The 57,671-nt window shown below is 35.6% G+C and carries 47 protein-coding genes and 2 tRNA genes (1 of these 49 cut by a window edge); 30 read left to right on the top strand and 19 right to left on the bottom strand.

Annotated features, from left to right (window positions below; translation table 11 throughout):
* Window positions 1–240 precede the first annotated feature (240 nt).
* The 3 genes from DYR29_RS11965 to DYR29_RS11975 are packed head-to-tail and all read right to left on the bottom strand — an operon-like array spanning window position 241 to window position 2,350.
* Window positions 241–885 (bottom strand): hypothetical protein, encoded by a 645-nt coding sequence (locus DYR29_RS11965; RefSeq protein WP_213277051.1) that lies wholly within the window; start codon window positions 883–885, stop codon window positions 241–243.
* A gap of 48 nt (window positions 886–933) precedes the next feature.
* A complete protein-coding gene (arfB, locus tag DYR29_RS11970) occupies window positions 934–1,326 on the bottom strand; it encodes an alternative ribosome rescue aminoacyl-tRNA hydrolase ArfB (protein WP_213277052.1) in 393 nt (130 codons plus the stop codon).
* A 4-nt stretch (window positions 1,327–1,330) separates the two neighbouring features.
* Window positions 1,331–2,350, bottom strand: a complete 1,020-nt coding sequence (locus tag DYR29_RS11975; protein ID WP_213277053.1) for an AMP-binding protein — start codon at window positions 2,348–2,350, stop codon at window positions 1,331–1,333.
* 99 nt (window positions 2,351–2,449) lie between these two features.
* On the opposite strand from DYR29_RS11975, the gene DYR29_RS11980 reads away from it, so the two are divergent.
* Window positions 2,450–2,520, top strand: a tRNA-Gln gene (locus DYR29_RS11980).
* Window positions 2,521–2,675: 155 nt separating this feature from the next.
* Window positions 2,676–2,746: transfer RNA gene (locus DYR29_RS11985), tRNA-Gln, on the top strand.
* 55 nt (window positions 2,747–2,801) lie between these two features.
* Here the strand turns inward: DYR29_RS11985 and DYR29_RS11990 are convergent.
* The 4 genes from DYR29_RS11990 to DYR29_RS12005 all read right to left on the bottom strand — a co-directional run bounded on the left by DYR29_RS11990 (window position 2,802) and on the right by DYR29_RS12005 (window position 6,085).
* Window positions 2,802–3,113, bottom strand: a complete 312-nt coding sequence (locus tag DYR29_RS11990) for a hypothetical protein (RefSeq protein ID WP_213277055.1) — start codon at window positions 3,111–3,113, stop codon at window positions 2,802–2,804.
* Window positions 3,114–3,243: 130 nt separating this feature from the next.
* Window positions 3,244–3,876 carry an HdeD family acid-resistance protein gene (locus tag DYR29_RS11995; protein WP_213277056.1) on the bottom strand — a complete coding sequence of 211 codons (633 nt, stop codon included), beginning with the start codon at window positions 3,874–3,876 and terminating at the stop codon, window positions 3,244–3,246.
* Window positions 3,877–4,132: 256 nt separating this feature from the next.
* Complete coding sequence (locus DYR29_RS12000; RefSeq protein WP_213277057.1) at window positions 4,133–5,551, bottom strand: amino acid permease; 1,419 nt, start codon at window positions 5,549–5,551, stop codon at window positions 4,133–4,135.
* A gap of 240 nt (window positions 5,552–5,791) precedes the next feature.
* Window positions 5,792–6,085, bottom strand: coding sequence for a helix-turn-helix domain-containing protein (locus DYR29_RS12005; protein WP_213277058.1), 294 nt, complete (start codon window positions 6,083–6,085; stop codon window positions 5,792–5,794).
* Window positions 6,086–6,269: 184 nt separating this feature from the next.
* On the opposite strand from DYR29_RS12005, the gene ccoN reads away from it, so the two are divergent.
* The 5 genes from ccoN to DYR29_RS12030 all read left to right on the top strand — a co-directional run bounded on the left by ccoN (window position 6,270) and on the right by DYR29_RS12030 (window position 18,045).
* The gene (gene ccoN, locus DYR29_RS12010) at window positions 6,270–8,549 is read left to right on the top strand and encodes a cytochrome-c oxidase, cbb3-type subunit I (RefSeq protein WP_213277059.1); all 2,280 of its coding nucleotides are present in this window, start codon (window positions 6,270–6,272) and stop codon (window positions 8,547–8,549) included.
* A gap of 19 nt (window positions 8,550–8,568) precedes the next feature.
* A complete protein-coding gene (locus DYR29_RS12015; protein WP_213277060.1) occupies window positions 8,569–9,456 on the top strand; it encodes a cbb3-type cytochrome c oxidase N-terminal domain-containing protein in 888 nt (295 codons plus the stop codon).
* Between the two features lie 291 nt (window positions 9,457–9,747).
* Window positions 9,748–14,775, top strand: coding sequence for a translocation/assembly module TamB domain-containing protein (locus tag DYR29_RS12020; RefSeq protein ID WP_213280621.1), 5,028 nt, complete (start codon window positions 9,748–9,750; stop codon window positions 14,773–14,775).
* Window positions 14,775–17,102, top strand: coding sequence for a BamA/TamA family outer membrane protein (locus DYR29_RS12025; protein ID WP_213277061.1), 2,328 nt, complete (start codon window positions 14,775–14,777; stop codon window positions 17,100–17,102). The genes DYR29_RS12020 and DYR29_RS12025 overlap by 1 nt, the downstream gene beginning before the upstream one ends.
* A gap of 1 nt (window position 17,103) precedes the next feature.
* The gene (locus tag DYR29_RS12030) at window positions 17,104–18,045 is read left to right on the top strand and encodes a YihY/virulence factor BrkB family protein (protein WP_213277062.1); all 942 of its coding nucleotides are present in this window, start codon (window positions 17,104–17,106) and stop codon (window positions 18,043–18,045) included.
* A 119-nt stretch (window positions 18,046–18,164) separates the two neighbouring features.
* Here DYR29_RS12030 and argS read toward each other — a convergent pair whose 3' ends face one another.
* From argS to DYR29_RS12060, 6 genes are all read right to left on the bottom strand, one after another.
* Window positions 18,165–19,925 carry an arginine--tRNA ligase gene (argS, locus tag DYR29_RS12035; RefSeq protein WP_213277063.1) on the bottom strand — a complete coding sequence of 587 codons (1,761 nt, stop codon included), beginning with the start codon at window positions 19,923–19,925 and terminating at the stop codon, window positions 18,165–18,167.
* A 68-nt stretch (window positions 19,926–19,993) separates the two neighbouring features.
* Entirely contained in the window at window positions 19,994–20,446 is a 453-nt protein-coding gene (locus DYR29_RS12040) for a lipocalin family protein (protein ID WP_213277064.1), read from the bottom strand.
* A gap of 83 nt (window positions 20,447–20,529) precedes the next feature.
* A complete protein-coding gene (locus tag DYR29_RS12045; protein WP_213277065.1) occupies window positions 20,530–22,083 on the bottom strand; it encodes a SusD/RagB family nutrient-binding outer membrane lipoprotein in 1,554 nt (517 codons plus the stop codon).
* 5 nt (window positions 22,084–22,088) lie between these two features.
* Complete coding sequence (locus DYR29_RS12050; protein ID WP_213277066.1) at window positions 22,089–25,100, bottom strand: SusC/RagA family TonB-linked outer membrane protein; 3,012 nt, start codon at window positions 25,098–25,100, stop codon at window positions 22,089–22,091.
* 404 nt (window positions 25,101–25,504) lie between these two features.
* Window positions 25,505–27,133, bottom strand: a complete 1,629-nt coding sequence (locus DYR29_RS12055) for a SusD/RagB family nutrient-binding outer membrane lipoprotein (protein WP_213277067.1) — start codon at window positions 27,131–27,133, stop codon at window positions 25,505–25,507.
* A 10-nt stretch (window positions 27,134–27,143) separates the two neighbouring features.
* Window positions 27,144–30,161, bottom strand: coding sequence for a SusC/RagA family TonB-linked outer membrane protein (locus tag DYR29_RS12060; RefSeq protein WP_213277068.1), 3,018 nt, complete (start codon window positions 30,159–30,161; stop codon window positions 27,144–27,146).
* 267 nt (window positions 30,162–30,428) lie between these two features.
* Here DYR29_RS12060 and DYR29_RS12065 point away from each other — a divergent pair, with 267 nt between their 5' ends.
* The gene (locus DYR29_RS12065; protein WP_213277070.1) at window positions 30,429–31,013 is read left to right on the top strand and encodes a ribonuclease HII; all 585 of its coding nucleotides are present in this window, start codon (window positions 30,429–30,431) and stop codon (window positions 31,011–31,013) included.
* 128 nt (window positions 31,014–31,141) lie between these two features.
* Here the strand turns inward: DYR29_RS12065 and yidC are convergent, their stop codons facing one another.
* The 3 genes from yidC to DYR29_RS12080 all read right to left on the bottom strand — a co-directional run bounded on the left by yidC (window position 31,142) and on the right by DYR29_RS12080 (window position 35,549).
* Window positions 31,142–32,941: a membrane protein insertase YidC gene (gene yidC, locus DYR29_RS12070; protein ID WP_213277072.1), complete on the bottom strand. Its 1,800-nt coding sequence runs from the start codon at window positions 32,939–32,941 to the stop codon at window positions 31,142–31,144.
* Between the two features lie 204 nt (window positions 32,942–33,145).
* Window positions 33,146–34,753 (bottom strand): CTP synthase, encoded by a 1,608-nt coding sequence (locus tag DYR29_RS12075; protein ID WP_213277073.1) that lies wholly within the window; start codon window positions 34,751–34,753, stop codon window positions 33,146–33,148.
* Window positions 34,754–34,979: 226 nt separating this feature from the next.
* Window positions 34,980–35,549, bottom strand: a complete 570-nt coding sequence (locus tag DYR29_RS12080; RefSeq protein WP_213277074.1) for a YceI family protein — start codon at window positions 35,547–35,549, stop codon at window positions 34,980–34,982.
* Window positions 35,550–35,685: 136 nt separating this feature from the next.
* On the opposite strand from DYR29_RS12080, the gene radA reads away from it, so the two are divergent.
* Together radA and DYR29_RS12090 are read left to right on the top strand one after the other, a co-directional pair.
* Window positions 35,686–37,035, top strand: a complete 1,350-nt coding sequence (gene radA, locus DYR29_RS12085; protein ID WP_047379126.1) for a DNA repair protein RadA — start codon at window positions 35,686–35,688, stop codon at window positions 37,033–37,035.
* Window positions 37,036–37,167: 132 nt separating this feature from the next.
* Window positions 37,168–37,749 carry an ACP phosphodiesterase gene (locus DYR29_RS12090; RefSeq protein ID WP_213277075.1) on the top strand — a complete coding sequence of 194 codons (582 nt, stop codon included), beginning with the start codon at window positions 37,168–37,170 and terminating at the stop codon, window positions 37,747–37,749.
* A gap of 270 nt (window positions 37,750–38,019) precedes the next feature.
* Here the strand turns inward: DYR29_RS12090 and DYR29_RS12095 are convergent, their stop codons facing one another.
* Window positions 38,020–38,535, bottom strand: coding sequence for a DUF6702 family protein (locus DYR29_RS12095; protein ID WP_213277076.1), 516 nt, complete (start codon window positions 38,533–38,535; stop codon window positions 38,020–38,022).
* Window positions 38,536–38,687: 152 nt separating this feature from the next.
* On the opposite strand from DYR29_RS12095, the gene DYR29_RS12100 reads away from it, so the two are divergent.
* From DYR29_RS12100 to DYR29_RS22940, 5 genes are all read left to right on the top strand, one after another.
* Entirely contained in the window at window positions 38,688–39,266 is a 579-nt protein-coding gene (locus tag DYR29_RS12100) for a HupE/UreJ family protein (protein ID WP_213277077.1), read from the top strand.
* Window positions 39,267–39,333: 67 nt separating this feature from the next.
* Entirely contained in the window at window positions 39,334–41,721 is a 2,388-nt protein-coding gene (locus DYR29_RS12105; RefSeq protein ID WP_213277078.1) for a M1 family metallopeptidase, read from the top strand.
* A gap of 56 nt (window positions 41,722–41,777) precedes the next feature.
* Window positions 41,778–42,500 (top strand): hypothetical protein, encoded by a 723-nt coding sequence (locus DYR29_RS12110; protein WP_213277079.1) that lies wholly within the window; start codon window positions 41,778–41,780, stop codon window positions 42,498–42,500.
* A gap of 154 nt (window positions 42,501–42,654) precedes the next feature.
* A complete protein-coding gene (locus DYR29_RS12115) occupies window positions 42,655–42,792 on the top strand; it encodes a hypothetical protein (protein ID WP_167498910.1) in 138 nt (45 codons plus the stop codon).
* A gap of 237 nt (window positions 42,793–43,029) precedes the next feature.
* Window positions 43,030–43,164: a hypothetical protein gene (locus tag DYR29_RS22940; RefSeq protein ID WP_262484587.1), complete on the top strand. Its 135-nt coding sequence runs from the start codon at window positions 43,030–43,032 to the stop codon at window positions 43,162–43,164.
* 55 nt (window positions 43,165–43,219) lie between these two features.
* Here the strand turns inward: DYR29_RS22940 and DYR29_RS12120 are convergent, their stop codons facing one another.
* Both DYR29_RS12120 and DYR29_RS12125 read right to left on the bottom strand, forming a co-directional pair.
* Window positions 43,220–43,918, bottom strand: a complete 699-nt coding sequence (locus DYR29_RS12120; protein ID WP_213277081.1) for a LytR/AlgR family response regulator transcription factor — start codon at window positions 43,916–43,918, stop codon at window positions 43,220–43,222.
* Window positions 43,911–44,819, bottom strand: a complete 909-nt coding sequence (locus DYR29_RS12125; RefSeq protein ID WP_249413488.1) for a sensor histidine kinase — start codon at window positions 44,817–44,819, stop codon at window positions 43,911–43,913. The genes DYR29_RS12120 and DYR29_RS12125 overlap by 8 nt, the downstream gene beginning before the upstream one ends.
* Window positions 44,820–45,261: 442 nt before the next feature.
* Between DYR29_RS12125 and DYR29_RS12130 the strand changes: the two genes are divergently transcribed.
* The 15 genes from DYR29_RS12130 to DYR29_RS12200 all read left to right on the top strand — a co-directional run.
* Window positions 45,262–45,870 carry a DUF2490 domain-containing protein gene (locus DYR29_RS12130; protein WP_249413489.1) on the top strand — a complete coding sequence of 203 codons (609 nt, stop codon included), beginning with the start codon at window positions 45,262–45,264 and terminating at the stop codon, window positions 45,868–45,870.
* Window positions 45,871–45,894: 24 nt separating this feature from the next.
* Complete coding sequence (locus DYR29_RS12135) at window positions 45,895–47,181, top strand: CitMHS family transporter (protein ID WP_213277084.1); 1,287 nt, start codon at window positions 45,895–45,897, stop codon at window positions 47,179–47,181.
* Window positions 47,182–47,224: 43 nt separating this feature from the next.
* On the top strand, window positions 47,225–48,436 hold the full coding sequence (locus tag DYR29_RS12140) for a cation:dicarboxylate symporter family transporter (protein WP_249413490.1): 1,212 nt from the start codon (window positions 47,225–47,227) through the stop codon (window positions 48,434–48,436).
* Window positions 48,423–49,214 (top strand): TerC family protein, encoded by a 792-nt coding sequence (locus tag DYR29_RS12145; protein ID WP_213277085.1) that lies wholly within the window; start codon window positions 48,423–48,425, stop codon window positions 49,212–49,214. Before DYR29_RS12140 ends, DYR29_RS12145 begins: the two co-directional genes overlap by 14 nt.
* A 116-nt stretch (window positions 49,215–49,330) precedes the next feature.
* Entirely contained in the window at window positions 49,331–49,609 is a 279-nt protein-coding gene (locus DYR29_RS12150; RefSeq protein ID WP_034696138.1) for a co-chaperone GroES, read from the top strand.
* Window positions 49,610–49,663: 54 nt separating this feature from the next.
* Window positions 49,664–50,020, top strand: coding sequence for a four helix bundle protein (locus DYR29_RS12155; RefSeq protein ID WP_213277086.1), 357 nt, complete (start codon window positions 49,664–49,666; stop codon window positions 50,018–50,020).
* 69 nt (window positions 50,021–50,089) lie between these two features.
* Window positions 50,090–51,715, top strand: a complete 1,626-nt coding sequence (gene groL / locus DYR29_RS12160) for a chaperonin GroEL (protein ID WP_213277087.1) — start codon at window positions 50,090–50,092, stop codon at window positions 51,713–51,715.
* Between the two features lie 356 nt (window positions 51,716–52,071).
* Entirely contained in the window at window positions 52,072–52,947 is an 876-nt protein-coding gene (locus DYR29_RS12165) for a phosphotransferase (RefSeq protein ID WP_249413491.1), read from the top strand.
* Between the two features lie 206 nt (window positions 52,948–53,153).
* Complete coding sequence (locus DYR29_RS12170) at window positions 53,154–54,089, top strand: 5'-nucleotidase (protein WP_213277089.1); 936 nt, start codon at window positions 53,154–53,156, stop codon at window positions 54,087–54,089.
* A 167-nt stretch (window positions 54,090–54,256) separates the two neighbouring features.
* On the top strand, window positions 54,257–54,526 hold the full coding sequence (locus DYR29_RS12175) for a hypothetical protein (RefSeq protein WP_213277090.1): 270 nt from the start codon (window positions 54,257–54,259) through the stop codon (window positions 54,524–54,526).
* A gap of 93 nt (window positions 54,527–54,619) precedes the next feature.
* Complete coding sequence (locus DYR29_RS12180) at window positions 54,620–55,141, top strand: restriction endonuclease (protein WP_213277091.1); 522 nt, start codon at window positions 54,620–54,622, stop codon at window positions 55,139–55,141.
* 111 nt (window positions 55,142–55,252) lie between these two features.
* Entirely contained in the window at window positions 55,253–55,894 is a 642-nt protein-coding gene (locus tag DYR29_RS12185) for a hypothetical protein (protein WP_213277092.1), read from the top strand.
* 231 nt (window positions 55,895–56,125) lie between these two features.
* Window positions 56,126–56,668, top strand: a complete 543-nt coding sequence (locus DYR29_RS12190; RefSeq protein WP_213277093.1) for a hypothetical protein — start codon at window positions 56,126–56,128, stop codon at window positions 56,666–56,668.
* A 24-nt stretch (window positions 56,669–56,692) separates the two neighbouring features.
* Entirely contained in the window at window positions 56,693–57,142 is a 450-nt protein-coding gene (locus DYR29_RS12195; RefSeq protein WP_213277094.1) for a hypothetical protein, read from the top strand.
* A gap of 246 nt (window positions 57,143–57,388) precedes the next feature.
* On the top strand, window positions 57,389–57,671 hold the 5' portion of the coding sequence (locus DYR29_RS12200) for a hypothetical protein (protein ID WP_213277095.1). Its footprint extends 227 nt past the window's final position; 283 of the gene's 510 nt are visible here — the first part of the coding sequence; its start codon is at window positions 57,389–57,391; its stop codon lies beyond the right edge, outside the window.

A 57,671-nucleotide genomic window follows, 5' to 3' on the forward strand; every position in this document is an offset into this window, starting at 1 on the left:
GCATACAACAGCCTTCTTCTATAGAAAACCGCAAAAAAGCAATAAATAAAATCCGGAATAATTCCCTGTCTTGGATCCTGACAGGGCTTAATTGATAAAGTCCTTAGAACTTTTCAGAAAAGAATCTGTGTGCAGATAAAGTAATGACAGCAACAATCCTGATTGCCTGCGTTCTGCCGAGAAAGAGATTGTTGCTGCCATTATTATGAGATTATTTGTAATCCTTACAAAGATAGTAATTTAAAAACGGAATGTAGCGGCAGCGCTTAAAGAAACTCTTGTCAGACCTTCTTTCTGGTCATCATTAAGATCAACGGTCTGTCCATTCACTTTTATTTTACTCAATGTTCCTGCCGTAATTCCCAACTTAGGACCTATCATAAAGTTTTTAGAAACTGCATATTGGTAGGCTGCCCCCAGTTCCAGACCAAGGTTGGAACCTGTACCTTTTACAGCTGCTGTTTTTGTAGTGTAGGTAATCACTCCAAGAGATACATCAGCGACAAGTTTATGGTTTGTAGGTTTAGTATAATTGGAAAACATAACGGAAGGTCCAAAGAATGTAATATTATCTTTAGTGCTTATAGAAGCTGTGACAGCCTGTCCATTCATATTGTATCCGCTCAGTACACCGCTGCTGGAAGCATTATAGTTGGAAAATTTAGCACCAATCCCAATATTTTTCAAATTATAATAAGCAGCAATTTCAAAATGGATTCCGTTTTTCAATCCTTTAACGTAATTTTTTTCTGCCATGGAAAGCCCAGGTGCTGTTTTAGCTACTCTCCATGCATACCCTACAGCCGGTATGATGGTTATTTTTTCCTGTGCAAAAGAAAATAAAGAACTCGAAATAGTTCCCAATAAAATTAGTTTTTTTATCATGGTTTTAAAGTTTCCGGCAAAATTAAAATTTTCTCCGTGAGAAACAAGCTAAAATTTGAAGCGCCTGTTTTCTTTTTTATCAGATAATTTTTTCTTGCCATCAAGTCTCTTTTGTTTCTGAGCTCTTGAAGGTTTTGTTGCAGTTCTTTTCTTCGGAACAATAAGGGCTTTGTTTACAATTTCAGTTATTTTTTCAATGGCTTTATTTTTATTCATCAGCTGGGTTCTGCTTTCGGAAACCGTGAGGAATAAAAAGCCCTCTGCATTGATCCTGTTTTTCAGTTTATCCTGAATCAATACTTTTTGATCCTCATTGAAAAACTCTGATGCATCTACTTTCCAAAGTACGGTAACAGCAGTCTCTACTTTGTTGACATTCTGCCCTCCTGCCCCACTGCTGCGGGAAGTTTTGAAACTGAGTTCTTTTGAAAAGTCTTTCATTTTTTTAACTAAATATTTTATACAATTCCAATCTGTTTATTTTCCCATTGGGCGTTCTCGGAATTTCACTGATGAAAATAATTTCTTTGGGCTTATGGAAGTTTTTCTCAAATGGTATATATGAAATTTTCTTTATGACCTCATCTGATTGATTTCCTTCTATAATCAGTATCAATTTCTGACCCAAACTTTCATCCGGCAAACCGATAAATATAGCTTCATTTGGTATTTCCTTTTTCACCAGGGCCTCAAGAGCTTCAGGAAAAATTTTTGCTCCTCCGGAGTTGATCACATTGTCAATTCTTCCCAGAAATTTAAACTGTTTCTCGTTTCTAATATCAACTAAATCATTAGTTTGTAGTACTTCAGCATTTAAATCAGGAGCAAAGATTTTCAGACATCCTCTTTCATCCAAAGAGATGGATACATTTTCAAAAACGGTAAAATAATCTTCCTGCTCGGGCATCAATTGCTTTAAGCCAATATGGGAAAGCGTTTCTGACATTCCATAGGTTTCAAAAATACGGTTTGAAACACTAAGGTTCATCTGTAGAATTTTATTTTTCAAACTTTCTGAAACGGCTGCACCACCAATGATCAGATTTTTGATCAGATGAAGTTTTTCCAATGAATTTTCTACCTGAAGCGGTGTCATCGCACAAAAATCTATTTCTTCTTCTAAATTTTCAACAGGTTTTAGAGAGGGCTCTGTAACTCTTAACTTCAACTCTCTTGCTATGGAACGGACAATCATCATTTTTCCTGAAATATATTCTACAGGCAGGCAGAGTAATGCAGTATCTCCTTTTTTTAATCCCAAAAAGTTACAGGTCATTACTGCAGAATTGCCCATTTTCTTTTTCTCAATTTCAAAAATTTTTGGTACTCCTGTAGAGCCTGAAGTCTGGACATTCACTCCCGCTTTTTCTGAAAACCACTCTTCAAGAAAAATTTTAACTTTTTTTTCAAATTCCGTATGGAACGATAATTTATTAATATTGAGATTATTGAAGTCTATCAGCATATTTTCCGTAAATAAAATCCACAGTAAATTTAAAAAAAAATTCAAAAAATTCTTGTATGTAAAGAAAAAAGCTGTAAATTTGCACCACCAAAATAAAACAGACCTATAGTGTAACGGTAACACTCCGGTTTTTGGTACCGTCATTCGGGGTTCGAATCCCTGTGGGTCTACAAACCATCCTTCTTTAAGGATGGTTTTTGTTTTTTATTCATACATCAATTGCCATGGGATTAAAATCTATTTTTTTATACAAACAGCAGAAAATTGAAAGAAGATATTTGTAAATAAGAAAAAAATATATAAATTTGCAAAACCAAAATAAAGCAGACCTATAGTGTAACGGTAGCACTCCGGTTTTTGGTACCGTCAGTCGGGGTTCGAATCCCTGTGGGTCTACAAACCATCCTTCTTTAAGGATGGTTTTTGTTTTTATTCCATAGAACAAAGTACACTATTTATCAATCAATCTTTTACTCCCAAGGAATTTTAGAATAGATCCTAATTTATAAAAATCATAGTGTAATATTTCCCGCTCATCTTTCGCAACTTTCTGTAAAAACAACCAATCTTCTACTAAGCTTCCTATCGTAAGATCTATTGGATCTTTATAAGGATCGTATAATTCTTCGTCTGTTATATTCCAGTATAAATCTTTTTCAAATTCCACAAAAGCTGTATTATTCTGTTTATTTAAATGTACAAGTAGAATATTAAGAAGTTTTTTTAACTCTGCGATATTTAATTTCACTTTTTGTTTTTCCATTCAGATATTTTTTAATGATTATTAAGATCCATGACCTTTCTGTAACTTTTGTTCTGGTAATTCTTTTATTCTTTAAAAATAAAAAAAGACCTTTTTACAAGGCCTTTATACTTAGAAGTAATTTACTTTATTATCTTTTAAGATCATCAATTTCCTCCTGTATAGATTTGATTCTGTCTCTTAATTCCTGACTTACTTTTCCGGGGATTTTTTTAATTTTTCTTAAATCCAGGGCCAGCATAATGGAAGCTATTCCCATGAAAATAAAAGAAACACCAGTAAGGGTAACTAATGAAATTCCTGTAAACACCGGATTAAAAATCAACAATAGAGAAAATATAATTCCTCCGACACTGGCTAACGCTACATTTCCCCAGCTCATTATCCTCATACTTCTCAGATCGAATGCAAAACCTAATAATTGAAAGGAACGAAACAGTAAAGTGAATCCTATAACAAACGGCAGCACAGTCATTGAAATCTGAGGATTTGCGATGAGATAAACTCCTATCGCTGTAGTTAATAACCCACTTACCAGAAACCAGCCCCAACCCTGCAGGGATTTACTGTTCTGTAAGGAAAAGAATATTTCCGTAATTCCTGAAAATAAAAATGAAACACTGAAAAAAATGGAAAGTGTAACATACGTTGCAAGCGGTACACTGAATACATAGAAACCACAGATCAGAAATATAATTCCGAAGATTAATGGGATGTACCAATGTTTTACGGTGTTGGTAAGGGTTTGAAATAAATTGGCCATAGGTGTCTTTTTTGGTCCTGCCTACTTTTTTTTAACGGCTTTCGGCTTATCCGCGGGCATTCAAACAGATTAAATTTTCACCTGAATTTGAAATACAACCTCTTACCAAGATACGAAAATATGCTAAAAATATGTGATAGTATCCTATGAAAATTTTTAATTTTTCTCAACTTAAAAAAATATCCTCCAGAATTTTCAGAAATAAAAAAGGTGAAAATCAAATGATTCCACCTTTTCAGATGTAGTTTTTTATAACTTACTTCGTTTTGTACAATCTGTACATAATAAACAAAAAGCCAATCCATACCGGAATCAGAATCACCTGAATTTCCATTCCTGTGATACTCATTAATCCTAATATCAGAACCAGAAAGGCAATACAGATATAATTGGATACAGGATAAAATATAGAAGAGAATTTTGAATGAATTCCTGATGCATTTATTGATTTTTTAAACTTCAGATGGGTATAGCATATCATCAGCCAGTTGATGATCAAAGTAGATACTACTAAAGCCATTAAGTATTCAAAAGCTTTTTCCGGCACTAATTTATTAATGATAATACATATCCCGGCAAAGCATGATGAAATAAGAATAGCATTGATAGGAACAGAGTTTTTATTCAGTTTTTTCAGGAATTTCGGGGCATTCCCCTGTTGAGCCAATCCGAAAAGCATTCTGCTGTTACTGTAAACACTACTATTATACACTGATAATGCTGCGGTTAAAACAATCAGGTTAAGCACATTAGCAATCAATGTATTGAACTGAATCACTTTACCAAAAAGGCTGAATTCAAGGCCGTTCAGATTCTGAAACACCATTACAAACGGACTGGAACCTTCTGTAATATCTCTCCAGGGGCTTAATGAAAATAAGATCACCAAAGCTCCAACATAGAAAATAAGGATTCTGTAGATCACCTGGTTGGTAGCCTGTGGAATGGTTTTTTCCGGATTTTTAGCTTCTGCAGCTGTAATTCCGATAAGTTCCAGTCCTCCAAAAGAGAACATGATCATGGCCATTGCGGCAAACAATCCTGAATATCCGTTTTCTGTTTTGTTAAATAATCCTTTTGGGAAGAATCCGCCATCATTCCATAAATTGGTAATGCTTGCTTTTTCTCCTCCTGTACCACTTATCAACAGGTATACTCCGAAGATAATCATGGCTATAATAGCTACTACTTTGATGATAGAAAACCAGAACTCTGTTTCTCCATACACCTTTACAGAAGCAAGATTAAGCGCATTAATTACAATAAAAAAGAATAAACTGGAAACCCAAAGCGGGATATCCGGCCACCAAAAGTGAATATAATGTCCTATTGCCGTGAGTTCCGCCATACTTACCAAAATATAGAGAATCCAGTAGTTCCACCCTGAAGCAAATCCTGGAAAATTTCCCCAATATTTGTAGGCAAAGTGGCTAAAACTTCCTGAAACGGGTTCCTGAACAACCATTTCACCAAGCTGACGCATAATAAAAAAGGCGATAATTCCAGCTAAAGCATAGCCTAAAATTACTGATGGTCCTGCCAGTACTGCAGCCGGCCCGATTCCCAGAAACAGCCCGGTTCCGATGGCACCTCCAAGGGCAATTAATTGTATATGTCGATTTGTTAATCCTCTAACTAAAGTCTCCTTTTCTCCTGTTTTATTTTCGTTGCTCATTGAATGAATTATTCGGTCGCTAAATATATAAAAACTTTTCAGAGAAATTCACATTCCATGGGGTAAATTGACAATGCGGGCTCCCGTAACAGAAGAGACCTCTTTTCTTCCTATATTATTGATAAAGTTCACAAGTTGCTGCCTTTTTATTAGCACAAAAAATATGATCTCCCTCAACAACTGAAGGAGATCATTATTTTATGATGATTACATTTTAATGCAAAAGCTAAAAACCAAAGTCTACAAAAACTCTTTCGGAATTGAAATATTATTCTTTTTCATATACTCCAAAAGATCCTGATATTTGTCTTCATATGTATCTATTCCACATTTATGCGAAATACTGCAGATATCAGATGGTTTGATGTCTAAGATCGTTGATATTTTAGTCAGTATCTCCAGATTGATCTTTACCTTGGAGTTCTCAATATCGGAATAGGCTTTCTGGGAGATTCCCATTTCAAATGCCATGTACTCCTGCGTAAGGTCTTTATTCCTACGGATTTTCCTGATATTTTGTCCACATACTTTCATCGTTTTTGTTTTAGTAGTTTTCGGTATATTTTAGAAGATTATCTAATAGCCTCTAACAAAGTTAATAAATACCTTTGGCAAAACATTATACACGTTACATGATATTTATTTTCAACATAGAAAAGAGTCAAAAATAGGTCTTTTTTAAGAGAAAATATCACTTCGGTAAACACTATTGGAATTTATGGAGACGCAAAAATTTAATTATGACAATAATATTGTCAGAGCATTCCTCTATGCGACTATCGCATTCGGACTTGTAGGATTTCTGCTGGGGCTTACAGCTGCATTGATGCTTTTTTATCCTGAATTACCTGAATTTTTATTCGGTACGGATGATACAACTATTAAAAGCTTAGCTTCAGGCAATATTCAGGGACTGATCAATACTCAGGGAGCAATGGGCTTCGGAAGAATCAGAATGCTTCATACCAGTGCTGTAATTTTTGCTTTCGTTTGTAATTCCTTTTTCTGTGGTGCTTACTACAGTATGCAAAGACTCCTTAAAACCAGAATGTATAGTGATACGCTATCATGGATTCATTTCTGGTCCTGGCAGATTATGATTATCAGTGTAGTGATCACATTCCTTATGGGAATCAACACATCTAAAGAATACGCTGAACATGAATGGCCTATTGACATTTTAATTGCATTCTCATGGATCGTTTTCGGGATCAATATGTTCGGAACTATTGCCAGAAGAAGAGTGAGACATTTATACGTAGCCATCTGGTTCTACATTGCAACCTGGATTGCTGTAGCGATGCTTCATATCTTCAATAATCTGGAAGTTCCGTTATCCTTCACAAGCTGGAAATCTTATTCTGTATATGCAGGTGTAAAAGATGCATTAGTACAATGGTGGTATGGGCACAATGCAGTAGCATTTGTTTTAACGACCCCTGTATTAGGTCTGATGTATTACTTTATGCCAAAAGCAGCACAACGACCGGTATTCTCATACAAGCTATCCATTATTCACTTCTGGTCGCTGATCTTTGTATACCTTTGGGCCGGGCCTCACCACCTGCAATATACAGCTTTGCCTGCCTGGGCTCAGGCGGTAGGAACAGGATTTTCTATCATGCTTATTGCACCATCATGGGGAGGAATGCTGAATGGTCTTCTAACCTTAAGAGGAGCATGGGATAAAGTAAGAGAAAATCCGATTCTGAAATTCTTTGTAGTTGCTATTACCTGCTATGGTATGGCAACTTTCGAAGGACCTTTATTAGCAACAAAATCATTAAATAAAATTGGTCACTATACTGACTGGGTAATCGGGCACGTACACATTGGTGCACTCGGATGGAATGGTTTTATGGCATTCGGAATTGTTTATTACCTAGTTCCGATCATGTGGAGAACGTCTCTTTGGTCTAAAAAACTGGCCAACTGGCACTTCTGGCTGGGAACATTAGGAATTATCTTCTATGCCGTTCCTATGTATATTTCAGGATTCACACAAGGATTGATGTGGAAGCAATTCAACCCGGACGGAACATTATTGTGGAAAAACTGGCTGGATACGGTTACTGCAATTATTCCTTACTTTAAAATGAGATTCTTAGGAGGTGTTCTTTATTTGTCAGGGGCAATTTTAATGGTCATTAATGTTATCAAAACTATTAAAGCCGGTTCATTCCAGAAAGAAGTTCCTGCAGAAGCTCCTGCATTAGCCAATATCGGAAGTACAAGAAAAGAAGGCGAAGGCGTACACCTTTGGTTGGAAAGAACTCCTACTCTCCTTTCTATATTAGCTTTCATCACTATAGCAATTGGTGGATTAGTAGAGATTGTTCCGACATTGTCACTGAAGCAAAGTGTTCCCACGATAACGGCAGTAAAACCGTATACACCGCTGGAACTGGAAGGAAGAGATCTTTATATCCGTGAAGGCTGTAATTCATGCCACTCCCAGATGATCAGACCTTTCCGTGATGAAGTGGTAAGATTTGAAGGAAAAAACGGACAATATTCCAAAGCCGGAGAATTTATTTACGACAGACCCTTCTTATGGGGATCTAAAAGAACAGGACCTGATCTTCACAGAGAAGGAGGAAGAAACCCGGACTCATGGCACTTCAAACATATGTACAACCCAAGAATTACGTCTGCAGGTTCTATCATGCCACGCTTCCCATGGCTGATCACCAATAAACTGGACCGCAATCAGATGGTGGATAAAATGAAACTGATGAAAAATGCTTTCGATGTTCCTTATACAAAAGCTCAGATAGATTCTGCCAACCAATGGGCAGACAACCAGTCAAAAGCAATTGTACAGAGAATCTATGCTGAAGCAACAGATGTAAAAGATCAGATGGTAAAAGAGAAAACAGCAAAAGGATCTGCATATGTACCTCTTGAACAGAGAGAAATTGTAGCTATGATCGCGTACCTGCAAAGATTAGGTACAGATATTAAGACAACACAGGTACAAACAGCAAGCGTAGAGTAACATTTAAAATTGAATTGCAATGAAAACGAGAACCCCAATTTCAATATATATCGCAACAACGATAGGTTTAACGATCATGGCCTTTGAAATGTTCGCCAGTGATTCAGGATATTTTTCTTCTCCTTTTTTCTGGGCGCTGATATTAATTGCCATTATCCTCCTGCTCATTATGAATTCGATTGGAGATCTGGTGGAAAATGAAAATTTCAACAGATTATCAGAGGAAGAGAAAAAACAATATCTGGCAGACAAAAAGGTTCCTTATTATCAGAAATTATGGAATTCTGCCTTCAAAAAGCAATCCGTTACAGAAGAAAAGGATATTCTTATCGACCATGGGTTTGATGGAATTACAGAGCTTGACAACTCACTTCCGAAATGGTGGATCGGCCTGTTCTGGTTCGGATGTATCTTCTGTGCAGTTTATCTGGTAGCCTTTTCTTTCACAGATTATGCCCATCCGGAAGTAGAATATACTAAAGAAGCAAAAACCATGTTGGCATCTATTGAAGAGTATGAAAAAACAGCTCCCCAGATCAATCTGGAATCTGCAAAATACAGTGCTGATAATATCACAGAAGGACAGGAACTTTTCAAAACGAATTGTGTTACCTGCCATGGAGACGGAGGAAAAGGAGGAATAGGCCCGAACCTTACTGATACGCACTGGATCAACATAAAAGAAAAAAGTTTATTTAAAAATGTATTCTGGATGCTTGAAAACGGTTCACCAAATAATCCTACCATGAGACCTTTCATCAAGGAAGGAACCATCACAGGAAGAGATGCCGAAAAGATTGCCGCTTACATTTACCATATCAATCAGGAAACCGCTCCTATCACAACAGCCCAAGGTGGTGCTGCTCCGCAGGGAGAAGAGGTGAAATGGGAAAACGGAAACAACTAAAAAATTATTATCTATCATATAAACCATGCCAAGCCCCCTTTTCTACTACACTAACATTTGAATTTCATTTTTGCTAACTAACCTTTTCAACATTAAAAATGATATAAAGGGGGCTTTTTTTAAAATAAATATCCATGCCTTGGTTCGTCTTACTCAACTATTCACTTGACAACTACAAACTAAAAATTCCATAATAAGACAGTCAAGGCAGGATTTTTGCATTTGCAAAGGATACCACAACGAAGACTAAATAAAATAGTATTATTATCTTTGTTAGAAACCACCTCGCATTTGAAACTGAAAATCAACACCACAAAAATTTTAAGGCGTATTGCAATAACCTTTATTTCAATATTGGTTTTTCTTACCCTGTTGATATTAAGCTTAAGGCTTCCTGCCGTTCAAAATTTCATTAAAGACAAGCTTATTGTTTACCTTGAGAAAAAAATCAAAACTAAGGTAAGCCTTGAAAAAGTTTACATCGGATTTCCCAACAGCCTTGTCATGGAAAATCTTTATCTCAAAGGACAGGATGTAGACACCCTTCTGGCAGTGAAGAAACTGGATGTAGGTTTACATATGCTGAAGCTCCTCAATTCTACAGCAGACATTACTTCAGTCAGCATGGAAGGTGCCCGTGCCAATGTTGTACGAAAACCGAATGGCAAATTCAATTTCGATTATATCATTGATGCTTTCGCAACCAGCGACAAAGAAGAAAGTCCTTCAAAGCCATTCATTATTTCTCTTGATAAAATCAATTTAAAAGATATTGGGGTAACCTTCAATGACCAACAATCCAGGAATGATATTAAACTATATTTTAAGTCTTTCGATACCAGGGTAAAAACTTTCGATCTTAATAAAAACAATTATGCGGTTAACGATATTAATCTTGACGGATTAAAATTAAAGTTAAAGCAGGGACTTGTAGAAGAAGTTGCTCAAAAGGTTGAGAAAAAAGTAGACTCTCTTAATGAAAAGAAACCGATGAATATTGGATTGAGAGGCATTAAGCTTACTCATTGCGATATTGATTACGGTGATGAAAATACAAAAACATTTGCAAAAGTTATATTCACAGAGCTGAGCACAAAGGTTAATAAATTGGATCTGGAAAACAATGCCTTCAACGTAGCAAATGTATTTCTATCCGGTGCGGACATTAATGCCAATCTTTATCTTCCCGCTCAGAATGCCAATCCGAAAAAGACAAAAGAACCTGAAGTTTCCAAAGTTTCAGATCAGGATAAAGCAATGAAACTTCTCTTAGGAAAGCTTGTTCTGAATGATGTAAAGGTAAACTATAACAATACCGCTATTGCCCCAACCAAACAGGGAATGGACTTCAACCACCTGAATTTTTCAAAAATGAATATGGAGGTGAGAAGCTTCAAAATGGAGAACAATACATTTGCGGGAACAGTAAATTCTGCAGAAATCAAAGAAGGCAGAGGACTGGATATTCAGAAATTCAATACGGATTTTGTGTATGCAGAAAAGGAGGCTTATCTCAAAGACCTTTATCTTCAGACTCCAAAAACAATATTGCGCGATGAGGTTATTTTAAACTATAACTCCATCGATCAACTAAGTTCAAACTTAGGCGCTGTAAAGATTTCGGCCAATATTAAAGATTCAAAAATAGGATTCTCTGACATTTTGAATCTGGTTCCAACGTTAAGAAATACAGTTCCATTTAATAAATATCCGAATGCTATTCTCAATGTAAATGCGAATGTAAAAGGAAGCGTGAATGATCTTTTAATTCAGGATCTTAAAGTTTCCGGGCTGGATCAGCTGAGGGTTATGGCATCCGGAAAAATTAAAAATGCGATGAATCCTGATCAGTTGTATTATGATCTGAGAATCGGAGAATTTTCTTCCAGTGCCAAAACGATATTCAATCTTGTCCCGAAAAATACGATTCCTTCCAATATTTCGCTTCCTTCTCATTTCAGCATCAAAGGAAATGCAAAAGGAACAACTAAAGTTGTAAATGCAGATCTTAACCTCTACTCTACACTCGGAAATGCGGCCATCATCGCACAAGTAGATATGCGGAAGAAAAATCATGAGTTATATGATGTAAAAGCAAATCTTCAGGGTATACAGGTAGGAAAAATTATTCAGAATAAGGATATTGGTCCTGTCACAGCACAGATTGCAGCGAAAGGAGAAAGTTTTGATTTTAAAAATGCCAATGCTGATTTAAAAGGACATGTTGCTTCTGCAGTCTACAAAGGATATCGTTATCAAAATATGAATCTTACCGGAAAGATCAACAAAGGGGCTTATCATGTTATTTTAGATTCAAAAGATCCTAATGCCAGTTTACAGCTGACCGCTTCCGGAGTTTATGATGAAAAAAATCCTACGGTAAAAGTAAACGGAGAAGTTATTAAACTTGATGTCAACAAGCTTGGCTTCTATGAAAAACCGATGATTATTGCCGGAAAAATTGATGGCGATTTCACCAGTCTGGATCCGAATAATCTGAACGGATATTTAAACCTTAAAGATTTTGCATTTTCAGATACCAAAGAAGTATATCCTGTACAGGAGGTCAATCTGAAAGCTTCTTCCACTCAGGATTCTACCCAGATTGTTTTCAATTCTCAAGTGGCAGATGTGGAACTGAAAGGTAAATATAAACTTACCCAGATTTTTGGAGCTTTAACGCAAACAGTCAACCAATATTATCAATTCCAGAAGCCGGATAAAAGTCAGAAAATTGATCCGGGACAGCATTTTAACTTTACTGCAAAGATTAAAAATGATGATCTGATCAGAAAATTTGTTCCGGATCTGAAAGATTTTGAAACCATCAATCTGGCAGGAAATTATGATGCAGATTCTCAGAAAATTGAAATTGACGGACAGATTCCGCGATTATTATATGGCGAAAATTCTATTGAAAAAGGGGCTTTAAAAGTAACGAATGAAAATCAGGCATTACAGTACAGTCTGAATGTTGCCGCATTAAAAAGCTCAAGTTTCTCTTTAAATAAAATTAATATCGACGGTGATGTTGCTGATAATACCATCCGCTACAATGTTACTACAAAAGATGAAAAAGACGCTACGCAATTCCTGATCGCCGGAAGTGCAAAATCCTTAAATGATATTACAGAAGTTTCTCTGAACCCGAATGGCTTAAAACTAAACTATACGGATTGGAACGTAGCTGAAAACAATAAAATCCAGATCAGCAACAAAGGGATTCTGGCTGATAATTTTATTTTGTCCAATGGAAACAGTGAAATTGCTGTTCAGTCTGAAACTAACAGTCCAAGCAGTCCTTTGAATATTTCGTTGAAAGATTTCAAGATTGAAACCATTACAGAACTTATTAAAAAAGACACAGTTCTGGCAAGAGGAACTATTAACGGAACAGCACAGCTTCGTGATGTGACTAAAAATATGACCTTTACTTCGGACCTTAATATTTCTGATTTGATCGTCTATGGAAGTCCTGTCGGAAATCTTGCAGTAAAAGTGAACAATGCTTCACCGAAGATCTTAAATGCAGATATTGCGCTTTCCGGAAATAATAATGATGTAAAAATCCTGGGAGATTATAACACTTCTACGAGTACTTTCGATCTGAATATGGCGATCAATCAGCTTCAGATGAAGAGTATTCAAGGGTTTTCTATGAATGCAATTACCAATACGGAAGGTTATCTTTCAGGAAATTTAAAGATTACAGGAACTACCGATAAACCTAATATTTTAGGAAAAGTAAAATTCAATGATGCCGGATTGGAAATTGCCAAAACCGGAAGTGATTTCAGACATCTGAGTGATGAAATCAACTTTACGAGCCAGGGAATTGAGTTTGATAAATTTAAAATTAAAGATAAAGACGGAAATGCTCTTGTTGTAGATGGGCAGGTTCTGACACAGACGTACAGAGATTTCGCCTTTAACCTGAATGTGAATGCAAAAGACTTTAAAGTAGTCAATTCAGAGAAATCCAATGATGCGATCATGTATGGTATTCTTGCTATTGATGCCGGACTTCATATCCGCGGAAACCTTGATCTTCCAAAAGTAGACGGAAGATTAAGCGTGGCAGACAATACGGATTTCACTTTTGTTCTTCCTCAGTCCAGCCCTACTTTGCAGGAAAGAGATGGTATTGTAGAATTTGTAGATCAGGATCAGGTGGTTTTAAACAAAACGATCAAAGCTGATTCTCTTAATGCACAAAGCCGTATCAAAGGAATGGATGTAAGCGTTAATATTGAAGTCAGCAAAGAAGCAAAACTGTCGCTGATTATTGATAAAGCCAATGGTGATTTCGTACAGCTTCAGGGTGAAGCAGAATTAACCGGAGGAATAGATCCGTCAGGAAAAACCACATTGGTAGGGGTATATGAAGTGGAAAAAGGTAGTTATGATCTTTCGGTGAGTTTCCTGAAACGTAAATTTGACATCCAGAAAGGAAGCACTATTACCTGGACCGGTGAACCTACAACGGCTCAAATGGATATTACCGCGGTCTATAAAACAGAAGCACCGCCTATTGACCTTGTAGAACAACAGATCAGTGGAGAAAGTGCTTCAACGTTGAATCAGTTTAAGCAGAGAGTTCCTTTCAATGCTTTATTAAAAATGAAAGGGGAATTATTGAAACCTCAGCTTACTTTTGATATTACTACAGATGAAAAAAACAATTCTGTATCTACTAATGTAAAAGATGTTGTAGATCAGAAGCTTGCCCAGATCAGAACTCAGGAGTCTGAACTGAACAAGCAGGTGTTTGCATTACTTCTTCTGAACCGTTTCATCGGAGAAAATCCTTTTGAAAGCGGAGCGGGAATGTCTGCAGAGACTATGGCAAGACAGAGTGTAAGTAAGATTCTTTCTCAGCAGCTGAACAATCTTGCGGCAGGTCTGATCAAAGGGGTTGATCTTAATTTTGGTCTTGATTCTTCAGAAGATTATTCCAGCGGAGAGAAAAACACCAGAACTGACCTGAATGTGGACATCAGCAAAAAACTATTGAACGACCGACTGAAAGTAACAGTAGGAAGTAATTTCGGACTGGAAGGCCAGGCCCGCCAGAATGAAAACATGACCAATATTGCAGGTAACGTTTCCGTAGATTACAGTCTTTCCAAAGATGGAAGATATATGCTGCGTGCTTATCGTAAGGATGAATATCAGGTAGCTCTTCAGGGGCAGATCATAGAAACCGGAGTTGGATTTATCATTACATTGGATTATGACAAATTCCGCGAGATTTTCCAGAAATCTAAAGAAAAGAAGCCGAAAAAAAATCAAAATAACCAAGTGGTAGAATTTAAATAATGAGTAATAAGTTCCATATATATTGTAAGTATCTGTTGGTTTCCGGAATGGCATCCACCGTAGTTTCGTGCAGTAATACAAGGTTTTTGAAAGAAGGCCAGATGCTTTACACAGGAGCCAAAGTAAAGATTGAAAACGATACGATTTCTAAAAAGGAAAAGAAAGATCTTCAGGCTGCATTAGAAGCCAATCTTACTCCAAAGCCCAATTCTACATTTTTAGGACTGCGCCCCAAACTATACTTTTATAATATTGCCAAAGAGCCGAAAAAAGATAAAGGCTTTAATTACTGGCTTAAATATAAAGTGGGTGAGAAACCTGTCTTATTAGGTGATGTAGACCGGGAGTTCAACAAAGATATTATTGAGAATTATTCTGAAAATAAAGGATATTTCAATGCTAAAGCCACTTATGATACCGTTTCAAAGAATAAAAAAGCCCAGGTTATTTATACGGTAAGACCGGGTTCAAGATATTTGATTGACGGAGTAAAATTCCAGAAAGATTCTACACTGGTGAATCAGGAAATTCAAAGCCTTACTGACAAAACCCTTCTTAAAAACGGAAAACCATTTGATCTGGATGTCATCAAAGCAGAAAGAGACAGAATTGACAACAGGTTAAAAGAAAGAGGTTTTTATTATTTCCATCCCGATAATATTATTGTGCAGGCGGACAGTACGGTGAGCAAAAATCATAAGGTTGAGCTTAATGTAAAGCTGAAGGACAATACGCCGGATTTAGCAACTCAGCAGTTTAGTATTGATAATGTTATTGTATTTCCAAATTACAACATTCAGGATGTGAAAGATGGGAAATACAGCATTCCGATGGATAAAGATTCTCTTTCTAAATATCGTTTCGACGACATTTACGTTATTGATCCTCAACATAAGTTTAAACCGAAGATTTTTGACAGAGCCTTATATTTCAAAAAAGGAGATCTTTATAACCGCTCGAATCACAATCTGACCCTGAACCGATTAATCAGTCTGGGTGTCTTCAAATTTGTAAAGAACGAGTTTATCGTATCTGACTCTTTAAGCCATAAATTTGATGCGTATTACCTATTAACTCCAAGACAAGTCCAGTCGCTTCGTCTGGAAGCCTTGGGAAGAACCAACTCTGCCAACTATGCGGGTAGTGAGCTGAACCTCAACTGGACGCACAGGAATTTCTTCAGGGGTGCAGAACAATTTAAAGCATCCATCTACGGAGCTTTTGATTTCCAGATGGGAGGTGCTCAGAACGCCAATAATATTTTCCGTGCAGGAACAAATGTGCAGCTTTCGATCCCGAGAATTGTGGCCCCGTTCCGTTTTCATTCTTCCAGTGAATTTGTTCCCAGAACGAATATTACATTGGGATATGAATTTCAGAACAGAACACAATATTATACCCTTAATAATTTCACCGGATCATTCGGATATGTGTGGAAAGAAAATGCGAGGAAAGAACATGATCTGAAAGTCATTGATATTACTTTGGTATCGCCAGCAAATGTTACTGCAGAGTACGATTCAATATCAAAGAAGAATCCCGCTATGCAAAGAGTTGTAGCAAAGCAGCTTATTTTCGGCCCTACCTATTCTTACACATACACTAATACCATGCTGCCAAGAACCAATACCTTTTATTATAAAGGAACCCTTGATCTTGCAGGAAATATCACTGGATTGGTTACCGGAGCAGATGTAAAAAAAGATAAGGAAAAGAAAATATTTGGTATTCCTTTCAGCCAGTACGTAAAGATCGAAAATGATGTTAGATTCTATCATAAATTCACTGAAAAATCTTCACTGGCTACGAGATTTATCGGAGGAATTGCCTATCCATACGGAAATTCAGAATTTATTCCTTTCTCCAAGCAATTTTTCTCTGGCGGAAGTAACAGTATAAGAGCATTCCGTGCAAGAACGTTAGGTCCTGGTAGCTTTGATCCGAGAACCATAGATCCGGGTACTTATTTTGATCAGTCCGGAGATGTTAAACTGGAATTGAATGCTGAGTACAGAGCCAATCTTTATAAGTTTTTAAATGCAGCTGTCTTTGTGGATGCCGGAAATATCTGGCTGCTTCATGATGACTCCACAAGACCGGGAGCAAAGTTTTCAAAAGATTTTTTAAATGAAATTGCGGTGGGAGCCGGAGTGGGTCTGAGACTGGATTTTTCTATCCTGATCTTAAGGTTGGATCTGGCAATGCCACTGAGAGTTCCTTATTATCAAAAAGGGGACAGATGGGCTTTCGATAAAATTAATTTCGGAGACTCTAACTGGAGAAAAGATAACCTTGTTTTAAATATTGCCATCGGATATCCTTTTTAATATGATCAAAAATGCTAAATTTTTCTGGGAGGTTCTGAAAGACACATTTACAGAATGGAACAATTCTACTGCATCAAAAGATTCAGCAAGTCTTGCTTATTATGCTATCTTTTCAATCCCGGGATTATTGATCATTATTATATGGGTACTTGGAAATTTCTTTGGCGAAGAAGCTATCCGTGGACAAATCAGCACGCAGATCAGTGGTATTATGGGCCCCGATGTTGCTAAAAGTATTGAAGGTATGCTGGCGGGCGCTTTGATTGACAAAAAGAATATTTTCATGAAAGCCGTCGGAGTTGGATCCTTGGTTTTCGGTTCTACGACACTTTTTTTTCAACTTCAGCATTCATTAAATTCACTTTGGGAAGTAGAAGCTGCTCCCAAAAAGGCATTGATTAAATTTCTCCTGGACAGAGCCAATTCTTTGGGGATGATTCTTATTATGGGATTTCTTTTGATGATCACCATGGTTTTATCTTCTCTGATCAGCCTTTTCAATCAGATTATTACCAGATATTTTGGTTTTGAAACCTATATGTTGGTAGAGTTTGTGAATTTTGCTGTAGGTTTTGGTCTTGTGATGCTCTTATTTGCTTTAATGTTTAAAGTACTTCCCGATGTTTTGATCAGTTGGAAACCAGTATGGAAAGGAGCTTTTCTGACAACAGTTTTATTTACCCTCGGAAAGTTTTTATTAAGTCTTTATTTTAACCAAGTAAAACCTACTTCAGCCTTTGGTGCTGCCGGAACGGTTATCCTGATTATGATGTGGATCAACTATTCCTGTATGCTGATATTTTTTGGTGCCGTATTCACCAAAGTTTATACATACAAAAAAGGATATAAAGCCATTCTTTCCAAGCATGCAAGATGGACTCCAGCCAAGTTATATGCAGATAGTCTGAAACAGATGCATGGTGAGGGAGATAATAAGATGTAAAATGCGGGTTTCGTTTTTGAGGTTCGGGTTTCGAGGCTTTGATATTCGGATTATTTTGATACGAGATATTAATACTCATATATAAAAAATCCTCCTGAAATTCAGGAGGATTTTATTTTTTACATTCTGTTTACTGTTCCGATTCCCAGTAGTTCCAACGATTTTTTGATTATCTTCGCTGTAATATCTGAAATATTCAAACGGAATTGTTTTACATTTTCATCTTCCAGTTTCAGAATAATATTACTTTGGTAGAACGAATTATAAGATTTAGCCAGGTCATAAACATAATTGGCGATCAAGGCTGGGCTCAACGCTTCTGCTGCTCTTTCAACAATTGTCTTGTAGTTAGCCAAAAGCATGATTAGTTCTTTTTCATACTGGTTTAAAGTTACAACCGAGATTTCTTTATACTGGTAATCTGCTTTTGCCAGCAAAGACTGCGTACGAGCGTAGGTATATTGAATAAACGGACCTGTATTTCCATTAAATTCAATACTTTCTGCCGGATTGAATAGCATTTTTTTCTTAGGATCCACTTTCAGCATGAAATATTTGAGTGCCCCCATTCCGATGATTTCATAAGAAGCTACTTTTACTTCTTCTGAAAGACCATCAAGTTTTCCTTGTTCTATAGCTTTTAATTTTGCCGTTTCATGCATTTCTGCCATTAGGTCGTCCGCATCCACAACAGTTCCTTCACGGGATTTCATTTTTCCTTCCGGAAGTTCAACCATACCATAAGAAAGGTGGAATAACTGATCTGCCCATGAATATCCAAGCTTTTTCATAATTTTAAATAAAACCTGGAAGTGATAATCCTGTTCATTTCCAACAGTGTAAATCAACTTTTGAATATTGTTGTCTTTAAAACGCTCTACGGCTGTTCCCAAATCCTGCGTCATATAGACTGAAGTACCGTCTGAACGCAGCAACAGCTTCTGATCAAGTCCCTCATCGGTAAGATCACACCAAACAGAACCATCTTCTTTCTGGTACAGAACTCCTTTATCCAACCCTGCCTGAATAAGATCTTTCCCTAAAATATAAGTATTGCTTTCGTACTGAACCTGATCAAAGTCAACACCCAGTCTTTTATACGTTTCATTGAATCCTTTGTAAACCCATGAATTCATCTCTTCCCAAAGCGCTCTTACAGTGGCTTCTCCATTCTCCCAATCTAAAAGCATTTTCTGCGCTTCTTTCATCACCGGAGCATCCTTTTTAGCCTGTTCTTCTCCTACTCCCTGCTCTACAAGCTCTGCAATTTCTTTTTTATAATTTTTGTCAAATTCTACGTAATAGTTTCCAACAAACTTATCTCCTTTAGTATTCGTTGTTTCAGGAGTTTCTCCCTTCCCGAATTTCTCCCAAGCCAGCATTGATTTGCAGATATGAATTCCTCTGTCATTAATGATCTGAGTTTTGATCACATCATATCCGGCTTCTTTTAAAATCTGAGCTACAGAAAATCCTAATAAATTATTTCTGATGTGCCCTAAGTGTAATGGTTTATTCGTATTCGGTGAAGAATATTCTACCATTACCGTAGCATTTTTCTTTTCTATAGTGGAGAAATTCTTGCTTACAGATCTGAAGTTATCTACAAACAATTGGTTTTTAACCTTAACATTAAGGAAACCTTTTACTACATTAAAACTTTCAAAAACTTCTGTCTGCTCTGTCAAAGCTTCACCTAGTTCAACCCCAATACTTTCAGGATTTTTTTTCAACTGTTTCACCAACGGAAAAGTAACAATGGTAAAATCACCCTCAAATTCCGTTTTATTTTCCTGAACTTCCAGCTTGATGTCTTTTAACTGGTATACATTTAAAATGACTTCTGAAAGTTTTTGCTCTATGATATCTTTAATATTCATTTCAAAATTTTGAAGTACAAATATACGGAAATAAAAAAACCGCCCGAAGGCGGTTTTATAAAGTATTTTTATTCTCTTATATAAACTAATACAGCATCGTCATTCCCTGGGATTCCATCTACATTTTTAGAACCATCAGTAATTTTCAGTTCGGTAGCAGAAAAATCTTCGACAGTTTTCTGTGATGTTTTACTCACTCCTGCTTCTGTATAAGTAAGCGTTAGTTTACCATACATCCTATCATAAGCCCATTTCCCTGAATAGGATTCAGGTTTTGTACACTCACCTGCTCCAGCACCCGCTTCATATCTTTCATATACTCCCGAAAAGTCAGTATTAATAAGTATCTGTCCTTTTTTTTCACAAGTGGATACAGGATAGCTTTTCCCTTTAAACTCATATCGTGAAGGTTTCCATGTACCATTAACACTTACCTCTTCTGTTTTAGAATTACTCCTGTCATCATCACTGCTGCAAGAAACAATTCCCATTATGGCAATAAGCCCGATCAAAAACTTCATATTGTATTGTAATTTTTTTAAACAAGATATTCCTGTATTGCTACAGGAATACCATTTATTATTGATTTCAAAGGACCATTACATTAGTTTATGTCCCAGAAAACTTTAGTTGATACTTTATCTCCTCCAATTTTTGCAGCAGCTTTCTCAACATTAGTTTTGTTAAGCAAATACTCCTGATCAGAATACTTCATTCTTACCGGAACAGATTCTACAGTAGAATCTTCAGGATTTTCAAACACAGGGTAATTTAATCTTCTTGCAAAATTCCATGCCTGGAATCCTTTATTAAACATGGCAACCCAAGCCTGGAACCCGATAGATTTTCTCCAGTTTGAAGCATCATAAGGATTTGCTGCGATGAATGCAGCTGCAGATGTAGGAGCAATACCATATTCTGTCATAGAAGCAGTGATAGCTTCTCCATATAAACCTGCTCCTGTTCCACCAACACTAAAGCCACGTGCTGCTGCTTCAGCTCGTAAGAATGAGATTTCTGAGTAATCCAGCAAATATCCTTGAGCGTTCTCTGTGAAAAGCATATAATCACCGTCTTCTCCCATATCAGCAACTCCGTTAATATCTATTTTTGGAGAGGTCATATGCGAATAGTTCACAAATGAATTTCCTTTTCCATAAACTCCTCCTTTATATGCACCTGTATTAGGCTCGTACTTCCCAGTAATTTTGTTGAATACTCTATCTGCTTTTACAAACCATCTTGCTCTTCTAGGATCCGAAGTAGAATTCATATAGTTTATTAACATTTCTGAAGGAACAAGATCATTTCTACCAGACTGTACATCTTCCTGATATACAGGATTAGCAAATAATCCTGATGGGAAAGCCGCTAAACCGAAGTTATCATCTTTACTTTCAAATAAACCAGCGGCATAAGCTGACTCAGCAGTATTTTTTGCAAATGCAGGATCAACATCTGAAAGAGTTACTGCTAATTTGAATTTTAAAGAGTTACCCATTTTTTTCCACTTAGACATATTTCCTTTATAAAATAAGTCATCAGCATATCCGGACTCCGCCGTACTAATCATTGCAACAGCGGCATCAATCCTTTTTATCAGATCCAGATAAATTGTTTTTGCATCATCATAAGGAATTTCAGAAGCTCCTGGATTTCCTGGAACAGCTTTTAAGGCTCCAAAATAAGGAACATCTCCATATGTATCAACAAGATTTGCCCATGTGTATACGCTTATCAATTCAATAATAGCTATATTATTGTTTTTCTTCACTGCACTTCCACCCTCATTTTGAAGAAATTGTTTAGCGTCTCTAAGAGCAGACAAAACCCCCGCAGAATGCGCAGTAGCAGATCTCGAAGCCATCATTACATTATAATGGTTTCTTGGGATAGGTCTCGTTACCATATCATAGTTTGACTCATCAACATAGGTAGTTTGTGCCCATTGTTGAGTAAAGAATCGTGAGATATTATTATTAACGTTAGGTGTTAACATCTGCGATATTAACGCCTGTTCTGCACTTGCCACCAATAACCCTGAAGGAACAATTGATGGGTGCTTTGGGTCTTCATTCAAAGATGTGATATCACGTTCACAAGAAGTGGTAGCCACAGTTAAAGAAATTAGACTTAATATTAAAATTATCTTTTTCATGCTTTTTAGAATTTTAGTGTTACATTGATACCTATGTCACGTGTTGTAGGAAGCACCCCAATAGAGTTTCCTTTTGAAGCTAACCCGTTTCCAGTTCCTGCTTCAGGATCTGCATAAGGCAAATTTTTGTGAATAATCCAAAGGTTTCTTCCAACTAAAGAAATTTTTGCTTCCTGTATAGAAGTATTGGCAAGAATTGATTTTGGAAGACTGTAACCAATACTAGCTTCTCTTAATTTAACATAAGAAGCATCATATACAAATCTGCTGTTTGGCATTCTTCTATATCCATCTACGTTACCAAAAGTACCAGGAGCACTTGTAGGAGTTGTATTTACTTGACCATTAGGATTTACACCTGGATTAATAACCCCAGCTGTTCTATAATCTCCTACAGCAGTTTCTTCATATAAACCTGTAGCAAGCCCATAATACATATCTGTAGAGAATACATCTCCACCATGTTTGATATCAATTAAGAAACTCACAGAAATTCCTTTATAAGTAAAGCTATTCCTGATACCTCCAATCCAATCTGGGGTAATATTTCCGATAACCTGATTTGGATTTCTTAGATATCTTCCATTAGCAGGATCTACTACACGCTCTCCATTGGCATTGTAAACATAATCTGAACCAACCAAAGCTCCAAATGCTTCACCTACTCTTGCATTTAATGAAACACCTCCCTGATATTGTGCTAATAAATAGTTTTGAGAATCGCCGTATAGAGAGATTACTTCATTCTCATTTTTAGACCAATTTACATCAATATCCCAACTAAAGTTAGAATTTTTAATCGGAGTACCATTTAATTGAACTTCAATACCTTTATTATTAATCTGCCCTGCATTTACAAGGAATGTTCTATATCCAGTCGCTGATGAAACCGGAAGATTGATAATTTGATCAAGAGTACGTGTTTTATAAACAGCAATATCAAATCCTAATCTGTTTTTCAAGAATTGAGCTTCCATACCAAATTCCACTTCTTTTGATCTCTGTGGTTTAAGATCCGGATTCGCTAAGAAGTATGATTGATTAACCAATCCTGTACTTCCAAATCCTCCTCTTACTCTGTAAGTATTTTCTAATTGATAATTCACAGTTGACGATCCTACTTCTGCATAATTAGCTCTTACTTTCCAGAAGCTTAACCAGTTTTGCTTCCATAATTCTGAAAGAATTAAAGATCCTGTTGCTGAATAGTAATCATAAGTATTATTAGCTTTTGGAAGGTTTGAGCTTCTGTCCACTCTATACGTTCCGTCTACAAATAATAAATTTTTATATCCAAAAGAAGCCGTTGCATATAAACTGGATGTAAGCCATTTTGCATAGTTTTCATCCGGCGGGATGATTGGACTTGCAGAGTTAGAGATTGCATACAATCCTGGAGTTGCAAGACCACCTTCTGTACTTGCATACACTGCATCACTTAGATTCCTTCTTACATTCCCTCCTACGATACCACTAACATTTAAGTCTTCCATGATATCGAATTTATAATTAGCAAATAAATCAAAGTTAGTCTCTGAAGTTCTTACATCCTGACGGGAATATCCTGAAGTTACATTATTTCCTGACGCACCAAAAGCCTGAGGTAATGAACCATTGGCTAATCTTTCTTCAATTAGCATTTGCATATTGTCGTAAGATAACTTCCCTGTAATCCCAAAGTTTTTAGAAACATCATACTTCAACTGTGCATAGCTGAATGTTCTTGTTCTGGAATCGGATTGATAATTCTGATATCTTTGGAAATATGGATTATTCCAATAAGCAGGAGTTCCATTTTCACCAGAAGTTCTATTCCATGTATTATTACTATTATTCGTTCTGGCATAAGCATCTCTTAAATCGTAAATATCTACGTTCGTCTGCCACCACTGTCTGAATCCTGTTACAATATTATCAGAATATCCTGTTTCATTTCTACCTTTTGTATCCTGAATGGTTAAAGTTGAAAATACCGTAGCATGAAGTTTGTCTGTAAAGTCATAGCTGAACTTCGCGGTTAAGTTGTTTTTTCTCAAATCTGAATTTGGTAATAAACCATTGGAAAGCATATTCGAGTAGGACAAAGATATATTCGATGATTTATTTCCTTTCTCCAAGGAAATTGAGTTAACATAAGTTACCGGATTTTCAAAGAATTTAATAGGACCGTTTTTCGCAGCTACCCAAGGAGTTGCCATCCCATAATAAGGAGATGTTGGATCGTAAGAATACCATTGGCGAACTAACAAATTAGGGTTAAACTCTGCTCCATAAGAAGCATCTTCAGTAAGTGGTACCTGAAATTCCCCGGTGTTCGGGTCATGATTAAAATATTCATCAGGATTACCATCTCCATTGGTATCATTTCCGTACTGAGGTCCATAACCCGCTCCGTACCTCGACTGATATTTAGGGAAAGTAGATTTATCAATAAAACCTACATTGATGTTTGAATTCAATGTTACTCCCCAACTTCCGTCTTGTTTTCCACGTCCGTTTTTAGTAACAATCAAAATTACACCGTCACTTCCTCTTTCCCCGTATAAAGCAGAAGCAGCAGCTCCTTTTAAAACATTTATACTTTCAATATCGTTCTGATTGATATCAGATAAGAAGTTTCCGTAATCAAAAACAGTTCCTTTAACACTTCCATTATTTACTGGAGATCCATCAACTACAATAAGCGGAGATCCTCCTGACAGAGACTTATACCCTCTGATCAATAAGTTTGATGATCCACCAAAGTTGTTGTTTGTGTTAACCTGAAGACCGGCAACTTTACCAGAAAGTAAGCCTGCTACGTTCCCTGTATTGGTAGTCCCACCTGTCAATGCCTCGGCCTTTACTTCTTCGGAAGCATAACCAAGAGATTTCTTCTCTCTTTTAATTCCGAGTGCGGTTACAACCACACCCTCAATTTCTTTTGTTTTAATAGTATCATTCTTCTGCTGAGCATTCGCAACAGCTATAGAAGAAGATAATACTAAAACAAGAAGACTTGCTGTTAGTTTCTTCATATCAAATTAATTTTGTACCCTACAAATTTGTAAAACTTTCTTAATACCACAAAGCAAAATTTAAAAAAATTACATTTCTTTTAATTTTTTTAAATCAAAACAACAAAATAAGTATTAAAATTAGTTAAAAAATAGATATTTAACAAAAACAAATTACTTAATTGTTAATTTCATTTAAGAAATAATAACAATCATATAAATTGATAATATCTATATTAAATCTTCACATAAAAGAGATTAAACAATTTGAATGTCAACAACTTGAAATCTAGCAAGAGATAAAAAACTTCACTAATCAGCATACATGCTATGCTAGACATATTTTTATATTTAAAGAAACATTAGTCCTTAAAACAAAAAAAAACCGCCCGAAGGCGGTAATAAAATATATTAAAATTGTAAGATTAATTCTGGTTCCAGAAAGGTGTATATTGATTTTTAGTAAATACAACATCACTTGCAATGTTTGGTACATTTGCTGAGTTTGTCGCAAATTCAGAATTAGGATAAACCAATCTATATGGCCTTCTTGATTTTACTGCATTTACAGCTAAAGGATTATAAGGAAGTTCAGTTCTATTATATTCAATATACATTTCAGTAGGATTCACATTAGTAAGAGCCAACCATTTTTGAGTCATGATTGCTTCCATTTTTTGCGCATCAGTACCTACCCAGCCTAAACCAGGTCTTGTAGAAATATTTGTAATATATGTGCCCATATTTACTGGGGTAACTCCTATCCAAATACCTGAAGCAGTAACACCATCATTGAAGGCTGTCTGCCCACCAGTAAACAATGCAGGGTATTTTAAAGATGCTTCGGCTAATAATAGTTTCGCTTCAGCCAAAGACATAATAACACCTCCTCTGGCATTTGATGCATTAAGAACACCTGTAACATTACTAACTGGAGTACCTCCCGAAAAATTCCCAGCAGCAAGTTTTGATACATTTTGGTTATCTGTAGGAGCACCTGGCTGACCTGAGGTAGCACCTTGTCTCACACCTTTTACCTGACCAACACTATTGTAGGTTATACTAGTGAACAATCTGAATCTACGAGGATCAACAAGTCCATTAAATTTTTGATATTGCGGCGCTGTATTTCCCAAGTTATTACCATTTAAAGCAATAGCCAAGTGTTCTGAAGCTGTAATTACAATATGATTCTGAACTTCCGTAGGAGTTGAGTTATAATAATAATTAAATGCGAATGGATTCAACTTATCATTATTAGCAGTAGAATACCCCGGTTTTTCAACAACATCTGAGCTTATTAAATTAGCTCCTAAGTTAGTACTAGAACTTAATGCTGCAAGATGTCCATCACGGTAAGCAGCAAGATCACCTGTTACTTTTGACATTCTTAGTAAATATCTAAGCTTTACAGTCTGAGCAAATGCCTTCCACTTAGTCATATCACCCCCAAAAACAATATCCTTTTCTGCCGGATTTACAGCATTATCATCTTCTGCATCGATAAGAGCTACTGCTTCATCAAGATTACCAATAAGAGATTTATAAATATCAACATCCTTATCATACTTAGGAGCAAGATTATTTTGTCCTTTAAATGCTTCTGTATAAGGAGCATTACCATAAAGGTCAACAATATACTGCATATAGAAAGCTTTCATAACTTTCGCCATAGCAATATAATTATCTTGTGAATGATTACCGTTTGGATATCTTTCAATTACCACAAAGTTATTGACATTCTGGTAAATATTATCCCAAATACCATCATAAAACTGGCTATTTACAGCTGATAAAGAAAATTCATTGGGATATAGCCCACCATAATGATATACATCTCCTGCCCAGGAGTTCATCATTAAATTACCAAACTGCATCATATCACCAGCCTGCGCTCTATAAGATTGAGCAACAGCACCTGGGAAAATTAATTCCGGGGTTATATTCTCAGCATGAATAGAATTGGGATTTTCATTAATATCAAGATAATTATTACAAGATGTTAATGAAGCTACCACAATAAGTGATGAGATTATATATTTAATTTTATTCATTTTTAGAATTTTAGAAAGTTATATTAAAGTTAAAACCAAAGTTTCTGGCCGTAGGATATTGGCTCACTGCTAAGCTGGCACCCGTTTGCATTTCCGGATCACCAAAGTTTCTATTGTCCTTCGCATACACCACAAATGGATTTCTGGCATAAACACCAATGCTCATACTATTAATGAAAGTACTTGCTAATACTGATTTAGGAATAGCATAGCTTAATGCAATCTCTCTAATTTTTAATGCAGTCCCATCAATTACGAATTCTTCAGCTATATCACTTCCATAGTTGGTAGTAAAGTAGTTTACCGTCCCTGCATAACTTGCATCATCACCAACTGGTGTGGTGTTTGGAACATATACTGGGTTAGAAGCTGTACCAGTATTCTGAACAGAATTAGGAATGATATAACCATTAGAACGGTTAAAATCAGCTTGCTTCTCCAATGTACCTACATAAGACATTAAATTTTTAGCTTCAGAAACAAAACTGTTTCCAGTTCTGTAATCAGCCACTGCACTAATGGTAAACCCTTTAACTCTAATAGATGTACTGAAGGCCAGGATATAATCAGGGTCTAATTTACCCAGCACTTTATATTGGCTACTTACTACAGGAATTCCCAGATCATCTACAACGATTCTTCCTTCCGGATCTCTCTGATATGCTGTACCCATGATAGTGTTTGCACTACCTCCCAATACAGCATAAAGACCAGCTGGTATTCCTTGACCTGAAGCTCCTCTAGGTACACTTAAAGCCCCATTATCCAAGCTTGTAACCACAGATTTATATTTTGAATAAGAACCTTTCACATTCCATTCAAAATCTTTTGACTTGAACGGAGTTACCCCCAATTCTAATTCAAAACCTCTGTTTCTCATAGATCCAGCATTGTCTAATACATTACTGAATCCTGTTGCATTTGATACACCACTATTGGTAATCAAACCATCTGTCTTAGTCTGATAAACGGATCCTTCAAAAGTAATTCTATCTTTCAGGAAACCTAAACTCAAGTTAGCTTCTAGAGTATTGTTGAATTCCGGCTTAATATCCTGTGATACTGGCGTTCTATTAATAATATAAGATGAAAGTGTACCAAATGGGAAACCTGTTGGGAAAGTTCCAATCTCATCAACAACATAAGCATCAAGTACAGAGTTACCTGTTCTGGTAAATCCTCCACTTACTTTTGCATAAGTCAGAATATCTCCGTTTGATAAGTTTTTAAAGGCTTTTGTCGGAATGAATGATACCCCAGCAGAATAATACGAATACCCATCATTTCTCAACGGTCTTTTAGCCTCTCCTACTGCAGGTGTCTCATGAATACTTAAAGCAGATGATTGTTCAAATCTGTAAGTTGCATTTAAGAAAAGATAATCTTTATATCCTAAATCTAAGTTAGAAAACCATGCTACACTTCTCTTTCTCATTTTACCGTTTTCAAGGTTGTACCAAGGAGTAGCATTAAGTACATTCTGGATATTATACCATCCAGGAATTTGCAGATTTGTTCCTCCAACTTGAGAATAATCTTCTTTTGTATCCTGAATATTGTTACCTAAGTTAAATTTAAGGTTTAAATCATCAGTTAAATCATAATTAAAATTTAACATTAAATCTCCATAGTATCTCCAGATTTTATTGACTGTCTTATTATAAGCAGAAGTAATAGCTGTAGCGCCGTAATCAAGATAGTTTGTACCGTCATAAGCTGTACCAGTACCATTATACGTTTTAGCTTCATTAGGTCCGTATGCATCAGTATGAGTCTCAATTACATTAGATATTGTTGACATATTACCTGTATAAGTCAAACTAATATTTTTGTTAAACTCATAACCTAAAGATACAATACCATTAAAAGTAGTCGTATTATTATCATTACGTAAATGATCTCTTAACCAGTATGGGCTGCGGGAAAATGCCGTCCAGTGACCATCCATTCCTCCCGCTTCATAAGCTCTAACATCAATATTGGTAGGAGTCTGGATAAGCTGTCCGAAAAGATTCCCGCCGGTTTGAGACGTATTTTGATCAATAAAATTAAAAGTAGCATCAATTCTTAATTTCCCAAGCTGCTTACCACCTTTATAGAATACAGTATTTCTTTTCAGATTATCTCCTTTGATCATAAAATCATTTTCAACTCTGTTGAATGATAGGAAAGAGTAAGAGTCCCTTCCCCCAACGTTCATTGAAATACCATTTTGAATCAAAACTCCATTTCTAAAAAACTTATCCGCGTTGTTTTTTCTAGGAGCATATGGGCTATAAATCAGACTTCCGTCAGCTTGTGGCAAACCAGCAATTAATGACTGCCCTCCAATTTGAGGATCATTATAGGCAGGACCCCAGCTTCCGTTTTCGTAAGGTACCCAGTTTGTTCCTCCATACTCGACACTACTGAAGTCAGTGGGCTCACCAGTCCACCCCTGTCCATAAAGCTGCTGACGGATTGGAGTTTTGTAAATTGTAGATACATCTATAGAAGATGTTAAAGTAAATTGTATTTTTTCAGATTTGGAACCCTTTTTAGTTGTCACTACAATAACCCCGTTACTTCCTTTCTCCCCATATAGTGCCGATCCTTGCTGACCTTTAATAACGTTTACACTTTCAACTACTTCTGGTGGTAACTGCTGAAAAATACTCAATGTAGATATTGCACCATCAATAACAATCAATGCTTCATTATTACCTGAAATAGATCTCGGGCCTCTAATAGTTACTTTTGCTTGGCTATTAACAGAGTTACTCGTAGTATTAATCTGCAAACCTGGTACTTTACCTGTCAAAGCCTGAGCAGCGTTAGGGTTTACCGCCTGATTGAGTTCTTTAGTATCAATAACTTTATTACTCGTAACAATCGCATCCTGTCTCTTCTTAAGACCGAGAGCACCCGTAACAACAACCTCACGGAGGTCAGTAACTTTTAAAGTATCACCTTGCGTATTTTGCGCACTCACTACTCCAAAGGAAGCAGTTAGAGCTATCGCTAAAACACTTGTAGTTAATTTCTTCATGTTTAGAATGATTATTTTTATTGCCTACAAATATGTGAAACTTTCTTAAAATCAGCAAGAAAAAATGTTAATTTTTCATAATCAACACATTCATTATTAAAAAAAATATATTATAAATATAATTAAATAAAAAAAACACATAATTAACAATATCAACATAAAAGATTAAAAACAGTAAATTATACTATCCACAATAATTAAAACAAAAAAAACACACAAAATAACTTCCTTCAAAATTTTATACTTTTGCATTCAGATAAACAATTCATGGAGCTAATAAAAAACTGGTCGAAACTTTACATCGAGGCTGGATGTGATGAAGTAGGAAGAGGATGTTTAAGCGGTCCGGTGGTAGCTGCTGCAGTAATTTTAGATGATGATTTCAAACAAAATCTGGTGAATGATTCAAAAAAATTAACGTTCAAAACCCGAATGGATTTGGATAGTTATATCAAAGATAATGTGAAAAACTATGCTATAGCAGAACTCCCCCCTTCGTTTATTGATGAGCATAATATTCTTAACGCAAGCATTCATGCTATGCATCGTGCATTGGATAAGCTCACCATAATTCCGGAACTTATTCTGGTAGATGGAAATAAATTTCATCCCTATAATTACATTCCGTATCAATGTATTATTAAAGGAGATTCAAAGGTTTTATCTATTGCTGCTGCATCTATTCTAGCCAAAAACTATAGGGATAAATTAATGATTCAACTTCATGAAGAGCACCCTGAATATGGCTGGGATACCAATTTTGGCTATGCAACAAAAAAACATCAGGAAGCCCTTATAAAGTATGGTCCGACATCTCATCACAGACAATCTTTCAGACTAAAATATGACTGAAACATCTCATTTTCAATTATTAAATCCTCATGCCAAGATTAGAAATTTGAAATCATTCTAAATAAAATTCAAATAAAAAAAGAGAAGCAATTATTTATTGCTTCTCTTTTTATAATATAATTTAAGAATTATTTTTTCTTAGTTCTCTGCTGCTCCTGAACTTTTTGCTGCTCCTGAGCTTTCTCCATCATTTCTCTCATTCTCTTCTGGAATTTACCTTCTGCTTTCGGTTTTTCCTTGTTAGACTGAATCTGAGCATGGATTTTCTTTTCATCCAGGATTAGGTATTTAATTACAAGGATGATTAAGATGTTAATAGCATTCGATACAAAATAATACCATGAAAGACCTGAAGCCGAAGTATTAAGGAAGAATAGGAATGTAATCGGGAAGATATACATTAAAACCTTCATGTTTGGCATTCCTTCCTGTTGAGGCTGCTGCATATTTCCTGAAGTCATTACCGTATATATTAAGATAACAATTGTACAAGCTAATGCAAAAATACTTAAGTGATCTCCCAGGAAAGGAACTTTAAACGGAAGTTTGATCAAATCATCATAAGCTGTTAAATCTTTTGCAAACCAGAACCCTTGTCCTCTAAGGTCAATAAAGTTCGGGAAGAAACGGAACAATGCATAGAAGATAGGAATCTGAACCAATGCAGGTAAACATCCCGCCATCTGATTCACTCCGGCTTTTCTATAAATCTCCATTGTAGCCTGCTGTTTCTTCATTGGATCTGCATCCTTAAATTTAGCATTAGCTTCATCAATTTCCGGACGGATCACCTTCATCATCGCACTCAATTTATGCTGCTTATACATAATTGGTGATAAGATCAGCTTCACAATGATTGTCATTACAAAAATTACCCAGCCTGCAGATAATCCCCAGCCAGCGATAACACTATACAACCACATAAAGAAATAACGGTTCATCCAACCGATAAAAGACCATCCTAATGGTAAGATCTCATCAAAGTTTTTATCATAAGATTTCAACAATGGCAAATCTAATGGCATAAAATACCACGTAAAGTCCTGATTCAATTCACTTCCGGTCATCTGAACGAAACCTTCATAATTTAGTTTCTTCAAATACTCTCCTTCCTCAACAGTCTCCTGGTTACCCTTACTATGTGTGAAACCATTTTTAGCTTCAATCACTGAAGAAAAGAACTGCTGCTTTACTCCAATCCAGTTAAGCGTTTCTTTCTCCTCATCCATTGTAGTTCTTCCATCATAATCATAATCCTTATAATTATTGAAAGCATAAGAGAATTCTGAGTGAGACTGCTCCTGAGCTCTACCTTTTTCCAGGTTTCTTACATTGTAATCCCAGATAAAATCTGCTTTATTGTCAGATGTGATATTGGCTAAACCTTGAGTTCTTACTTTAAAATCTAAGGTATATTTTGGAAGTAATGTATAAATAAACTGGATAACAGCACCATTATAATTGGCCGTCATCGTTACCGCATTTCCATTAACAGCAGGTGAGAAGACTAAATCTTTAGTATTGATTACTTTCCCTGTTTTATCTTTAAATTGAAAACCGTAGTTAGAATTATTTTTATTGATCAGATAAAGAGGAAGATCTGCTTTATCTGTTTTGTGATCATATGCTTTATATTTTGAAAGCTGAACTTTAGAAACCTGTCCTCCTAAGCTTGAGAACTCAACATTTAATTCTGTGTTTGACAGGCTCGCGGTCTGAATTGCACCCGGAGTTACATTTGGATTGATATTGTTTGCCTGAGTTTGTTTTACGGCATTTTTTACCTGTTCCGTTTTCTGCTGCTGAGCTTTTAACTCCTCTTCTTTCGCTTGTTTGTTCTGGAAATAGAACATAAAACCGAAGAGAACCAGGCATAAAACCGCGAAACTAATCATTTGCTTCTTATCGATTCCGTTGTTTTGTTGCATTTTATTTTTGTTATAATTAAAATTTCCTATTCTTAGCTTACTACAGAACTATAAGAAAACTGATAAATCTGCAGCAAATTTGAGCTGACAAAAATACTGTTTTTTTATCAAAACTCTATACTATAATACATTACTATATAATAAACTCAAGCTGAGAATAATCAGCCTGAGTTTATGTGTAGACGTTTATGATAAAATATTACCTTATTTTTTTTCGCAAGCCTTGATGAAAGCTCTGAATAAAGGATGCGGTGTTGCTACCGTACTTTTATATTCCGGGTGATACTGAACTCCCACATAGAACGGGTGATCAGGAAGCTCAAGCGCTTCTACCAAACCTGTTTCAGGGTTTGTACCTGTAGCAAGGAAACCATTTTTCTCAAATTCCTGGAGATAATCACTGTTGAATTCATAACGGTGACGGTGTCTTTCAGAAATATTCTTGCTTCCGTAGATGTCAAATAGTTTAGAACCGTTTTTCAAAGAACATTTCCATGCTCCAAGACGCATTGTTCCTCCTTTATCTACCACATTTTTCTGTTCTTCCATTAAAGAAATTACAGGATCCGGAGTTGCTGTATCAAATTCCATTGAGTTTGCTTTGGTGTGCCCTAAGACATTTCTTGCAAATTCAATCGTCATGATCTGCATTCCTAAACAGATTCCCAACATTGGAATTTTATTTTCTCTTGCATATTTTGCGGTAAGAACTTTTCCTTCAATTCCTCTGTCTCCGAAACCTGGAGCTACAAGGATACCATTTACTCCTTTCAGAGTATCTTTAATATTTTCTTCTGTGATATCTCCACTGTATACCCATCTTACTTTTACTTCAGTTTCAAGGTCAGCTCCTGCATGTTTGAAAGCTTCAGCAATGGAAATATAAGAATCCTGAAGAGAAACATATTTTCCAACCAATGCAATCTCAACTGTTTTCTTAGGGTTCTGGAATTTCTTAAGGAAACTCTTCCAGTCTTTAAGATCAGCTGTTTTATCACTTTTCAGATCCAGTTCTTTCAATACTACATCATCAAAGTTTTGTTTCTGAAGATACATCGGAACTTCATAGATTGTTTCCAGATCTTTACACTCGATAACGTTTTCTAAGGCAACGTTACAGAATTGAGCAAGCTTTGCTCTCTGATCTTTAGGAATTTTATGTTCTGTTCTGCACACTAAAACATCTGCCATAATTCCGCTTTCCATCAATTGACGAACTGAGTGCTGGGATGGTTTTGTTTTTAATTCTCCACTTGAAGCCAGGTATGGCAGTAAAGTAAGGTGAATCACCATAGAATTTTTCTCTCCTAACTCCCATTTTAACTGACGAACAGTTTCAATATAAGGTAAAGATTCAATATCTCCAACAGTTCCTCCGATCTCCGTAATGATGATATCGTAGTTCTGTTTGGAAAGCATTTTAATTCTACGTTTGATTTCGTTAGTAATATGAGGAATTACCTGAACTGTTTTTCCAAGGAAATCTCCTTTTCTTTCTTTCTCAATTACAGTCTGATAAATTTTTCCTGTAGTAACGTTGTTGTTTTGGGATGTAGGAGCATCAAGGTAACGCTCATAGTGGCCTAAATCCAGATCTGTCTCCGCACCATCTTCAGTTACATAGCACTCTCCGTGCTCATAAGGGTTCAAAGTTCCTGGGTCGATATTGATATAAGGATCTAATTTTTGGATCGTTACATTAAAGCCGCGTGATTTTAGTAGAAGTCCCAGAGAAGCAGAAACGATTCCCTTTCCCAAAGATGAAGTTACACCTCCTGTCACAAAGATGTACTTTGTATTCTTTTTACTCATTAGATTAGGTTTGTGCAAAGTTATGGGAAAAAGAGATACAAAGCAATTATTTACATTTTGAAAATTAAAAAACACCACTCAAACAATAATAAAACCTGATAATTTTTTTTATCTGTATTCGATATAAGCAAATGCAACAAAGTTATAACCAACATGATTTCTGTCTACAAACTAAAAAGGTTTTCCATTGAGTGGAAAACCTTTTTAGTTTGTATGTTTTGAAATGTTACTGCTTAACAAATTCAAAATAAGCTGTTACTTCAACATCTTTTGCTATTCCAGCACCAGACGAATCATATTTAATTCCATAATCCAGACGATTCACTGTAAATTTTGTCTGAATTCCCATAACTTCTTTTCCGTCTTTATTTTTTGTAATTCCACCGAATGTAGCCGGAGCACTGATTTCTTTTTCCACTCCTTTCATTGTCAGTTTTCCTTTTACAATATAATTGTTGTTTTTATCTTTTGTGACGGAAGAACTTTTAAATTCGATAGTTGGATATTTGGCAACATCAAAAAACTCTTCGCTTATAAGATGTCTGTCTCTCATGTCCACCCCAGTATTAATGGTTGGAACACTGATAGAAAAGTTTAAATCGGCATTATCCAGATTAGCACTACTAGTGGCTGCTTTTCCATCAAATTTATCAAACCTTCCCTGCACGAAACTAATTCCCATGTGCTTGATATTAAAGTTAATTGATGAATGCATTTGATCCACCTGCCAGGTTCCCTGTGCAAAAGCAATAATACTCAGAAGCGTAAATACGAAAGATAAAAATACTTTTTTCATTGTAATTATATTTTACATTACTATTTAATTGAACAAAGCTAAGATATGAAAGATATTTCTACCGTGGATGGATTAGTTTTTAATATTAAATCCATTTAGATTCTGAAAGAAAAATGCTTTTTTATAACTTCGCAGTATGGCAAAACTGAAAACAGCATATTTCTGTCAAAACTGCGGAACACAATATCCTCAATGGCTCGGGCAATGTAAAAACTGTGGAGAATGGAACACTCTGGTGGAAGAAGTGGTTGAAAAACCTTCTCATAAAACTCCGCCTTTCTCAAAAACCAAACAACATGTGATCAATATTGTTGAAGTAGTAACGAGTGAAGAGCCGAGAATAAAAACTCCTTCTGATGAATTGAACCGTGTTTTAGGAGGTGGAATTGTTTTAGGTTCCGTTACTTTGATTGGTGGTGAACCTGGAATCGGGAAGTCTACCCTCCTGCTTCAGCTTGCTTTGAAAATGAAGAAAAAAATCTTCTATGTTTCGGGGGAAGAAAGTGCTTCTCAGATCAAAATGAGAGCAGACAGGCTTACAGATATTCAAAATCCAAACTGCTTTCTGTTTACTGAAACGTCATTGGAAAAAATCCTTCACGAGGCCAAAAAACTGGAACCGGATTTCATGATCATTGACTCTATTCAGACTCTGCAATCTCAACTGATAGAAAGTTCTCCGGGAACCGTTTCCCAAATCCGGGAATGCTCCAATGAGATCATCAAATATGCCAAAGAAAACAATACTCCGGTGTTTCTTGTAGGACACATTACCAAAGACGGGCAGATTGCAGGACCAAAAGTTCTGGAACACATGGTGGATGTGGTTCTGAATTTTGATGGAGACCGTAATCACCTTTTCAGATTGCTGAGAGCGAATAAAAACCGTTTTGGATCTACTTCCGAGATTGGTATCTATGAAATGGTTTCTCAGGGATTAAAAGAAATTAAAAATCCTTCTGAAATCCTGATCACCAAGAAATTTGAGGAACTGTCCGGTAACTCCGTTGCGGTAACTCTGGAAGGAAACCGACCTATGCTTCTGGAAATTCAGGCATTGGTAAGTACTGCCGTGTATGGTACCCCTCAAAGAAGCTCTACCGGTTTTGATTCTAAGAGGCTGAATATGCTTTTGGCTGTACTGGAAAAAAGAGCTGGTTTCCAACTGGGGGCAAAAGACGTTTTCCTGAATATTACCGGAGGGATAAAAACGGATGACCCGGCACTGGATCTGGCAGTGGTAGCTTCTGTTCTTTCATCCAATGAGGATATTGCTATCTCAGAACACTACTGTTTTGCCGGAGAAATAGGGCTAAGTGGTGAAATACGTCCTGTAGCACAAGTGGAACAAAGAATTACTGAAGCTGAAAAACTGGGTTATGAAAAAATATTTGTTTCCAATCTTAATAAAATTCCGAAAAGAAAGTTTGGGATAAAGATCGAGGAAGTGAGTAAGATTGAGGATTTCCATGAAAGGCTTTTCTAATGTGAACGGTCAATTTTGCTCCACCAATCAATCGTCAATTGAAACGTGGATAAAAAATTCACGAGCGAAGCGGATTCACTATTCACTATTCACCATTATCAAACATTCACTTTTAATTCATACCTTTAAGTTATGAATTATCTGGCGCATTCTTTTCTTTCTTTTACCAACGGACAGATCGTTGGTCAGTTTCTCGAAGATTTTATCCGCAACAGGGATCGTTTTTCTTTCCCGAAAGATATTCAGGACGGAATTACCATGCACAGGGCTATTGATACTTATACTGACTCCCATCCCGCCATTCATGAAGCTAAAAAAGTATTTGCTCCTTTGGTAAGACTATATGCCGGTGCATTTGTAGATGTTTCTATGGATCACTTTGTAGCCAGAGATCTTTCCCTGAACTCTTTGGAAGAATGGAAAGCCCATTCTCTTAAGGTTTACAGCGTTTTGAATGCCCATAAACAATGGCTGCCTGAAAATTTCAAAAAAATGCTGGTCAAAATGGAACAGGACGACTGGCTTTATAATTACCGTGAAGACTGGGGAATTAAATTCAGTATTCAGAATGTGCTCAATAAAGCGAAATATCTGGATAAAGATATTCCTGTTTTTGAAGCTTTTTTAAAGAATAAGGACCATCTTCAGCAATGTTATGATGATTTTTTTCCTGACCTTCTTGTCCATGCAAAAGAGATTAATACGTTGCTTTAGCTGGAAAATTAATAGACTTTAAATTTGTCTTATTGTTTAAAATGCAAAGACTAAATTAAGTTTTGCTATTATTAAGCAAACTAAGAAGGCGACAAGTCGCTGAACAAGCTGCATGGATTTGGTACTGCTTAGAAAAAATCAACGAAGTCGATTCTTCCTTTGCTTCCTCAAAAATATAATATTATACGCTGAAATCTTTACGTGAAATTACAATTTCCTAAATACAAATAGAATAGTTTTCTACCTTTTCTATTTAATTCATTAATATGCTTAGAACTGTTTATAGAGATAGCGGTTAGGATAAGTAAGCTTTTCACTGCTTCTTTGTCCGTTTACAATAATATGAACAATATTGATCTGATCATCGAAAAGGTTGTATAGAAAACTTACGGCAGTTTCCACTTTTTTAGGTATGGTTACAGGTTCAGACTCGAGAAAGATATCTACTGATTCCTGATCTTCTTCATATCCGATATAATTTACTTTTAAAAATTTGTTATCAGCTTTTAGCTTGAAATATTCTGAACAGTATTTTTGCAGGGCATCATTCAATCTTGCTTTATATTTTTCATCATTAAAATGAAAAGCTCCTCCATATTTTTTTCCCAGACCATTTTCCATATCATCAAGGAAGAATCGTCCCGTCACTTCAAATGTTCTGGATTTTGAATTATAATTAATTTCCACAGAGCCTACATGATAAGGATGAAAAGCTTCATCACTCACAAAACTCTGAAATACCATGGTTACGAATAAAAGAAATCCAAAAAAAAGCTTACCCGACATGAATTCTATTTTTACAGCAAATATAAAAAAAGCAGCAGTTATAAAAACTCCTTCCAATTATAATTCATTCAGGAAAAGTTGATGTAAAAATTCCGGATGATTAGCTCCCATCAATGAAATGTTTATTTTTGCAATAAATATTTTTAACCAAAATGCAGGATTTTCTTTTTTATTTAAACCTTGGATGGGAACATATTATTTCTTTGGATGCTTTAGATCATCAGTTATTTGTTCTGGCGTTGATTGCTGCTTATTCTTACAATGACTGGAAAAAAATTCTGATTCTTGTTACGGCATTTACCATCGGGCATTCCATTACATTAGCTTTAAGTATTCTGGATGTCTTCAGAGTTCCGTCTGACTGGGTTGAGTTTTTAATTCCTCTGACGATTGTACTGACATCATTGGATAATATCATTATGAAAAATCAAAAGCAGACCCTGATGCGGGCCAATTATTATCTTGCATTGATCTTTGGTCTGGTACATGGAATGGGATTCGCCAATACCGCAAGGGTCATGATTGCGAAAAGTCAAAGTATTGCTTTACCTCTGCTGGGATTCAATATTGGTCTGGAACTGGGACAAATTGTAATTGTTGCTGCAATCTTAATCATTCTGTTTATTTCACTCAATCTTTTCAAAGTGAATAAAAAAGACTGGATCCTCTTTGTTTCTTCCGGGGTATTTGCTTTATCCTTAAAAATGACTTTGGAAAGAATTCCTTTTTAAAAGTTAAATATTTTCATTATTTCAAGAGCTTATCACTATCTTTGATCATTAATAAATCATTTCGGTTATGAAACTAAAAGTTGTTATACTTTCACTTTCTGTATTTGCATATACAGGTTTCACCGCACAAAATATTCAGAATAACCCGGGCAGCAACCACGGTAACAAGTTTGAGCAGCTGGGAACTATTCTGCCAACACCCAACATTTACAGAACGGCTTCAGGAGCTCCGGGACACGGATACTGGCAAAACAGAGCCGATTATAACATTTCCGCTTATCTGGATGAGGATAAAAGAAATCTGAAGGGTTCGGAAACGGTGACATACTACAACAATTCTCCGGATGATCTGGATTATATCTGGCTGCAGCTTGATGAAAACGAACACTCAAACATCAGGAATGCCGGGTACGATACTTCATCTGTTCTTCGTCCTTCAACGACTGATCAGCAGCTTAAAGTAACAGAACTTCCCGTTAAGGATAATGGTTATGGAGTAAGTCTTGAGAAAGTAACAGATGCTTCAGGTAATGCTTTGAAGTACACGGTTAACAAAACCATGATGCGTATTGACCTTCCCAAGGTTTTGAAAAAGGGTGAAAAATTCGTTTTCAAGGTAGACTGGAACTACAATATCTCCAACAGAATGAAAATGGGAGGCCGTGGAGGTTATGAAAACTTCCCTGAAGATGGTAATGATCTGTATACGATAACCCAATGGTATCCAAGAATGTGTGTATACAGTGACTTCCAGGGCTGGCAGAACCACCAGTTTACCGGAAGAGGTGAATTTGCATTGGTTTTCGGGGACTTTAAAGTTTCAGTGAATGTTCCTTCCGATCATATTGTAGGCGGAACAGGAGAATGTAAAAATTATGATCAGGTATTAACTTCTGATCAGCTATCAAGATACAGAAAAGCTGAAAATGCCTCTGAACCTATTGAAATCGTAACGTTGGATGAAGCTAAAAAAGCAGAGAAAAATCATTCAAAACAAAGAAAAATATGGGTTTTTGAAGCAAAAGATGTCCGTGATTTTGCATGGACTTCTTCGAGAAAGTTTGTATGGGACGGAATGCGTGTAACGATTCCTGAAAACAATAATAAAGTAATGGCAATGAGTTTCTATCCAAAAGAATCTTATGGTCTTTACAGAAAGTTTTCCACAAAAGCGGTTGCACATACAATTAAAACCTATTCAGAATTTACCATTCCTTATCCATATCCTGTAGCGCAATCTGTAGAAGCGGCGAACGGAATGGAATATCCAATGATCTGTTTCAATTTCGGAAGAACTGAAAAAGACGGAACCTATTCCGAAGGAACCAAAAACGGAATGCTCGGAGTAATTATTCATGAGGTTGGACACAACTTCTTCCCAATGATCATTAATTCTGATGAAAGACAATGGGCATGGATGGATGAAGGTCTGAATACATTTACAGAATATCTTACAGAAGAAAAATGGGATAATAAATTCCCTTCCAAAAGAGGACCGGCATGGACGATCGTAGATTATATGAAACTTCCGAAAGATCAGCTGGAGCCTATCATGAGTAACTCTGAAAATATTGTTCAATATGGTCCGAACGCGTATTCAAAACCTGCAACAGGATTGAATATTCTTCGTGAAACGATCATGGGAAGAGAACTTTTCGACAAAGCTTTTAAAACCTATGCTAAAAGATGGGCATTCAAACATCCTGAACCTGCAGATTTATTCCGTACCATGGAAGATGCCAGCGGTGAAGATCTAGACTGGTTCTGGAGAGGCTGGTTCTACGGTACAGATCCTGTAGATATTGCAATTGATAAAGTAACGGTAGCCGTTCCCAACCTGGATACAGACCCGAAAGCAGCGGCTGAAGTGAAATATCAGGTTGAAAAACCATTGGTCAACAGTTTTGAAGATCTTTCAAAAATCAGAAACAGAGAAGATAAGAATATTAAATTCTATGTAGATACTGATAAAGCTGCTCAGGATTTCTATTATAAATATGACAGAGGCCAGGAAAAGGTTGATAATAACAAGGAATACACGATCAAAACAGAAGCTGGTCTTCCTTTAGATGCTAAGGATAAAGAGAAGTTCAAAAATATTACAGGATATCAGATCGATTTTGTAAATAAAGGCGGATTGGTAATGCCGATCATTCTTGAATTTACTTTTGAAGATGGTTCAAAATTATACGATAAATCTGCAGCACAGATCTGGAGACTGAATGAGCAAAAGGTTTCCAAAACCTATTATTTTGATAAGAAATTAAAATCTATCCAGCTTGATCCAATGAGAGAAACCGCTGATATTGATACAAACAATAATTTCTGGAGCAGCACCGGATCAGGGACTGAAACTTCAAAATTCCAACTCTTTAAACAAAAACAGGAAGGAGGAACTGTAAGAGGAGGCTCAACCGGAAAGGTGAATCCAATGCAGGCCGCAGGAAAAAGTTAAAAACCAAAAGGTTGTAACTTTTAACAAATACAGCACTACTTATTATTAAAAAGATCATGAGAGCTATTCTTTTCCTTTTAATACTAAGTAGTGCTAATTTTTTTGCGCAAAATCTACTTAATCCGGAAAATTCCGGGATCAACTCAAAACTAATAAGGGATGAAACTACTGAAGCGGTATGGTATACTGAAAAAGCAGACACAAAAATAGAAATAGGAACCATCATTACAGAGATCAAAAGATTGAACAAAACCGACCTCCTCATCAAAACAATGGTAAAAATGAAACAAGCTCCTGATGCAAAATGGACTGACTCTACCCTTGTAAAAACATCTAATTTTGCACCTATCTATCATTCTTCTTACAACATCAACAGAGATATGGCACTCAAATCCGGCAAAGACAAAGTGACAGGATATTATCTTGATAAAAAATCTCAGAAAAAAGATGTTATTGATATCCCTGCAGCTCATTATTTTGACAGCAGCAGCTATGCAATGCTCATAAGATATCTTCCCTTGAAAGAAAATTATACCGCTGAAATTTCAATTTTTGATTACAACCCTAAATCTGAAAAAAAAGGGATGATGAAAGCTTACATTCTGGATACCAAAAAAACAGAGTATAAAGGGAAACCTGTCTGGGCGGTAAAAACAAATGATGACATCAGCGGCAAAACCTCTACAACTACCTACTACATTGATCCAGTAACAAGAAAGATCTTGAAACAAGACATGGATATGGCAGGGAGAAAGATGTCTTTGGAAATGATTCAATAAATTACTGAAGATTAAATACGAACACCTTATTCTCGTCTACAAAAAATATAACAACCTGACTTAAAAAGTTTTATATTTGAATTATCATAACACCAAATGTCAAAAACCTGATTGACAGTAAATTCTCAGGATCCAAAAAAACAAAATATTACTTATGAAAAATGCCAAATTACTAAGCAGAGATGCTCAGAAAACTATCAATGGCGGAATTGCTGCCAGAATTGTATGCTGCGAACGCGACGATAACGGAAAATGTACTTTATGGATCGGACCGGGACAAAACTGTCCTTAGTTCTATGATCTGATAACAATTTTGAATAAAGCCGGAACTGTCCGGCTTTCTCTTTTTATATCTTCCATCATCTTCTCTTTACACCTGATAATCAAAATTTTATTTTAAAAAAACAGAATAAAATATTTCACATAATATAGAAAAAATAGTATCTTTGATCCACTTCTTTTACACCAAATGTCAAAATCCTGATTGACTTTAAATGCTCAGGATGTACAAATCAAAATATTTCTAACTATGAAAAACGCTAAATTATTAAGCAGAGATGCTCAGAAAACAATCAATGGCGGAGCAGCAGGACGCTTTTGCTGTGAGTACAATTACAAAGGACAATGTATCCTTTGGATCGGACCGGGACAATATTGCCCATAGTTCTGTCATCAGATAACAATTTTGAATAAAGCCGGAAATTTCCGGCTTTATTTTTTTAGCTTAAATGTGCTTTTAAATTCTTTTTATAGGTTCTTCCCAATGGAAGTTCTTCTCCATTTTTCAGGAAAACATGTCCGGAATTGTAAGAATTGATATGATCTGATAATACAATATAAGACTTATGAATTCTGATGAATCCGAAATGCTGAAATTTCTCTTCAAAATTTGACATTCTCTCCAAAATCATATACTTTTTCAATGGAGTCATCAGTACGATATATTCACCGAATCCCTGTATCCAAAGAATATCTTTAAGGAAAACTTTATTCATCACATAATTGGATTTGAACATAATAAAATCTTCTTGTTGCTTACTGCCTGCCGAGCTTTTAAACTGAACAAAATCCCTTGCTTTATTGACTGCTTTTTTAAAGGTATCAAAATCCACAGGCTTGATAAGATAATGAACCACATCCAGTTCAAATGCTTTCACCGCATATTTTGTCTCAAGGGTAAGGAAAATACACAAAGGCGGATCAGGAAGCTGCTGCAGAAGTTCTACACCATTCATACCAGGCATATTGATATCGAAAACAACCAGATCTACTTTATTGGCTTTCAAGAACGCCAGTGCCTCTTCCGGTTTCTGAAATGAAGCCAGCAGCTCAACATCTTCAAGCTGATCGCAATATTGTTTTACAAGCTGTAATGCAGGATACTCATCATCTACATTAACGATAGTCAGATTAGCCATTGATAGTAATTGTTAAAGCAATTTTATATTGATCATTCTCTTTCGGTCCGGAATAAAATTCATAGTGATCAGGATAAAATTTTTCCAATATATGAATAATTGCTTCATTACCCAATCCGTGATATTCAGATTCAGCTGCATGAATTCTATCTCTCCCTACAGAATTTATAATTTCAAAATACAGTTCAGAGCGCTCAATATTACAGAATAATTTTATAAAACCATGGGCATCCTCTCCTATTGCTGAGTGTTTTAAAGCATTTTCAAATAAAGTAAGAAGGATAGCAGACGGGATTTCAGCAATGTCAAATTCATCCTGCTCTTCAATATCCATGACAATGTCAAGCTGGTTATTATATTTAAGCTGATATAAAGCGGCAAGCGCTTTCAGGGAAGAAAACTCCTGAGAAACCGTAACTTTTTCTTTCCCACTGTCATAAATAATATACTTCAGAAGTTTACTAAGCTGCAAAATAGAATCCGAGGTCTTCTCCGAATGTGTAAAACTGTTCGCATATATATTGTTAAGAGTATTCAGTAAAAAATGAGGATTCAGTTTAGACTTCAGCAAATCAAGATAAAGCTGATCTTTCTCTTCTCCAAGACTGATTACATCCTGCTCTATTAAAAATTTGTCTTTGGTAATCCCCAAAAAAGATCCCACCAGAATAATGATCCCCTGTGAAATGTAGACATTATAAAGAAAACCTACATGATAGCCTTTTTCGCTGAAATCCATCTGAAAAACCGCAGGCTCCCACAAAATCCTGAAAAGACTGGACACCAAAAAGCAGATTAAAGCATAAAGGATAAACTCAGGGTACTTATTGGATAAATAAAACCGGGGAACAAGATAATAATATACCAGATAATAGATTCCCACATTGAAAATTGTATTCAAAATAATGCTTATTACCAACTGAGTTGAATCCAGGAAGTAGTTTTCGGTGAAATAAGTCATCAAAATGAAGATAAAAAGGAAAAATATATGCTGAAACCTCAACAAGAACTTCCAACGGTACTTCATAAGACTTTCCAGAATCTTACCGCTAAATAAAATCCTGATAATCAATAATATAATAATAAAATTAATGATTAAAAACATAGTCCATACCTTATTTTGAAACGCATCAAATATAATATCTTTTTGTCTCAAAATGCAGTTCGTTGAGAAAAACTGTCATTGATTGAAAAAATCCGGGCCCGTTATTTCGAATAAATATATTTGAGAAACCGCAATATTAATCAAATATTACATGAAACTTAATATACAATTAACGCTTATTTTATCATTTTGTTTGATAAATGGCCTTTTACACAGTCAGAGCAAAGACAATTATAATATGTGGTTTCAGTACCTGATGTCGGCAAAGATTACCGATAAAAGTACTTTAACTGCACTTACCCAATACCGCTCTTTCGACCTGGCTTATGATACAAGACTTTTTCTGGTGAATGCTTATGTAGATTATGAAGTGGTGGAAAACATAAAACCAGCTGCAGGAGCTATGTTTTTGATCCTTGAATCTTATAATGCTGACGATTCTAAAAAAATAAGATATGAAAAAAGACCTTTTCAACAGGTAACCGCTGATTATTACATTGGCAGAACGTCAATCTCCAACCGTCTTAGAGTTGAGGAACGTTTCATCAGTAATCCGGATGAATTTGAAGTAAGAATCCGATACCTCATCTCCGTCAGAATTCCTTTCAATAAAAAAGGAGAAAAGGAAAAACTCTACGGCATTCTTAAAAATGAAATAAGAATGAATGTTGATAAGCTGGAACCTTTCGACAGTAATCGTATTACGGCAGGTCTTGGAATAAAATTAGGAAAAAATTCTGCGTTGGAGCTTGCCTTTATCAATCAACTGGAAACCAGAAAAACAAGTAATTACGGATTTATAGGTTTCAGAAACAATTTTGACTGGAGAAAAAAGAAACAACAATAACCTCATTAATATTTACATAAAACTATGCTTACATTTCTTGGTTTTTTAATGATTTTCATCTTCATGATTCTCATCATGAACAAAAAGATGACTCCGCTTACGGCTTTGGTACTTGTACCTGTATTGATAGCTGTAGTAGCAGGATTCGGGCCGGACCTGGGAAAAATGATGAAAGAAGGAGTAAAAGAAATAGCGCTTACGGGGGTTATGCTGATTTTTGCCATTCTGTACTTCAGTCTGATGATTGACACAGGACTTTTTGAACCGCTTGTGAATGTCATATTAAAGGCTGTAGGAGATAATCCTGTAAAAACAACTATCGGAACCGCCCTTCTCACCACTTTGGTTTCTTTAGACGGCGATGGCTCTTCCACTTATATTATTGTAGTGGCAGCACTACTCCCGCTTTATAAAAAACAGGGAATGAATCCTTTGGTTCTTACCTGTATTATTATGCTGGCAGGTGGTATTATGAATATTTTACCATGGGGCGGACCTACTGCAAGAGTAATGAGCTCTCTGAAACTGGGGCATACAGAAATATTTGTCCCTATGATTCCGGTAATGCTTATCGGGTTGGTATGGGTATTTTTTGTTGCCTATATTTTAGGAGTCAGAGAGAAAAAAAGAATAAGCAAGCATGGAAAATATACAAAATACAGCGGACAGGATATTGCCGGTGAAAATGATCCGGAACTAAGACGTCCCAAGCTTATTATTATCAATCTGATTCTGACTATTATTCTGCTTTGCGTGATGATCCTTGATATTATTCCTTTGGGAATTGCCTTTATGATTGCCTTCTGTATCGCTTCCCTGATTAATTATCCGAAACTGAAAGACCAACAGAAAATCATTTCAAAACATGCAGGGAATGCCTTATCTGTAGCAGGAATGATCTTCGGGGCAGGAATTTTTACAGGAATCTTAAATGGTACCGGAATTATGAACTCTATGGGAAACAGTATTATCAGCATCGTTCCTAAAACCTGGGGCAGCTATCTGAATGTAATCACCGCAATATTCAGTGTACCGCTGACTTTTTTCCTTACCAATGATGCCTATTATTTTGGAATATTACCCGTGATTACAGCAACGGGCAGCCAGCTGAATATCCCTCCGGATATTTTGGGACGTGCCAGTCTTGTGGGACAGGCTTCCCATCTATTAAGTCCATTGGTTCCTTCCACTTATCTGCTGGTTTCACTGGCAGGCGTTGAATTCTCTGACCACCTGAAATTCACCTTAAAATGGGCCATAGGATCATCAATCGTAATGTTGCTGAGCGCATTGGCTCTTGGTATTATATAAGATTATATCTTTGAATTTTGTAATCTTATCATATAAAAAGTGGATGATGAAACCTTTTAAGCAAAAAACATTTACAGACTCCTATTTAAGAAACCTTACCCTGTATGTGTTCACAGCTATTATCTGTGGAGCATTAACGGGCTATTATTTTCCGGAAGTCAGTAAACATCTGGAAACGGTAAGCAGTTATTTTTTCATGCTTCTGGAGATTTTGATTATTCCCGTTATTTTCATTGCAGTAACGTATGGAGTAAGCTATATTTTCAGCACTAAAAATGCATTTAAAATTGTAAGCCAGATGGTGATCTATTTCCTAATCATCACTTCCATCAGTATTTTATTGGGAATCGGCTCAGGGCTTCTTTTAAAACCTGGAGCCAATACGGGAATTATCATTTCTTCTCATAAAGCGCTTCCTGAAAGATTCTTGGCAAAAACCACAAACCCTTTACACATCAGCAATTATGTACTTTTTCTTTTAATATCCATATCAGCAGGAGTCCTGATTGGTCTTTCTAAGAAAAAGAATAACATCCTTAAAGTTATAGATTCAGGAAGAAACCTGTTTTTCAAACTCATTAAGTATGTTTATATATTTCTTCCGATAGTCATTTTCTGTAATATCGCATATGGAATCTCAGTATACGGCATTAATACTTTATTGCCATTAAGTAAAATTGTTGCTACAGTATACCTTACGAGTGTATTTTTCATTTTCGGAATATTAGGAGTTATTACAGCTTACTTTAAAATTAACCTTTGGGATTTTCTGATCAGCATCAAAGAAGAAATCATTCTGGTAGTAGCCACTTCTTCTTCCAAGATGGCGTTCCCCATGATTTTTGATAAAATGGAATCACAGGGCTATGACCGAAAAATTCTTCGTCTTATCATTCCCCTCGGATACAATTTTAATCTGGCAGGAGCATGTATTTATCTTTCGATTTCATGTATTTTCCTCGTTCAGCTTTACAATATTTCCCTTACGCCAATTGATTATTTCTGGCTTTTTATAACGATTTCCATTGCTTCCAAAACAGCTTCCGGAGTTCCCGGATCGGGCTTCCTTGCTCTGATGTTTACCTTAAGCCGGTTTGGAAAAATCCCTACCACAGATCTTGCCCTGTTATACAGTGTAGACCGCTTTATGAATGAAGCCAGATCTGTGACCAATTTCATAGGCATTTCAGTTTCTGCTGCCATTATTTCAAAACTTAACCAAAATACTATTTCTTTAAAAAATGATATTTCCTGATTTTACCCACCTTTTCAATGACATTTTACAAAACCCTGCAAAATCTATAGCCATTATCGGCAATCTTATCCTTATAGAAAGTCTTCTTTCCGTAGACAATGCTGCTGTATTGGCAACCATCGTAATGGATCTGCCCGAAAATCAAAGAAAAAAAGCATTAAAATACGGAATCCTTGGAGCTTATGTATTTCGCGGACTGGCCCTTATTTTTGCATCCGTCCTGATTTCCGTATGGTGGCTGAAACCATTGGGAGGACTGTACCTGCTCTATATTTCTGTTGACTGGTTTATCAAAAAAATAAAAAACACAAATGATGAAGAAAATCAGGAGGAAAATCCTGACAAAGAATCCAGCTGGCTGTATAAAAATTCAATTGGGCTGCTAGGGCATTTCTGGGCTACGGTTGCCATTGTGGAAGTAATGGATCTTGCTTTTTCTATCGATAATGTTTTTGCTGCCGTAGCATTTTCAGACAATTTACTTTTGATTACGCTGGGTGTTTTTATAGGAATTTTAGCCATGAGGTTTATTGCTCAATGGTTTGTCCGTCTGATGCAGATATTCCCTTTTCTTGAAACCGCCGCTTTTATTGTGATTGCTATTTTAGGAGTTAAACTAAGTTTGTCATTATACGAACACTTCTACCCTGCTACAGCTTTTGCTCAGTTTTTAGCCAGCCATACCATGGAAATTCTGGTTTCCGCCATTACTGTTCTCTTGTTTGTAGTTCCTGTAGCTACCAGCTATCTCTTCGGATTTCCGGCCCGCAAAAAATAATTTTTCTGCCAATTTTTCACATTCGGAAATAAAAATCTGCCATTTCATCCATCAGCGTCTCATGGCATACATTTAGAGAATTAGAAGACAGAAATAATTAAAAAATTAAATATATTATGTCAGTAAACTTTAAACCATTGGCAGACAGAGTTCTGGTAGAGCCAATCGCAGCAGAAACTAAAACAGCTTCAGGTATTATTATCCCGGATACTGCAAAGGAAAAGCCGCAAGAAGGTACTGTAGTAGCAGTAGGTCCTGGTAAAAAAGACGAGCCTACAACGGTTCAGGTAGGTGACAAAGTTCTTTATGGAAAATATTCAGGAGCTGAATTAAAGCTTGAAGGAAAAGACTATTTAATCGTAAGAGAGGCTGATTTATTAGGAATCATCGGATAAGCTTCTCGCTATTGGCTTCTGGCAAATGGCTTTTTTCTATATGAAAATTAACCTATGAGAGATTTCAAAAAATTTGAAGTATGGCAGCTAAGTCATCAATTGACTTTAAAGATTTATACTTCAACCAAAAATTTTCCGAAAGAAGAAGTTTTTGGACTTACCTCTCAAATCAGAAGATCATTTGCATCTATTGGATATAATATTTCAGAAGGAAGTGGTAGAAATTCAGATAAAGAATTTGCCAATTTCATCAATATTGCTCTGGGATCATCCAATGAAGCTGAAAACCAATTAATTCTTGCTAAAGACTTAGGATATATTCATGAAAATGATTACCAAAATCTTTTGGAAGAGTTGACAACACTAAAAAAGAAGCTTGTAACCTTATGGAACAGGCTCAATGGAAATTAAAAAAATAAAGTTAAACTAACGAATTCGCAAAGCTAAAAGCTATAAGCAATTCGCCAAAAGCTAAACAACATGGCAAAAGAAATAAAATTCGATATTGAATCAAGAGACGCTCTAAAGAGAGGGGTAGATGCATTGGCTAATGCAGTAAAAGTAACTTTAGGTCCTAAAGGAAGAAACGTAGTCATCGAAAAATCTTTCGGTGCTCCACACGTAACTAAGGATGGTGTGTCTGTTGCAAAAGAAATCGAACTTGAAGACAGAGTAGAAAATATGGGAGCGCAAATGGTAAAAGAAGTGGCTTCCAAAACTAATGATATCGCAGGAGACGGTACTACTACCGCTACTGTATTAGCACAGGCTATCGTAAGAGAAGGTCTTAAGAACGTAGCTGCTGGTGCTAACCCAATGGATCTTAAAAGAGGGATCGACAAAGCAGTATCTGCAGTTGTTGAAAACCTTAAAGCACAGTCTCAGGCTGTGGGAGATTCTACAGATAAAGTAAAGCAAGTAGCTTCTGTATCTGCTAACAATGACGAGACTATTGGTGCTTTGATCGCTGAAGCTTTCGGAAAAGTTGGAAAAGAAGGAGTAATCACTGTAGAAGAAGCTAAAGGTATCGATACAACGGTAGATGTTGTAGAAGGTATGCAGTTCGACAGAGGTTACCAGTCACCTTACTTCGTGACTAACCCTGAGAAAATGTTAGCTGAACTAGAAAATCCATATATCCTTTTAGTAGAGAAGAAAATCTCTTCAATGAAAGAATTGTTACCAGTTCTTGAGCCAATTGCACAAGGTGGTAAGTCTTTATTGATCATCTCTGAAGAAGTTGAAGGTGAAGCTTTAGCTACTTTGGTAGTAAACAAACTAAGAGGTTCTCTTAAAATTGCTGCTGTAAAAGCTCCGGGATTCGGAGACAGAAGAAAAGCAATGTTAGAAGATATCGCGATCCTTACAGGTGGACAGGTGATCTCTGAAGAGCAAGGTTTCACTATGGAAAACATCTCTTTGGATATGCTTGGAACTGCTGAGAAAGTAACGATCGACAAAGACAACACAACGGTTGTAAACGGTGGTGGTGACGAAGCGAAAATCAAAGGAAGAGTAGCTCAGATCAAAGCTCAGATGGAAACTTCTACTTCTGATTATGATAAAGAAAAACTTCAGGAAAGACTGGCTAAATTAGCTGGTGGTGTTGCTGTACTTTACGTAGGTGCTGCTTCTGAAGTAGAAATGAAAGAGAAAAAAGACAGAGTAGATGATGCGCTACACGCTACAAGAGCAGCTGTAGAAGAAGGTATCGTTGCAGGTGGTGGTGTTGCTTTAGTAAGAGCAATCTCTGCTTTAGACAGCCTTACAGGAATCAATCCTGACGAAACTACAGGGATCAAAATCGTGAAAAGAGCAATCGAGGAGCCATTAAGACAAATCGTTGCTAACGCAGGTGGTGAAGGTTCTGTAATTGTTGCTAAAGTAGCAGAAGGAACAGGAGACTTCGGATACAACGCAAAAACTGACGAGTATGTTCACATGCTTGAAGCAGGAATCATTGACCCAACTAAAGTAACAAGAGTTGCCCTTGAAAACGCAGCTTCTGTATCTGGAATGCTTTTAACAACTGAATGTGTAATCACTGAAGTAAAGAGCGCTGAACCAGCTATGCCAATGGGTGGTGGAATGCCAGGAATGATGTAACAACGTGTCGTTGAGACAATTTAATATACTAACCGTTCTACTTTTTGTAGAGCGGTTTTTTGGTTGAATTATGATTTTCCTTAAGGAAATGGTATATTTTAATTTAATGATTGACAAATAGATACCTAAAATCAAAACGTCATTAGCCCAATTGCATATAATATATAATGGCGCAATGCGTAAATTTGAATGCTAACAGCCATTATAGAAGACTATAACCAAAGATAAACGAAGAATTAATGCCAGAGAAATTTCCCACAATAAATAGCACGCTTTCACCGAACGCACTCGGGAAACTTATTCAACAACAATATGGACTAAGTGACAAAACCGAATGCAGCATATTTCGACTTGCCATGAACCATTTATACATCGTTCACGACAGCGAAAACAAATATGTTTTTAGAATCTATACTTGTGATTGGCGGACAAAATCAGAAATTGAAGAAGAGCTAAGACTTTTACTTCACTTAAAAGAAAATAACCGGCAGGTTGCTTATCCAATAAAAGACAAATCAAACGAGTACATTCAGGAAATTGAAGCACCGGAAGGAAAAAGATTTGGTGTTTTGTTTTCATACGCCAAAGGAACAAAGACTGCAAAGTTTTCATCGCAGACAAGTTTTCTCATCGGGCAGGCATTGGCCAAAGTTCATCAATCTACAGAAGGTTTTGAACTCAACAGGATGTCTTACACTAGTGAGAATCTGCTTATAAAGCCGGTTTCCAGAATAAAAGAATTCTTTCATAAAAACATCAGCGAAATTGAATTTTTAGAAAAACTCTCTGCTTTTTTAACGCTGAAATTCCAAAATAACGACCTATCGAAAATGAGACATGGGAGTGTTCATCTGGACGTTTGGTTTGATAATTTACATATTGATGATGAAAAGGAAATAACATTTTTTGACTTTGATTTTTGTGGCAACGGGTATTTATGTTTTGACATTTCTTATTTTATGTTCCAGTTACTTGCCACTCATTTAAACGAAGAAGAATATCAAGAAAAAGCAGAAAGTTTTTTGAAAGGTTACGAAACAGTTACTGAGATCAGCAACGAAGAAAAGCAGTTTTTACCATTCGCCTGTTTAGCCATTATGATCTACTACATCAGTGTACAATGCGACAGATTTGACTATTGGACAAATATTTTCCTCAATGAAGATCATTTAAAAAGAATGGTTGGAAATTTGAAACGCTGGATAGCATACAACAAAATTGAAATTGAATGATGGTCAGCGACCGTGGCAAACTAATATACTAACCGCTCTGCTTTATGGAGCGGTTTTTTGTTTTATGGTTTTCCGTAAGGAACATTCTTTATGATATTATAACTTTACAAAAATTACTTTTGCAAACAATTCATAACTTAGTAATATAAAATTTGAATATAACATTCAAATTTAACAATACATAAAAACTAACCTAAAAATTCAGCATGGCAATAGATTTTTCTGAAATTCTTGTTGTAGGAGTTTCTTCCAGAGCATTATTTAATTTAGAAATAGAGAATAAAATATTTGAGACAGAGAATATAGAAGCATTTCGTAAATATCAATTAGAACATGAAAATGATTTGCTTGAAAAAGGAACAGCATTTCCATTAATCCAAAGCCTTTTAAAACTTAATGATATTGCATCAAAAAAAATTGTAGAAGTGGTAGTGATGTCTCGGAATAGTCCTGAAACTGGAGTACGAGTTTTAAAGTCAATAAAACATTATGAATTACCAATAACAAGAGCCGCATTTTCTGGTGGAGAGCCACTTTCTCCATTCATTGACGCTTTTGATATTGACTTATTTCTATCTAAAGATGAAAAAGATGTACAAACCCTAAGTGATACATCAGATTGTGCAACTGCCTTATTGTATGATGCACCTCAAGATTTCATTCCAGAAATTGACAGAGTAAAATTTGCATTTGATGCCGATGCTGTCGTTTTCTCTGAAGAATCAGAACAAATTTATAAAGAACATGGTATTGAAGCTTTTCATGAACATGAAGCTAAAAATGAAGATATACCATTAAATGACGGACCGTTTGCTGAATTACTTAGAAAGCTATCAAAAATTCAAGATTTCCTACCCACCACAATTGAGTTAACTCCGTTAAGAATAGCAATTGTAACTGCCAGAAATGCTCCTAGCCATATGCGCGTTATTAAAACATTAAGAAATTGGGGAGTATATGTTGACGAAGCATATTTCATGGGAGGATTATCAAAGGATAAAGTTCTAAAAGCATTTGGTGCTCACATCTTTTTTGATGACCAAGAAAGCCATTTATCAGGCTCTAGTAAAGTAGTCCCTTCAGGAAAAGTACTTTATAAAACAGACTCTCCATTAAAAAAATATGAAAAGCCAAAATCTTAATTTTTTCGTAAAAATATAATTAGGATTTCAAACATAAGTTTCTATAATGATTGTAAAAAAGCAGAAAAGCTTAATAATTGTTTTCTTAAATCACCTAAACCACTCTACATATTGAGTGGTTTACTTTTTTATAATCCGTAAATTTATACTGCCTGATATTTATAATTATGTCAATCTTTGAATATGATCATTTTGACAGCCCATTAAAAGTTGGTGATAATAATCCTCATAGGCAAAAATGTGTCTTTTGTCAAAATGAATTAGAAGTATTTTTAATAGATGACTATTGGGATGTAGATTTAAAAGAAATTTATAGTTTTCATCAATTAGGAAAGAGCTGGTGCTATGAAGAAGGGATGGATGAAGAAATGTGGGAGCTTGATCTTTCTAAGTATTCGTGTGAAGCATACTTTCATCACTGTAATAAATGTGGCTAGTGGACAATAATAAAGCATGTGACTGTCAGTACTAAAGTATCGCAGTTATGGCAATTTTTCTATGGTACTGCAGGTCTATAGAAAAAATTAGATTTGCATAATATTGACGCTCCTATCAATGAGATTTCAAAATATCTTCTAGCTAAATATGAATCAAGATTTAGTTTACATCCAAAATTATTTGAAGATGTAACAGGGCAGGTTTTTAAAAACCTTGGATATGATGCAATTGTAACAGGTTATTCAAATGATGGGGGAATTGATGTCATTCTAGAAAAGGAAGGAAAACAAATTGGTGTCCAAGTTAAGAGATATAAGAATAAAATAAAGGTTGATCAAATAAGAGAGCTAACAGGTGCTCTTTTTCTTTCTGGTATACCAAAAGGAATTTTTGTTACTACATCAGATTTTCAAAGCGGAGCAAGTAAAACAGTTAAAAAATCACATGATAGAGGTATACCTATTGAACTTATAAACTCTAAAAGATTTTATGATATTTTAAAGTTAACTACTGAATCTAAAATTAACAAAGAAAATATTAGAAATAAACTTGAATCAGCTTTAAAAAACAAGCTATATAGTTACAATTGGGAGAACCCTATGAATAGTCTTTAAAAGATTAAAATTGCTATAAAATCCCCCTATTCCCAAGCTCCGCAAATTCGGCTCTCTAATGTTAATTTAATCTCTAAATTTGGATGTTTGTAACAAAAAAACAAATTTAGAATGAAAATTAATTGCAACAAATGTAAAAATGAAGTGATCATTATAAACTTTTCTGAAGAACAAAAGCTTGATATTTATATTTTGATGCAAAACAATTTAAAAGTATTTGCTGAAAAAAAATTAATTGACGAATTCAATTTAGACAAAAATGAAGCAAAAATTATTATTCAACATTTAAACAATAGAAATGGCAGATGTACAGAATGTGAGTTTGAAAAATTGGATGGAGAATATGTTGAATGTCCAAATTGCGGTGCTTTTAATTATAATCTTAATGAACCAGTGTTTAATATAGAATTTTGCAGTCATTTAGAATGGTCTCTAGATTTTAAAAACATTGAAAATGAAAAGATAAAATATTATGCTAAGACTTTTTGGTGTGATGGTATAAGTCATTTACCAGAAGACACAAAATCCTTACTTTATAATAATATTAAAAATGACAAGCAAATAATAACAAAAGCCTGGATTGGATATGGTGGCAATGAAATTTATGAAATGAAAATCAAGTTTGGGGAACAAGCCATAGAAAATTATAAAAATAATAAAAGTTTAATTGAATGCATTCCAAGAAATAATGAGAATCCGAATTGGATAAAGTTATTTATGGAAGATAAAAAGATTGAAGTTCAATTAAAATAATAACTGTTACCAACATGAGATTGCACCATTGTAGAAGGCAGTAACCTCTCTCCACAAAGTCTCCCGACTTTGCGTCAATAAAAACAAAATCCAAAGCCAGGAGACTTCGGATAGTAAAGAAGGAAGAATAAAAATGACTCAAACAACATTATCATCATCATAGTATATAATTTATATTGGCACAATATGTAAATTTGGGACTTACTAAACACTCAAGATACTGTTATCAAAATGAAATTAAACTTTAAACTTCTTTCCATCTTCATTCTTCTTCTGGTTTCAAGCTCTTCTTTTGCACAAAAGAAAACTCCTTTTCAAATCAATGGAGAATTATTTGAGGTTCCCGGAAAATGGGAATATAAAAATCAGCTTAAACAATCCGGACAATTTCACTTAAGCAATAAAGACGAGAAAATAAGTTTGTTAATTTCAGTAAGAAAACCTGAAAAATTTGAGTTTTATAAAGTAGGTTTAACCGAAAAAGAATTGCTGAATGCATTTTATAAATGGGAATATGATTACTGGGCCTCTTCAACCGGAGTGAAAGCCGAAGTTTCAGAAGTAAAGCGAAACGAAGAAAAAAATTATATTATCTGGAAAATTATCCTAAAAGATAAATCTCAGGATGTTAGTAAGGACAAGACTTCCTATTTACTATATGCCGTAAGAAATAACAATCTGATCTCATTCAATTTAACAAATAATACCGATAAGAAGAATCCATTAACTGAAATGGAATCAGTGGAACTTCTTGAACAAACCTATTTGAAATAAAAACAAAACTAATAACCTCCCTTCATGAAACTCTATACTTTAATCGTAGGAATATTCTTACTGTTTTCCAGTTGTACAAAAAATAACCAATACCGCGCCGGCCAGGAATGGAATTACAAAACCCGCCCTACGGAAAAAAGCTCAATTCTTAAAATCTTAAAGATTGAGGAATATCCTGAAACCGGAAAAGTGATTCATATTTCCATCAGTGGTTTGAAGATTAAAGATACCAGTAGTATCACAGGCATTGCAGACAAATTCACACATATTCCCATATCAGAAGAAGCTTTGGACAAAAGTGTCACCACTCTGAAAAGTGAGACCGGGAAAAAGCCGGATTCCCTTGAAATGGACGGATATTCTTACTGGAAAAGAGAATTCGATAAAGGAGATGCCGGGATATTTACCATTCCCGTTTCTGAGATTATAAGCTCCATGGAAAAATCTATTGTTGCAGGGGATTATACGAAATAAATACACCTACAATAACCTCTTATCACAAAACCTACTGGCTGGGAAATAAAATTTAGGAAAGCTCAATTACATAAATAATGAAATATTTATCAATTATTATTTTTTATAAATGGTAATGCACAAAAAATGGATACTTCAGCTTTGTAAAGTCTTCCGGCTTTACACTGGTAAAATAATTTTAGTCCTTTAAAATGATCTCACTTTAATATTTTAACTTAGCAAAATTCAATTGAGTAAAAACATAACATGGTAAAATCGAAAATAAATTTTGAATCATTTTTAATTATTCATTTCTTAACTTTTATATTATCCGTAGTTTTTTCACTTATTATTTACTCTAATTTGAAAGGACTAACAAGTGCCTTTAATATAATGATCATATTAAAAATAACTTTTCTATTAGGCGTTTTATTTTTAATATGGACTTTCTTTTATAAGATTCATACGAAGATTATAATCACTAAAGAAGATATTACATTTCAAAAAATGTTTAGCTCTAAAAAATATAATTTCAACGATCTAGAATATT

It is taken from the genome of Chryseobacterium indologenes (assembly GCF_018362995.1).
GTDB lineage: Bacteria > Bacteroidota > Bacteroidia > Flavobacteriales > Weeksellaceae > Chryseobacterium > Chryseobacterium indologenes_G.

What these genes read in the sequence shown, in the direction of transcription:
- DYR29_RS11965 (WP_213277051.1), bottom strand. Translation starts at nt 885, where the DNA reads ATGATAAAAAAACTAATTTTATTGGGAACTATTTCGAGTTCTTTATTT.
- arfB (WP_213277052.1), bottom strand. Translation starts at nt 1,326, where the DNA reads ATGAAAGACTTTTCAAAAGAACTCAGTTTCAAAACTTCCCGCAGCAGT.
- DYR29_RS11975 (WP_213277053.1), bottom strand. Translation starts at nt 2,350, where the DNA reads ATGCTGATAGACTTCAATAATCTCAATATTAATAAATTATCGTTCCAT.
- DYR29_RS11990 (WP_213277055.1), bottom strand. Translation starts at nt 3,113, where the DNA reads ATGGAAAAACAAAAAGTGAAATTAAATATCGCAGAGTTAAAAAAACTT.
- DYR29_RS11995 (WP_213277056.1), bottom strand. Translation starts at nt 3,876, where the DNA reads ATGGCCAATTTATTTCAAACCCTTACCAACACCGTAAAACATTGGTAC.
- DYR29_RS12000 (WP_213277057.1), bottom strand. Translation starts at nt 5,551, where the DNA reads ATGAGCAACGAAAATAAAACAGGAGAAAAGGAGACTTTAGTTAGAGGA.
- DYR29_RS12005 (WP_213277058.1), bottom strand. Translation starts at nt 6,085, where the DNA reads ATGAAAGTATGTGGACAAAATATCAGGAAAATCCGTAGGAATAAAGAC.
- ccoN (WP_213277059.1), top strand. Translation starts at nt 6,270, where the DNA reads ATGGAGACGCAAAAATTTAATTATGACAATAATATTGTCAGAGCATTC.
- DYR29_RS12015 (WP_213277060.1), top strand. Translation starts at nt 8,569, where the DNA reads ATGAAAACGAGAACCCCAATTTCAATATATATCGCAACAACGATAGGT.
- DYR29_RS12025 (WP_213277061.1), top strand. Translation starts at nt 14,775, where the DNA reads ATGAGTAATAAGTTCCATATATATTGTAAGTATCTGTTGGTTTCCGGA.
- DYR29_RS12030 (WP_213277062.1), top strand. Translation starts at nt 17,104, where the DNA reads ATGATCAAAAATGCTAAATTTTTCTGGGAGGTTCTGAAAGACACATTT.
- argS (WP_213277063.1), bottom strand. Translation starts at nt 19,925, where the DNA reads ATGAATATTAAAGATATCATAGAGCAAAAACTTTCAGAAGTCATTTTA.
- DYR29_RS12040 (WP_213277064.1), bottom strand. Translation starts at nt 20,446, where the DNA reads ATGAAGTTTTTGATCGGGCTTATTGCCATAATGGGAATTGTTTCTTGC.
- DYR29_RS12045 (WP_213277065.1), bottom strand. Translation starts at nt 22,083, where the DNA reads ATGAAAAAGATAATTTTAATATTAAGTCTAATTTCTTTAACTGTGGCT.
- DYR29_RS12050 (WP_213277066.1), bottom strand. Translation starts at nt 25,100, where the DNA reads ATGAAGAAACTAACAGCAAGTCTTCTTGTTTTAGTATTATCTTCTTCT.
- DYR29_RS12055 (WP_213277067.1), bottom strand. Translation starts at nt 27,133, where the DNA reads ATGAATAAAATTAAATATATAATCTCATCACTTATTGTGGTAGCTTCA.
- DYR29_RS12060 (WP_213277068.1), bottom strand. Translation starts at nt 30,161, where the DNA reads ATGAAGAAATTAACTACAAGTGTTTTAGCGATAGCTCTAACTGCTTCC.
- DYR29_RS12065 (WP_213277070.1), top strand. Translation starts at nt 30,429, where the DNA reads ATGGAGCTAATAAAAAACTGGTCGAAACTTTACATCGAGGCTGGATGT.
- yidC (WP_213277072.1), bottom strand. Translation starts at nt 32,941, where the DNA reads ATGCAACAAAACAACGGAATCGATAAGAAGCAAATGATTAGTTTCGCG.
- DYR29_RS12075 (WP_213277073.1), bottom strand. Translation starts at nt 34,753, where the DNA reads ATGAGTAAAAAGAATACAAAGTACATCTTTGTGACAGGAGGTGTAACT.
- DYR29_RS12080 (WP_213277074.1), bottom strand. Translation starts at nt 35,549, where the DNA reads ATGAAAAAAGTATTTTTATCTTTCGTATTTACGCTTCTGAGTATTATT.
- radA (WP_047379126.1), top strand. Translation starts at nt 35,686, where the DNA reads ATGGCAAAACTGAAAACAGCATATTTCTGTCAAAACTGCGGAACACAA.
- DYR29_RS12090 (WP_213277075.1), top strand. Translation starts at nt 37,168, where the DNA reads ATGAATTATCTGGCGCATTCTTTTCTTTCTTTTACCAACGGACAGATC.
- DYR29_RS12095 (WP_213277076.1), bottom strand. Translation starts at nt 38,535, where the DNA reads ATGTCGGGTAAGCTTTTTTTTGGATTTCTTTTATTCGTAACCATGGTA.
- DYR29_RS12100 (WP_213277077.1), top strand. Translation starts at nt 38,688, where the DNA reads ATGCAGGATTTTCTTTTTTATTTAAACCTTGGATGGGAACATATTATT.
- DYR29_RS12105 (WP_213277078.1), top strand. Translation starts at nt 39,334, where the DNA reads ATGAAACTAAAAGTTGTTATACTTTCACTTTCTGTATTTGCATATACA.
- DYR29_RS12110 (WP_213277079.1), top strand. Translation starts at nt 41,778, where the DNA reads ATGAGAGCTATTCTTTTCCTTTTAATACTAAGTAGTGCTAATTTTTTT.
- DYR29_RS12115 (WP_167498910.1), top strand. Translation starts at nt 42,655, where the DNA reads ATGAAAAATGCCAAATTACTAAGCAGAGATGCTCAGAAAACTATCAAT.
- DYR29_RS22940 (WP_262484587.1), top strand. Translation starts at nt 43,030, where the DNA reads ATGAAAAACGCTAAATTATTAAGCAGAGATGCTCAGAAAACAATCAAT.
- DYR29_RS12120 (WP_213277081.1), bottom strand. Translation starts at nt 43,918, where the DNA reads ATGGCTAATCTGACTATCGTTAATGTAGATGATGAGTATCCTGCATTA.
- DYR29_RS12130 (WP_249413489.1), top strand. Translation starts at nt 45,262, where the DNA reads ATGTGGTTTCAGTACCTGATGTCGGCAAAGATTACCGATAAAAGTACT.
- DYR29_RS12135 (WP_213277084.1), top strand. Translation starts at nt 45,895, where the DNA reads ATGCTTACATTTCTTGGTTTTTTAATGATTTTCATCTTCATGATTCTC.
- DYR29_RS12140 (WP_249413490.1), top strand. Translation starts at nt 47,225, where the DNA reads ATGATGAAACCTTTTAAGCAAAAAACATTTACAGACTCCTATTTAAGA.
- DYR29_RS12145 (WP_213277085.1), top strand. Translation starts at nt 48,423, where the DNA reads ATGATATTTCCTGATTTTACCCACCTTTTCAATGACATTTTACAAAAC.
- DYR29_RS12150 (WP_034696138.1), top strand. Translation starts at nt 49,331, where the DNA reads ATGTCAGTAAACTTTAAACCATTGGCAGACAGAGTTCTGGTAGAGCCA.
- DYR29_RS12155 (WP_213277086.1), top strand. Translation starts at nt 49,664, where the DNA reads ATGAGAGATTTCAAAAAATTTGAAGTATGGCAGCTAAGTCATCAATTG.
- groL (WP_213277087.1), top strand. Translation starts at nt 50,090, where the DNA reads ATGGCAAAAGAAATAAAATTCGATATTGAATCAAGAGACGCTCTAAAG.
- DYR29_RS12165 (WP_249413491.1), top strand. Translation starts at nt 52,072, where the DNA reads ATGAACCATTTATACATCGTTCACGACAGCGAAAACAAATATGTTTTT.
- DYR29_RS12170 (WP_213277089.1), top strand. Translation starts at nt 53,154, where the DNA reads ATGGCAATAGATTTTTCTGAAATTCTTGTTGTAGGAGTTTCTTCCAGA.
- DYR29_RS12175 (WP_213277090.1), top strand. Translation starts at nt 54,257, where the DNA reads ATGTCAATCTTTGAATATGATCATTTTGACAGCCCATTAAAAGTTGGT.
- DYR29_RS12185 (WP_213277092.1), top strand. Translation starts at nt 55,253, where the DNA reads ATGAAAATTAATTGCAACAAATGTAAAAATGAAGTGATCATTATAAAC.
- DYR29_RS12190 (WP_213277093.1), top strand. Translation starts at nt 56,126, where the DNA reads ATGAAATTAAACTTTAAACTTCTTTCCATCTTCATTCTTCTTCTGGTT.
- DYR29_RS12195 (WP_213277094.1), top strand. Translation starts at nt 56,693, where the DNA reads ATGAAACTCTATACTTTAATCGTAGGAATATTCTTACTGTTTTCCAGT.